General features: G+C 63.7%; 58 protein-coding genes (2 of these 58 running past the window's edge). 53 read left to right on the forward strand and 5 right to left on the reverse strand.

The window, feature by feature from the left end:
- The 6 genes from rpoB to tuf all read left to right on the forward strand — a co-directional run.
- Window positions 1-2,890, forward strand: the 3' portion of a protein-coding gene (gene rpoB, locus AAE021_RS01375; RefSeq protein WP_342023913.1) for a DNA-directed RNA polymerase subunit beta. The gene continues 611 nt to the left of window position 1, outside the view; the window shows 2,890 of its 3,501 coding nt (coding positions 612-3,501); its start codon lies beyond the left edge, outside the window; its stop codon occupies window positions 2,888-2,890.
- A 97-nt stretch (window positions 2,891-2,987) separates the two neighbouring features.
- Window positions 2,988-6,878: a DNA-directed RNA polymerase subunit beta' gene (locus AAE021_RS01380; protein WP_342023914.1), complete on the forward strand. Its 3,891-nt coding sequence runs from the start codon at window positions 2,988-2,990 to the stop codon at window positions 6,876-6,878.
- 526 nt (window positions 6,879-7,404) lie between these two features.
- Window positions 7,405-7,779, forward strand: coding sequence for a 30S ribosomal protein S12 (gene rpsL / locus AAE021_RS01385; protein WP_104052742.1), 375 nt, complete (start codon window positions 7,405-7,407; stop codon window positions 7,777-7,779).
- A gap of 1 nt (window position 7,780) precedes the next feature.
- Entirely contained in the window at window positions 7,781-8,251 is a 471-nt protein-coding gene (rpsG, locus tag AAE021_RS01390) for a 30S ribosomal protein S7 (RefSeq protein ID WP_104052741.1), read from the forward strand.
- Window positions 8,252-8,366: 115 nt separating this feature from the next.
- The gene (gene fusA, locus AAE021_RS01395; protein WP_342023915.1) at window positions 8,367-10,481 is read left to right on the forward strand and encodes an elongation factor G; all 2,115 of its coding nucleotides are present in this window, start codon (window positions 8,367-8,369) and stop codon (window positions 10,479-10,481) included.
- A 224-nt stretch (window positions 10,482-10,705) separates the two neighbouring features.
- Entirely contained in the window at window positions 10,706-11,896 is a 1,191-nt protein-coding gene (gene tuf, locus AAE021_RS01400; protein ID WP_227892319.1) for an elongation factor Tu, read from the forward strand.
- A 444-nt stretch (window positions 11,897-12,340) separates the two neighbouring features.
- On the opposite strand, the gene AAE021_RS01405 is transcribed toward tuf, so the two are convergent.
- On the reverse strand, window positions 12,341-12,544 hold the full coding sequence (locus AAE021_RS01405) for a hypothetical protein (RefSeq protein ID WP_342023916.1): 204 nt from the start codon (window positions 12,542-12,544) through the stop codon (window positions 12,341-12,343).
- Window positions 12,545-12,737: 193 nt separating this feature from the next.
- On the opposite strand from AAE021_RS01405, the gene AAE021_RS01410 reads away from it, so the two are divergent.
- The 35 genes from AAE021_RS01410 to glmM all read left to right on the forward strand — a co-directional run bounded on the left by AAE021_RS01410 (window position 12,738) and on the right by glmM (window position 37,590).
- Window positions 12,738-16,748 (forward strand): hypothetical protein, encoded by a 4,011-nt coding sequence (locus tag AAE021_RS01410; protein ID WP_342023917.1) that lies wholly within the window; start codon window positions 12,738-12,740, stop codon window positions 16,746-16,748.
- Between the two features lie 32 nt (window positions 16,749-16,780).
- A complete protein-coding gene (locus AAE021_RS01415) occupies window positions 16,781-16,912 on the forward strand; it encodes a hypothetical protein (protein ID WP_342023918.1) in 132 nt (43 codons plus the stop codon).
- 489 nt (window positions 16,913-17,401) lie between these two features.
- Window positions 17,402-17,710 carry a 30S ribosomal protein S10 gene (gene rpsJ, locus AAE021_RS01420; protein ID WP_003803825.1) on the forward strand — a complete coding sequence of 103 codons (309 nt, stop codon included), beginning with the start codon at window positions 17,402-17,404 and terminating at the stop codon, window positions 17,708-17,710.
- A gap of 18 nt (window positions 17,711-17,728) precedes the next feature.
- A complete protein-coding gene (rplC, locus tag AAE021_RS01425; RefSeq protein WP_341393390.1) occupies window positions 17,729-18,385 on the forward strand; it encodes a 50S ribosomal protein L3 in 657 nt (218 codons plus the stop codon).
- A 4-nt stretch (window positions 18,386-18,389) separates the two neighbouring features.
- A complete protein-coding gene (gene rplD / locus AAE021_RS01430; protein ID WP_342023919.1) occupies window positions 18,390-19,004 on the forward strand; it encodes a 50S ribosomal protein L4 in 615 nt (204 codons plus the stop codon).
- A complete protein-coding gene (rplW, locus tag AAE021_RS01435) occupies window positions 19,001-19,306 on the forward strand; it encodes a 50S ribosomal protein L23 (protein WP_104052736.1) in 306 nt (101 codons plus the stop codon). The genes rplD and rplW overlap by 4 nt, the downstream gene beginning before the upstream one ends.
- 31 nt (window positions 19,307-19,337) lie before the next feature.
- On the forward strand, window positions 19,338-20,177 hold the full coding sequence (gene rplB, locus AAE021_RS01440) for a 50S ribosomal protein L2 (protein WP_152219783.1): 840 nt from the start codon (window positions 19,338-19,340) through the stop codon (window positions 20,175-20,177).
- A 12-nt stretch (window positions 20,178-20,189) separates the two neighbouring features.
- The gene (gene rpsS, locus AAE021_RS01445) at window positions 20,190-20,471 is read left to right on the forward strand and encodes a 30S ribosomal protein S19 (RefSeq protein ID WP_104052734.1); all 282 of its coding nucleotides are present in this window, start codon (window positions 20,190-20,192) and stop codon (window positions 20,469-20,471) included.
- Between the two features lie 38 nt (window positions 20,472-20,509).
- Entirely contained in the window at window positions 20,510-20,875 is a 366-nt protein-coding gene (gene rplV, locus AAE021_RS01450; protein ID WP_229964887.1) for a 50S ribosomal protein L22, read from the forward strand.
- Window positions 20,876-21,718 carry a 30S ribosomal protein S3 gene (gene rpsC, locus AAE021_RS01455; protein ID WP_342023920.1) on the forward strand — a complete coding sequence of 281 codons (843 nt, stop codon included), beginning with the start codon at window positions 20,876-20,878 and terminating at the stop codon, window positions 21,716-21,718.
- Window positions 21,719-22,135, forward strand: coding sequence for a 50S ribosomal protein L16 (rplP, locus tag AAE021_RS01460; RefSeq protein ID WP_104052731.1), 417 nt, complete (start codon window positions 21,719-21,721; stop codon window positions 22,133-22,135).
- Window positions 22,136-22,137: 2 nt separating this feature from the next.
- The gene (gene rpmC, locus AAE021_RS01465) at window positions 22,138-22,470 is read left to right on the forward strand and encodes a 50S ribosomal protein L29 (protein ID WP_152219777.1); all 333 of its coding nucleotides are present in this window, start codon (window positions 22,138-22,140) and stop codon (window positions 22,468-22,470) included.
- On the forward strand, window positions 22,467-22,772 hold the full coding sequence (gene rpsQ / locus AAE021_RS01470) for a 30S ribosomal protein S17 (protein WP_152219775.1): 306 nt from the start codon (window positions 22,467-22,469) through the stop codon (window positions 22,770-22,772). The genes rpmC and rpsQ overlap by 4 nt, the downstream gene beginning before the upstream one ends.
- Window positions 22,773-23,129: 357 nt before the next feature.
- Entirely contained in the window at window positions 23,130-23,498 is a 369-nt protein-coding gene (gene rplN, locus AAE021_RS01475; RefSeq protein WP_055239356.1) for a 50S ribosomal protein L14, read from the forward strand.
- 3 nt (window positions 23,499-23,501) lie between these two features.
- Entirely contained in the window at window positions 23,502-23,861 is a 360-nt protein-coding gene (gene rplX / locus AAE021_RS01480) for a 50S ribosomal protein L24 (RefSeq protein ID WP_210228071.1), read from the forward strand.
- Complete coding sequence (gene rplE / locus AAE021_RS01485) at window positions 23,861-24,430, forward strand: 50S ribosomal protein L5 (RefSeq protein WP_342023921.1); 570 nt, start codon at window positions 23,861-23,863, stop codon at window positions 24,428-24,430. The genes rplX and rplE overlap by 1 nt, the downstream gene beginning before the upstream one ends.
- Before the next feature lie 90 nt (window positions 24,431-24,520).
- Window positions 24,521-24,919 carry a 30S ribosomal protein S8 gene (gene rpsH, locus AAE021_RS01490; protein WP_152219769.1) on the forward strand — a complete coding sequence of 133 codons (399 nt, stop codon included), beginning with the start codon at window positions 24,521-24,523 and terminating at the stop codon, window positions 24,917-24,919.
- Between the two features lie 18 nt (window positions 24,920-24,937).
- Window positions 24,938-25,474, forward strand: coding sequence for a 50S ribosomal protein L6 (gene rplF, locus AAE021_RS01495; RefSeq protein WP_342023922.1), 537 nt, complete (start codon window positions 24,938-24,940; stop codon window positions 25,472-25,474).
- Window positions 25,475-25,476: 2 nt separating this feature from the next.
- Entirely contained in the window at window positions 25,477-25,860 is a 384-nt protein-coding gene (gene rplR / locus AAE021_RS01500) for a 50S ribosomal protein L18 (RefSeq protein ID WP_104101589.1), read from the forward strand.
- A 29-nt stretch (window positions 25,861-25,889) separates the two neighbouring features.
- On the forward strand, window positions 25,890-26,567 hold the full coding sequence (gene rpsE / locus AAE021_RS01505; protein WP_210228079.1) for a 30S ribosomal protein S5: 678 nt from the start codon (window positions 25,890-25,892) through the stop codon (window positions 26,565-26,567).
- Window positions 26,567-26,779, forward strand: a complete 213-nt coding sequence (gene rpmD, locus AAE021_RS01510; RefSeq protein ID WP_229964894.1) for a 50S ribosomal protein L30 — start codon at window positions 26,567-26,569, stop codon at window positions 26,777-26,779. Before rpsE ends, rpmD begins: the two co-directional genes overlap by 1 nt.
- Before the next feature lies 1 nt (window position 26,780).
- Window positions 26,781-27,245 carry a 50S ribosomal protein L15 gene (rplO, locus tag AAE021_RS01515; protein WP_152219761.1) on the forward strand — a complete coding sequence of 155 codons (465 nt, stop codon included), beginning with the start codon at window positions 26,781-26,783 and terminating at the stop codon, window positions 27,243-27,245.
- A 252-nt stretch (window positions 27,246-27,497) separates the two neighbouring features.
- Window positions 27,498-28,808, forward strand: a complete 1,311-nt coding sequence (secY, locus tag AAE021_RS01520; protein ID WP_342023923.1) for a preprotein translocase subunit SecY — start codon at window positions 27,498-27,500, stop codon at window positions 28,806-28,808.
- On the forward strand, window positions 28,805-29,377 hold the full coding sequence (locus tag AAE021_RS01525) for an adenylate kinase (RefSeq protein ID WP_342023924.1): 573 nt from the start codon (window positions 28,805-28,807) through the stop codon (window positions 29,375-29,377). Before secY ends, AAE021_RS01525 begins: the two co-directional genes overlap by 4 nt.
- Window positions 29,378-29,392: 15 nt before the next feature.
- Window positions 29,393-30,223: a type I methionyl aminopeptidase gene (gene map, locus AAE021_RS01530; protein ID WP_342023925.1), complete on the forward strand. Its 831-nt coding sequence runs from the start codon at window positions 29,393-29,395 to the stop codon at window positions 30,221-30,223.
- Window positions 30,224-30,454: 231 nt separating this feature from the next.
- On the forward strand, window positions 30,455-30,676 hold the full coding sequence (infA, locus tag AAE021_RS01535; protein ID WP_055239372.1) for a translation initiation factor IF-1: 222 nt from the start codon (window positions 30,455-30,457) through the stop codon (window positions 30,674-30,676).
- Window positions 30,677-30,762: 86 nt separating this feature from the next.
- Window positions 30,763-30,876 (forward strand): 50S ribosomal protein L36, encoded by a 114-nt coding sequence (rpmJ, locus tag AAE021_RS01540; RefSeq protein ID WP_012397712.1) that lies wholly within the window; start codon window positions 30,763-30,765, stop codon window positions 30,874-30,876.
- 160 nt (window positions 30,877-31,036) lie between these two features.
- Window positions 31,037-31,414: a 30S ribosomal protein S13 gene (gene rpsM / locus AAE021_RS01545; RefSeq protein WP_104052716.1), complete on the forward strand. Its 378-nt coding sequence runs from the start codon at window positions 31,037-31,039 to the stop codon at window positions 31,412-31,414.
- A 64-nt stretch (window positions 31,415-31,478) separates the two neighbouring features.
- Complete coding sequence (gene rpsK, locus AAE021_RS01550) at window positions 31,479-31,880, forward strand: 30S ribosomal protein S11 (RefSeq protein WP_104052715.1); 402 nt, start codon at window positions 31,479-31,481, stop codon at window positions 31,878-31,880.
- Window positions 31,881-32,066: 186 nt separating this feature from the next.
- Window positions 32,067-33,077 (forward strand): DNA-directed RNA polymerase subunit alpha, encoded by a 1,011-nt coding sequence (locus tag AAE021_RS01555; RefSeq protein WP_104052714.1) that lies wholly within the window; start codon window positions 32,067-32,069, stop codon window positions 33,075-33,077.
- A gap of 66 nt (window positions 33,078-33,143) precedes the next feature.
- On the forward strand, window positions 33,144-33,686 hold the full coding sequence (gene rplQ / locus AAE021_RS01560; RefSeq protein WP_341393398.1) for a 50S ribosomal protein L17: 543 nt from the start codon (window positions 33,144-33,146) through the stop codon (window positions 33,684-33,686).
- 38 nt (window positions 33,687-33,724) lie between these two features.
- Entirely contained in the window at window positions 33,725-34,666 is a 942-nt protein-coding gene (locus tag AAE021_RS01565) for a tRNA pseudouridine synthase A (protein ID WP_342023926.1), read from the forward strand.
- Between the two features lie 242 nt (window positions 34,667-34,908).
- On the forward strand, window positions 34,909-35,352 hold the full coding sequence (rplM, locus tag AAE021_RS01570) for a 50S ribosomal protein L13 (RefSeq protein WP_104052711.1): 444 nt from the start codon (window positions 34,909-34,911) through the stop codon (window positions 35,350-35,352).
- Between the two features lie 40 nt (window positions 35,353-35,392).
- Window positions 35,393-35,890 carry a 30S ribosomal protein S9 gene (gene rpsI / locus AAE021_RS01575; RefSeq protein WP_342023927.1) on the forward strand — a complete coding sequence of 166 codons (498 nt, stop codon included), beginning with the start codon at window positions 35,393-35,395 and terminating at the stop codon, window positions 35,888-35,890.
- A gap of 338 nt (window positions 35,891-36,228) precedes the next feature.
- Window positions 36,229-37,590, forward strand: a complete 1,362-nt coding sequence (gene glmM, locus AAE021_RS01580) for a phosphoglucosamine mutase (protein WP_342023928.1) — start codon at window positions 36,229-36,231, stop codon at window positions 37,588-37,590.
- Between the two features lie 14 nt (window positions 37,591-37,604).
- On the opposite strand, the gene coaA is transcribed toward glmM, so the two are convergent.
- Window positions 37,605-38,600 carry a type I pantothenate kinase gene (coaA, locus tag AAE021_RS01585; RefSeq protein WP_342023929.1) on the reverse strand — a complete coding sequence of 332 codons (996 nt, stop codon included), beginning with the start codon at window positions 38,598-38,600 and terminating at the stop codon, window positions 37,605-37,607.
- Window positions 38,601-38,724: 124 nt separating this feature from the next.
- Here coaA and glmS point away from each other — a divergent pair, with 124 nt between their 5' ends.
- From glmS to tsaD, 12 genes are all read left to right on the forward strand, one after another.
- Complete coding sequence (glmS, locus tag AAE021_RS01590) at window positions 38,725-40,620, forward strand: glutamine--fructose-6-phosphate transaminase (isomerizing) (protein ID WP_342023930.1); 1,896 nt, start codon at window positions 38,725-38,727, stop codon at window positions 40,618-40,620.
- 3 nt (window positions 40,621-40,623) lie between these two features.
- On the forward strand, window positions 40,624-40,974 hold the full coding sequence (locus AAE021_RS01595; protein ID WP_342023931.1) for a holo-ACP synthase: 351 nt from the start codon (window positions 40,624-40,626) through the stop codon (window positions 40,972-40,974).
- A 9-nt stretch (window positions 40,975-40,983) separates the two neighbouring features.
- Window positions 40,984-42,531 (forward strand): NAD(P)H-hydrate epimerase, encoded by a 1,548-nt coding sequence (locus tag AAE021_RS01600; RefSeq protein ID WP_342023932.1) that lies wholly within the window; start codon window positions 40,984-40,986, stop codon window positions 42,529-42,531.
- 61 nt (window positions 42,532-42,592) lie between these two features.
- The gene (glgX, locus tag AAE021_RS01605; RefSeq protein ID WP_342023933.1) at window positions 42,593-44,782 is read left to right on the forward strand and encodes a glycogen debranching protein GlgX; all 2,190 of its coding nucleotides are present in this window, start codon (window positions 42,593-42,595) and stop codon (window positions 44,780-44,782) included.
- Window positions 44,779-47,109: a malto-oligosyltrehalose synthase gene (treY, locus tag AAE021_RS01610; protein WP_342023934.1), complete on the forward strand. Its 2,331-nt coding sequence runs from the start codon at window positions 44,779-44,781 to the stop codon at window positions 47,107-47,109. Before glgX ends, treY begins: the two co-directional genes overlap by 4 nt.
- On the forward strand, window positions 47,106-48,851 hold the full coding sequence (gene treZ / locus AAE021_RS01615; RefSeq protein WP_342023935.1) for a malto-oligosyltrehalose trehalohydrolase: 1,746 nt from the start codon (window positions 47,106-47,108) through the stop codon (window positions 48,849-48,851). Before treY ends, treZ begins: the two co-directional genes overlap by 4 nt.
- Before the next feature lie 37 nt (window positions 48,852-48,888).
- Window positions 48,889-49,935 (forward strand): L-glyceraldehyde 3-phosphate reductase, encoded by a 1,047-nt coding sequence (mgrA, locus tag AAE021_RS01620; protein ID WP_342023936.1) that lies wholly within the window; start codon window positions 48,889-48,891, stop codon window positions 49,933-49,935.
- Between the two features lie 88 nt (window positions 49,936-50,023).
- Window positions 50,024-51,190 (forward strand): alanine racemase, encoded by a 1,167-nt coding sequence (gene alr / locus AAE021_RS01625; RefSeq protein ID WP_342023937.1) that lies wholly within the window; start codon window positions 50,024-50,026, stop codon window positions 51,188-51,190.
- Window positions 51,187-51,795: a tRNA (adenosine(37)-N6)-threonylcarbamoyltransferase complex ATPase subunit type 1 TsaE gene (tsaE, locus tag AAE021_RS01630; protein WP_342023938.1), complete on the forward strand. Its 609-nt coding sequence runs from the start codon at window positions 51,187-51,189 to the stop codon at window positions 51,793-51,795. Before alr ends, tsaE begins: the two co-directional genes overlap by 4 nt.
- A 10-nt stretch (window positions 51,796-51,805) precedes the next feature.
- A complete protein-coding gene (tsaB, locus tag AAE021_RS01635) occupies window positions 51,806-52,474 on the forward strand; it encodes a tRNA (adenosine(37)-N6)-threonylcarbamoyltransferase complex dimerization subunit type 1 TsaB (protein ID WP_342023939.1) in 669 nt (222 codons plus the stop codon).
- Window positions 52,475-52,494: 20 nt separating this feature from the next.
- A complete protein-coding gene (rimI, locus tag AAE021_RS01640; protein WP_342025277.1) occupies window positions 52,495-52,962 on the forward strand; it encodes a ribosomal protein S18-alanine N-acetyltransferase in 468 nt (155 codons plus the stop codon).
- On the forward strand, window positions 52,963-54,030 hold the full coding sequence (gene tsaD, locus AAE021_RS01645) for a tRNA (adenosine(37)-N6)-threonylcarbamoyltransferase complex transferase subunit TsaD (RefSeq protein ID WP_342023940.1): 1,068 nt from the start codon (window positions 52,963-52,965) through the stop codon (window positions 54,028-54,030).
- 24 nt (window positions 54,031-54,054) lie between these two features.
- On the opposite strand, the gene AAE021_RS01650 is transcribed toward tsaD, so the two are convergent.
- From AAE021_RS01650 to AAE021_RS01660, 3 genes are all read right to left on the reverse strand, one after another.
- Entirely contained in the window at window positions 54,055-55,617 is a 1,563-nt protein-coding gene (locus tag AAE021_RS01650; RefSeq protein ID WP_342023941.1) for an HNH endonuclease, read from the reverse strand.
- A gap of 165 nt (window positions 55,618-55,782) precedes the next feature.
- Entirely contained in the window at window positions 55,783-56,931 is a 1,149-nt protein-coding gene (locus tag AAE021_RS01655; protein WP_342023942.1) for a glutamate--cysteine ligase, read from the reverse strand.
- A 75-nt stretch (window positions 56,932-57,006) separates the two neighbouring features.
- Window positions 57,007-57,367, reverse strand: partial view of a M20 family metallopeptidase gene (locus AAE021_RS01660; RefSeq protein ID WP_342023943.1) — the end only. It continues 812 nt past the right edge of the window; 361 of the gene's 1,173 nt are visible here — the last part of the coding sequence; its start codon lies beyond the right edge, outside the window; it ends in the stop codon at window positions 57,007-57,009.

Below are 57,367 nucleotides of genomic sequence, written 5' to 3' on the forward strand. Positions count from 1 at the left end.
CGACAAGCGCGACCAGGTTGGCGTCCGCCTTGACCGCAAGCGCAAGCAGTCCGTCACCGTTCTGCTCAAGGCCCTGGGCTGGACCGAAGGCCAGATCCTCGAGACCTTCGGCGAGTACGATTCCATCCGCGCCACCCTCGAGAAGGACCCGACGGAAACCCGCGAGGATGCCCTGCTGGACATCTACCGCAAGCTCCGTCCGGGCGAGCCGCCCACGGTCGAGGCTGCCCAGACCCTGCTGGACAACCTGTACTTCAACCCGAAGCGCTACGACCTGGCCAAGGTTGGCCGTTACAAGATCAACCGCAAGCTGGGCATCGACAAGCCGCTGACGGACTCCGACGCATCGGTCCTGAACAACGATGACATCGTTGCCATGATCAAGTTCCTGGTGGCCCTGCACGCCGGCGAGAAGACCGTTCCGGGCAAGCGCAACGGCGAAGACGTCGACATCCGCGTCGAGGTTGACGACATCGACCACTTCGGCAACCGCCGCATCCGCGCCGTCGGTGAGCTCATCGAGAACCAGATCCGCACGGGTCTGTCCCGCATGGAGCGCGTTGTGCGTGAGCGCATGACCACCCAGGACGTCGAGGCCATCACGCCGCAGACGCTGATCAACATCCGCCCCGTCGTGGCAGCGATCAAGGAGTTCTTCGGAACCTCCCAGCTTTCGCAGTTCATGGACCAGAACAACCCGCTCGCCGGACTGACGCACAAGCGCCGCCTGTCCGCGCTGGGCCCGGGTGGTCTGTCCCGTGACCGCGCAGGCATGGAAGTCCGAGACGTCCACCCCTCGCACTACGGCCGCATGTGCCCCATCGAAACACCTGAAGGCCCGAACATTGGCCTCATCGGTTCGCTGGCGTCCTACGCCCGGATCAACGCCTTCGGTTTCATCGAAACCCCGTACCGCAAGGTCATCGACGGCGTCGTCACCGACCAGGTTGATTACCTGACCGCCGACGACGAGGTGGAGCGCACCATTGCCCAGGCAAACGCTCCGCTGCGCGAAGACCAGCACTTCGCCGAGGACCTCGTCCTCGTCCGTGCCCGCGGCGGTTCCGGCGAGCCCGTGCTCGTTGAGCCCAACGGCGTGGAGTACATGGACGTCTCCCCGCGCCAGATGGTTTCGGTGGCCACCGCCCTGATCCCGTTCCTGGAACACGATGACGCCAACCGCGCCCTCATGGGTGCGAACATGCAGCGCCAGGCCGTGCCGCTGCTCCGTTCCGAGCGCCCCGTCGTGGGTACCGGCATGGAGAAGTATGCAGCCGTTGACGCCGGCGACTCCGTCACCGCCGCCAAGCCCGGCGTCGTCACCGAGGTCTCCGCTGAGCTCGTCACCGTCATGAACGACGACGGCACCGAGTCCAACTACCCGATCATGAAGTTCGCGCGCTCCAACCAGGGCAACGCGTACAACCAGCGGGTCCTGGTGTCCGAAGGCGCACGCGTCGAGGTCAACAGCATCATCGCCGACGGTCCCTCCACGGACCAGGGCGAGCTGGCACTGGGTAAGAACCTGCTCGTGGCATTCATGTCATGGGAAGGCCACAACTACGAGGATGCGATCATCCTCTCCCAGCGCATGGTCTCGGACGACGTCCTGACCTCCATCCACATCGAGGAGCACGAAGTTGATGCCCGCGACACCAAGCTCGGTGCCGAGGAAATCACCCGTGACATCCCCAACGTGTCGGAGGAAGTGCTCTCCCAGCTGGACGAGCGCGGCATCATCCACATCGGTGCCGAGGTTGAAGCCGGCGACATCCTGGTAGGCCGCGTCACCCCCAAGGGTGAAACGGAACTGACCCCGGAAGAGCGCCTGCTGCGCGCCATCTTCGGCGAGAAGAGCCGCGAAGTCCGCGACACCTCCCTGAAGGTTCCCCACGGCGAGTCCGGCACGGTCATCGGTGTCCGCATCTTCGACCGCGACAACGACGACGAGCTGCCCCCGGGCGTAAACCAGCTGGTGCGCGTCTACGTGGCACACAAGCGCAAGATCACGGACGGCGACAAGCTGGCCGGCCGCCACGGTAACAAGGGCGTCATCTCCAAGATCCTCCCGATCGAAGACATGCCGTTCATGGAAGACGGAACCCCCGTTGACATCGTCCTGAACCCGCTGGGTGTTCCGGGTCGAATGAACGTCGGCCAGGTCCTGGAAATCCACCTTGGCTGGGCTGCCAAGCAGGGCTGGAAGATCGACGGCAACCCCGACTGGGTCAAGAACCTGCCGGAACTGCCGCGTGAATCCGGTCCCACCACGGTTGCCACCCCGGTGTTCGACGGTGCCAGTGAAGATGAAATCACCGGACTGCTCGACTCCACCAACGTGACCCGTGACGGCAACCGCCTGATCGGCGCCTCGGGTAAGGCCCGGATGTACGACGGCCGCTCCGGCCAGCCGTTCCCGGAGCCCATCTCCGTGGGTTACATGTACATCCTCAAGCTGCACCACCTTGTTGATGACAAGATCCACGCACGCTCCACCGGACCGTACTCCATGATCACGCAGCAGCCGCTGGGTGGTAAGGCACAGTTCGGCGGCCAGCGCTTCGGCGAAATGGAAGTCTGGGCCCTGGAAGCGTACGGCGCCGCCTACACGCTGCAGGAACTGCTGACGATCAAGTCGGATGACATCCACGGCCGCGTGAAGGTCTACGAGGCCATCGTCAAGGGCGAGAACATCCCGGAGCCCGGCGTTCCGGAGTCCTTCAAGGTGCTCATCAAGGAAATGCAGTCGCTCTGCCTGAATGTGGAAGTACTCTCCACCGAGGGCAACACGATTGAAATGCGTGACTCGGATGAAGAAGTCTTCCGGGCCGCGGAAGAACTGGGTATCGATCTGTCCCGCGCAGAGCCCAGCTCCGTAGAAGAGGTTTAGCAGCGCCGGCCGGTCCGCTTTACGCGGGCCGGCCTCCGCCAGCCCCTTCCCGTACCCGAGACATTCAGATTTAGAGAACAAGAGAGAACAGGGACCCATGTCCAACGATTCCACGTTCGGCCTCATGCGTATCGGCCTTGCCACTGCGGATGAAATCCGCGGCTGGTCTTACGGCGAAGTCAAGAAGCCGGAAACCATCAACTACCGAACCCTGAAGCCCGAGAAGGACGGTCTTTTCTGCGAAAAGATCTTCGGACCTTCCCGCGACTGGGAATGCTACTGCGGTAAGTACAAGCGCGTACGTTTCAAGGGCATCATCTGCGAGCGCTGCGGCGTCGAGGTCACCCGTGCCAAGGTGCGCCGCGAGCGCATGGGCCACATTGAGCTCGCCGCTCCCGTGACCCACATCTGGTACTTCAAGGGTGTTCCGTCCCGCCTGGGCTACCTGCTGGACCTGGCGCCGAAGGACCTCGAAAAGGTCATTTACTTCGCCGCCTACATGATCACTTCCGTGGACGAGGAAAACCGCCACGCGGAACTTCCGAACCTGCAGGCTGAGCACGACCTGGAGCGCAAGCACCTCGTCGACCAGCGCGACTCGGACATCGCCGCCATCGCCAAGGACCTCGAAGGCGAGATTGCACGCCTCGAGGGAGAAGGCGCCAAGGCAGCGGACAAGAAGAAGGCCCGCGACTCCGCCGACCGCCAGATGGCCAAGGTCCGCCGCGACGCCGACAACAACATCGAGCGCCTCGAGCAGGTTTGGGAACGCTTCAAGAACCTCAAGGTCGGCGACCTCGAGGGCGACGAAGGTCTCTACCGTGAACTGCGCGACCGCTATGGTCTGTACTTCGAAGGCTCCATGGGTGCCGAAGCCATCAAGCAGCGCCTTGAGGACTTCGACATGCAGGCCGAGTCCGAGCTGCTGCGCGACATCATCCAGAACGGCAAGGGCCAGCGCAAGACGCGTGCCCTGAAGCGCCTGAAGGTTGTCAACGCATTCCTGACCACGACCAACAGCCCGCTGGGCATGGTCCTGGACGCCGTCCCGGTGATCCCGCCGGAACTGCGCCCGATGGTCCAGCTCGACGGCGGACGTTTCGCAACGTCCGACCTCAACGACCTGTACCGCCGCGTGATCAACCGCAACAACCGCCTGAAGCGCCTGCTGGATCTCGGTGCCCCCGAGATCATCGTGAACAACGAAAAGCGCATGCTCCAGGAAGCCGTTGATTCCCTGTTCGACAACGGCCGCCGCGGCCGTCCGGTCACCGGACCGGGCAACCGTCCGCTGAAGTCACTGTCCGACATGCTCAAGGGCAAGCAGGGCCGCTTCCGCCAGAACCTTCTGGGTAAGCGCGTTGACTACTCCGGCCGTTCCGTTATCGTCGTTGGCCCGCAGCTGAAGCTGCACCAGTGCGGTCTGCCCAAGCAGATGGCGCTGGAGCTCTTCAAGCCGTTCGTGATGAAGCGCCTGGTTGACCTCAACCACGCGCAGAACATCAAGAGCGCCAAGCGCATGGTCGAGCGTTTCCGTCCGCAGGTCTGGGACGTGCTGGAAGAGATCATCACCGAACACCCGGTGCTGCTCAACCGTGCACCCACCCTGCACCGCCTGGGTATCCAGGCCTTCGAGCCGCAGCTCGTTGAGGGCAAGGCCCTTCAGCTGCACCCGCTCGTTTGTGGCGCGTTCAACGCTGACTTCGACGGTGACCAGATGGCAGTTCACCTGCCGCTGAGCCCGGAGGCCCAGGCCGAGGCACGCATCCTGATGCTGTCCTCGAACAACATCCTGAAGCCCTCGGACGGCCGGCCGGTAACCCTGCCTTCGCAGGATATGATCATCGGCCTGCACCACCTCACCACCAAGAAGGAAGGCGCCGCAGGCGAAGGACGGTTCTTCACGACCCCGTCCGAAGCCCTGATGGCGTACGACCTTGGTGAGCTTGACCTGAACGCTCAGGTCAGCATGCGCCTGGAAGGCTTCGTGCCTTCCGCTGACCGTCCGGCTCCGGAAGGCTGGGAAGAAGGCACCCCCGCCCTCATCCAGACCTCCCTCGGCCAGGTCATCTTCAACCAGACCCTGCCGGCGGACTACCCGTGGGTTGAGAAGGTTGCAGACAAGGGCCAGCTGTCCGCCATCGTGAACGACCTGGCGGAGCGCTACCCGAAGGTCATGACGGCGGCAACGCTGGATAACCTGAAGGACGCCGGTTTCTACTGGGCCACCCGCTCGGGCGTTACCGTTGCCATCTCCGACATCTCCGCGCCGATCGACAAGCCGGCCATCATGGAGGTTTACGAGGCACAGGCTGCCAAGGTTGAAAGCCAGTACGGCAAGGGCCTGATCGCTGAAGACGAGCGCCGCCAGGAGCTCATCGACATCTGGAACAAGGCAACCAACGAAGTTGCCGCGGCCATGCGTGCGAACATGCCCAAGGAAAACAACATCAACCGCATGGTGTCTTCCGGTGCCCGTGGTAACTGGCTGCAGGTCCGGCAGATTGCCGGTATCCGTGGCCTGGTGGCAAACCCGAAGGGCGAGATCATTCCCCGCCCGATCAAGTCCTCCTACCGCGAGGGCCTGTCGGTGCTGGAGTACTTCATCGCCACCCACGGTGCCCGTAAGGGTCTCGCCGATACCGCTCTGCGTACCGCCAACTCGGGTTACCTGACCCGTCGTCTGGTGGACGTTTCCCAGGACGTCATTGTCCGCGAGGAAGACTGCGGCACCGAGCGCGGCCTGAACGTCACCATCGCGGTTCCGGACTCCAACGGCGAACTGCAGCTGCACGAAGAGGTAGAGAACTCGGCGTACGCCCGTACGCTGGCCACCGACGTCTCCGACGCACAGGGCAATGTCCTGGCCAAGGGCGGCGACGATGTGGGCGACGTCCTCATCGCGAAGCTGTTCGAAGCCGGCGTCACGGACATCAAGGTCCGCTCCGTACTCACCTGTGAGTCCGCCGTCGGAACCTGTGCACTGTGCTACGGCCGCTCCCTGGCCACGGGTAAGACCGTGGACATTGGCGAGGCCGTCGGCATCATCGCCGCACAGTCCATTGGTGAGCCGGGTACCCAGCTGACCATGCGTACCTTCCACACCGGTGGTGTTGCTTCCGCGGAAGATATCACCCAGGGTCTGCCCCGTATCCAGGAGCTCTTCGAAGCACGTACCCCCAAGGGTGTAGCTCCGATCTCCGAGACCGCGGGCCGGGTCACCATCGAAGAGTCCGACCGCCAGATGCGTCTGGTTGTCACTCCCGATGACGGCTCCGAGGAAATCGCGTACCCGGTACTGCGCCGTGCCCGCCTGCTGGTTGCCGACGGCGACCACGTTGAGGTTGGCCAGCAGCTGGTCTTCGGTGCGGTGGATCCCAAGCAGATCCTCCGTATCCTCGGCCCGCGCAAGGCACAGGAATTCCTGGTGGACGAAGTCCAGCGCGTGTACCGCAGCCAGGGTGTAGGCATCCACGACAAGCACGTGGAAGTCATCGTCCGGCAGATGCTGCGGCGCGTGACCGTGATTGAGTCCGGCGATTCGGATCTCCTCCCGGGTGAGCTGGCCGAGCGCCGCCGCTTCGAGAACGAGAACCGCCGCGTGGTTTCCGAGGGCAAGAAGCCGGCTTCAGGCCGTCCCGAGCTCATGGGTATCACCAAGGCGTCGCTGGCAACCGAGTCCTGGCTGTCCGCTGCTTCCTTCCAGGAAACCACCCGCGTCCTGACGCAGGCGGCCATGGAAGGCAAGAGCGATCCGCTGCTCGGCCTCAAGGAGAACGTCATCATCGGTAAGCTGATCCCGGCCGGAACGGGCCTGCCCCGTTACACCGAGGTCACTGTCGAGCCGACCGAAGAAGCAAAGGCCAATCTGTTCACCGGCCCGAGCGCCTTCAGCGACTTCGACTACGCCGGAGTTGACGGCGGTCTGAGCCCCGAGTTCCACGCCATCCCCCTGGATGACTACGACATGGGCAGCGACTTCCGCTAACCTGCAACGCTGATGCCGGACATGTCCCGGCGGCAGTAGGGGAAGGTCCCGCACCGTTTGGTGCGGGACCTTCCGCGTTAACCCCCGACCATGCCGGGCTGGGCCCGCAGGCCACGCCGAAAGGAGTAGGCTTGAAGGAGGCGGTGCAGGAACGCCCGCAGCAGCAGCCGCACAGCAGATGCCTTCACAGCCGGCAGTCCGAAGTGTGATCTCGGGCGCATCGGCGGTAGGCGGGGATTAAGTCTGATAGACTGAATATCAATTGTTTGTGTGGCAGTGGATGAAGGACGGTCACGAAATCCCTCGGGAGCTTCGTGGAGCGGGCCTGTTTCCGGGTTGCAGGGTTCCTGTGCAACGAATGCCACACTTTTGCACGCCTACGGTCGCTTTCGGCGAGAGTATCGGAACTTATCGAGGCATTGCGGCAACGACGACTTAAAGCGCGTCGCCTCGGCTGTTCCGACAGCTGACAGCGGGGCGGTGCAACCAAGAGAACTTATCTCGAGAAAAAACGGAGAACACGAAAGTGCCTACGATTCAGCAGCTGGTCCGCAAGGGCCGGTCACCCAAGGTCTCCAAGACCAAGGCTCCCGCCCTTCAGGGAAGCCCCATGCGCCGTGGTGTTTGCACCCGCGTGTACACCACCACCCCGAAGAAGCCGAACTCTGCGCTCCGTAAGGTTGCCCGCGTGCGCCTCAACGGCGGCATCGAAGTAACCGCCTACATCCCCGGTGTTGGCCACAACCTGCAGGAACACTCCATCGTCCTCGTTCGCGGCGGTCGAGTGAAGGACCTGCCCGGTGTTCGTTACAAGATCGTTCGCGGCGCACTGGACACCCAGGGTGTCAAGAACCGCAAGCAGGCTCGCAGCCGTTACGGCGCGAAGATGGAGAAGAAGTAATATGCCCCGCAAGGGTCCGGCCCCCAAGCGGCCGCTAGTTCTGGATCCCGTTTACGGTTCCCCTCTGGTCACTCAGCTGATCAACAAGGTTCTCGTTGACGGTAAGAAGTCCACCGCAGAGCGCATCGTTTACGGTGCACTCGCCGGCGCTCAGGAAAAGACCGGGGGAGACCCCGTTGCAGCCCTGAAGAAGGCCATGGACAACATCAAGCCGAGCCTTGAGGTTAAGTCCCGCCGCGTTGGCGGCGCCACCTACCAGGTTCCCGTCGAGGTCAAGCCGGGCCGTGCAACTGCACTGGCTCTGCGCTGGCTGGTTGGCTACTCCAAGGCCCGCCGCGAGAAGACCATGACCGAGCGTCTGCGCAACGAGATCCTGGATGCTTCCAACGGTCTCGGTGCTGCAGTGAAGCGCCGCGAAGACACCCACAAGATGGCCGAATCCAACAAGGCCTTCGCCCACTACCGCTGGTAATAAGCCTGGCCGACGGCGGCCGCTACTGAAGGCCCTGTATCCCGCTGAGGCGGGGTGCGGGGCCCGAAGCAGATAAACGCAGTCGAACCGGCAAACACCAAATAAGGGAGAAACCGTGGCACTTGACGTGCTTACCGACCTGAATAAGGTCCGCAACATCGGCATCATGGCCCACATTGATGCCGGCAAGACCACCACCACCGAGCGCATCCTGTTCTACACCGGTGTCAACCACAAGATTGGTGAGACTCACGACGGTGCGTCCACCATGGACTGGATGGCACAGGAGCAGGAGCGGGGTATCACCATTACCTCCGCAGCTACCACGTGCTACTGGGACAACAACCAGATCAACATCATCGACACCCCGGGTCACGTTGACTTCACTGTCGAGGTTGAGCGGTCCCTGCGCGTGCTCGACGGCGCCGTTGCTGTCTTCGACGGCAAGGAAGGCGTGGAGCCGCAGTCCGAGACTGTTTGGCGCCAGGCTGACAAGTACAACGTTCCGCGCATCTGCTTCGTCAACAAGATGGACAAGCTCGGCGCTGACTTCTACTTCACCGTTGACACCATCATCAACCGCCTTGGCGCCAAGCCGCTGGTTATCCAGCTGCCCATCGGTGCCGAGAGCGACTTTGAGGGCGTTGTCGACCTCGTCGAAATGCGTGCCCTGACCTGGCGCGGCGACTCCAAGGGTGATGTCACCATGGGCGCCAAGTACGAGATCGAGCCCATCCCGGCCGATCTTCAGGAAAAGGCAGAAGAGTACCGCGCTGCGCTGATCGAGGCTGTTGCCGAGGCCAGCGACGAGCTGATGGACAAGTACCTCGAAGGTGAAGAATTCACCACCGAGGAAATCAAGGCCGGCATCCGCCACCTGACCATCAACTCGCTGGTATACCCGGTGCTTTGCGGCTCCGCGTTCAAGAACCGCGGCGTACAGCCGATGCTTGACGCCGTCGTTGCCTACCTGCCGAACCCGCTTGACGTGCCGAACATCAAGGGCCACGACATCCGCGACGAAGAGGTTATCCTCGAACGCGCCGCAGATGCCAACGCTCCGTTCTCGGCCCTGGCGTTCAAGGTTGTGACGCACCCGTTCTTCGGACGTCTGACCTACATCCGCGTGTACTCCGGTCACGCTGCTTCCGGCGCCCAGGTCATGAACGCGACCAAGCAGAAGAAGGAGCGCATCGGAAAGCTCTTCCAGATGCACGCCAACAAGGAAAACCCGGTTGACGAGATCACGACGGGCCACATCTACGCGGCAATCGGCCTGAAGGACACGACCACGGGCGACACCCTGTGCGACCTTCAGAACCCGATCGTGCTGGAATCCATGAGCTTCCCGGAGCCCGTGATTTCCGTGGCCATCGAGCCGAAGACGAAGGGTGACCAGGAGAAGCTCTCCACGGCCATCCAGAAGCTCTCGGAAGAGGACCCGACCTTCCAGGTCTCCCTCGACGAGGACACCAACCAGACCATCATCGCCGGTATGGGCGAGCTGCACCTGGACATCCTGGTTGACCGCATGCGCCGCGAATTCCGCGTCGAGGCAAACGTGGGCAAGCCCCAGGTTGCTTACCGCGAAACCATCAAGCGCGCTGTGGCCAAGCATGACTACACGCACAAGAAGCAGACCGGTGGTTCGGGCCAGTTCGCAAAGGTCCAGATCGCTCTCGAGCCGCTGGATACGTCGGAAGGCGTATTCTACGAGTTCGCCAACAAGGTCACCGGTGGCCGTATTCCGCGTGAATACATCCCCTCCGTTGATCAGGGTATCCAGAGCGCCCTCACCGAGGGTGTACTCGCCGGTTACCCCGTGGTCGGTATCAAGGCAAGCCTGCTTGACGGTGCTTACCACGATGTTGACTCCTCGGAAATGGCGTTCAAGATCGCCGGACGACAGGCTTTCAAGGAAGCCGCCCGCCTGGCGAACCCTGTGCTGCTCGAACCGCTGATGGATGTTGAAGTCCGCACCCCTGAGGAATACATGGGTGAAGTTATCGGTGACATCAACTCCCGCCGCGGCCAGATGCAGTCCATGGAAGACGCCGCAGGCGTCAAGGTCATCCGCGCCCACGTTCCGCTGTCCGGCATGTTCGGGTACATCGGCGACCTGCGTTCAAAGACGCAGGGCCGTGCCGTTTACTCCATGTCGTTCAACAGCTACGCAGAGGTCCCGAAGGCAGTAGCCGACGAGATCATCCAGAAGGTGCGCGGCGAATAAAACCCTGGTCGGTGTTCCGGGGGAACTTCGGAACACCGCACCGTGTGCAGCGGGCCATGGCTTCGGCCGGAAGCCCGCTGCATAGCCAAACTGAGCGGCCTCGCCAGGCTGCTGCGGAAAAACGGCAATTTCATCAAATAAACAGCCCCCAGTAGACTTACATCAGTTTCAGCAGCGAGAAGCGCTGTTGAAGATTGAGTCTTCAACCTTTCTAGGAGGAACCCGTGGCGAAGGCAAAGTTCGAGCGGACTAAGCCGCACGTCAACATCGGCACCATTGGTCACGTTGACCATGGAAAGACGACGTTGACCGCTGCCATTTCGAAGGTACTTGCTGACAAGTACCCTGATCTGAATGAAAAGCGCGATTTCGCTGCTATCGACTCTGCACCTGAAGAGCGCCAGCGCGGTATCACCATCAACATCTCGCACATCGAGTACCAGACCGAGAAGCGCCACTACGCACACGTAGACGCCCCCGGTCACGCTGACTACATCAAGAACATGATCACTGGTGCAGCTCAGATGGACGGCGCAATCCTCGTGGTTGCCGCTACCGACGGTCCGATGGCACAGACCCGTGAGCACGTTCTGCTCGCCCGCCAGGTTGGCGTTCCCTACCTGCTGGTCGCACTGAACAAGTCCGACATGGTCGATGACGAGGAACTTCTGGACCTCGTTGAAATGGAAGTTCGCGAACTGCTGAGCTCCCAGGAATTCGACGGCGACAACGCTCCCGTCGTGCGCGTCTCCGGCCTCAAGGCTCTGGAAGGCGACCCGAAGTGGGTTGCTTCCGTCGAAGAGCTCATGGACGCCGTTGACAACAACGTGCCGGACCCGATCCGCGACAAGGACAAGCCGTTCCTGATGCCGATCGAGGACGTCTTCACGATCACCGGTCGTGGAACCGTTGTCACGGGCCGCGCCGAGCGCGGTACCCTCGCCATCAACTCCGAGGTCGAGATCGTCGGCATCCGTCCGGTCCAGAAGACCACGGTTACCGGTATCGAGATGTTCCACAAGCAGCTTGACGAAGCTTGGGCAGGCGAGAACTGTGGTCTCCTGCTCCGCGGCATCAAGCGCGAAGACGTAGAGCGCGGCCAGGTTATCGTGAAGCCGGGTTCCATTACCCCGCACACCGATTTCGAAGCCAACGTCTACATCCTGTCCAAGGATGAAGGCGGACGCCACAACCCGTTCTACTCGAACTACCGCCCGCAGTTCTACTTCCGTACCACGGACGTAACCGGCGTTATCACCCTGCCCGAGGGCACGGAAATGGTTATGCCCGGCGACAACACTGAGATGACCGTTGAGCTCATCCAGCCCATCGCCATGGAAGAAGGCCTCGGCTTCGCTATCCGCGAAGGCGGCCGCACCGTTGGTTCAGGCCGTGTCACCAAGATCATCAAGTAATTTCCTTACTTGCTGAATCTTTAGTGAGTTGCCGGCCCCAGCGGCCGGTCACGAACTGAAAAGAAGTCCCCGCTGCCACAGGCAGCGGGGACTTCTTGCTATAACGGCCGCTTCCCCGCGGGATGGCTTTCCCGGCGGTTCCACTGCTTCCTCCACAGGGGCTGTCTCCGGATGGTGTTGTCCACAATGCGCGCCGGTGACCAGTCAAGACCCCCGCCACGCCTAGGATGTGGACCAGGCTGCATTCTTTTACCGGGGGGTTACTGAAGACATGGGCGCGTTGATAACGGTGGTGGTGCTCGTCTTTGCGGGTATCGGATTTGCCATCGGGTGGTTCTGCCGGAGCGGTATTTCGTCCCGACGGTCCGCAGCTGCCGACGGCGCCCTTACCGCGGCCGCCGCCGATGCCCTCTCCCGGGCCTATGATGACGGGTTTCGGGCCGGTTACGGCAGCGCCGCTGCAGCTGCTGCGGGTTCGGGGGAGCGGATGGAGACGCCGGCCCGGGTGGCTGGCCCCACAGCAGGGGGTGCCCCCGCACCGACAGGTGCCCCAACTTCCTTTAGCAGCCCGCCACCGATCAGCACACAGGCCAGCGCACCGCCCAGCGTCCCGGCCAGCGCACCGCCCAGCGTCCCGCCGGCGCCCAACGCCGGGACACGGCTTGGTCCACCGGCCCCGTTCAGCCCTCCGGCTCCACCTCGCCCCTCGGCATCCTTCGGTCCTCCAACATCCTTTAGCCCTCCGGCCCCTTTCGGCTCTTCGGCACCGTTTGCCCCCTCCGCTGCCTTTAGCCCGCCGCAGCTTCAGGCTCCGTCCCTTCCACCGGCCCCGGCTCCGCCGATGCCGGGACCCGCATCCGGCCTGAACTTCCAGCCCGCCGTCCCAGGCCCGCCCCGGCCGCCGTCCGCTGAGGAACTAGCCAGGCGGGCCGCTGAAGAAGAGGCCCGCAAACGGCGCCGCGACCTGCGGAACATCAACATCACCCTGTACGCCGCATGCCTGCTGCTCGTTGCCGCGGCATCACTGTTTATTGGGCTGGCCATACCCGAAGGCGCCAGGTTCGCGGGCGTTTCCCTGGTAACCGGGCTGTTTTATGCCGGCGGACTGGTGGTCCACGCGCGGAGCCGTCGGCTGCGTCCTGCCGGGGTTGCCTTTACCGGCACCGGGCTTGCCCTCATTCCGGTGGTGGGGCTCGCCCTGCATAACCTCGCGCTGCGGGATGCACCGCTGTCCTGGCTGGTGACCTCGGTAGTCGGCACTGCGGCCTTTGGCTACGCTGCGGCCCGGCTGGAGAGCCGGGTGGTGGCTTACCTGTCCATGACGTTCCTGCTCTCCACGGCGCTTGCATCAGGTGCCTCGATGCGCTCCGGGATCATGTGGTATTTCCTGTTTACCGTGCTCCTGGCGATCGCTGTGTCGCTGGTGGCCATGCGCCGTCCTGCGTGGCTCGGGAACATCTATATGGCGGCCTTCATACAGTCCCACCGCTTTCTGGTCCCGGCGACGGCTGTGGTTGCCCTTCTGACCGCTGTGGAACTGGGCGGCTGGCAGTTCTCCCTTCTGTTCCTCGCCTTCTCCTGCTACTACGCAGTGATCTCGCTGCAGGCCGGGCGCCGGGAAAGGCTGTTCAACAGCTACGGGTTTCGGGTGACGGCAACAGCCGGTTTGGCCGTCCTGGCCTACAAGGTGACGGGTGATACAGCGGCTGCCCTCCTGGCAGCTTCCCTGCTGCTGTTGGTGCAGGCAGCCGGTCTGCTGGCCTTGCGCCGCCGCTATTCAGCCCTGGGCGGCAAACCGTTTTTTGTCGCTGATTACGTGCTCGTGATCGTGCTTCAGATACTGGCCGGACTGACCGCGGGCCAGTCAGCAGCCGGCATCCTGCCGGAAGGCAGCACCAGCCAGATACTGTTCACCGCAACAGCCGTGGCGGTCCTGCTGACGTGCATGGGCGGGGCATGGAGAATCAAGACAATCCCCGATGCCGTTCCGGCCGGCGCAGTCCTGCTCGGATTTCCTGCCTGGTTCAACGGTTCGTCGGGCACGTTGTGGCCGGCCGTTATCCTGCTGGTGCTGCTGGCCGGATACTTCGCCCTTCGCACAGCGGGCAGCAGGGGGGCGGCGAAGGAAGACTACCGGCTGTGGGTCAGGGCAACGGCCGTCATGCTGGTTGCCGTGGCGTCGATGGCTGTCCTGGAAGCCACAGGAGCGGGCGTGCGGGAAGCCTTGATCTGGTCCCTGTTCGCGACAGCCGCCGTCATACTGCTGAACCAGCTCGTTTCCGTGTACCTGCTGACCCTACGGGCCGGAAACGCTGTGCCACGCACCCGCGGCGAATCGACCCGCCGGGAAGTTCCAGTGGTTGCCGTTACCGCCGGGTTGGCGGTAATGCTGACCATGGCGCTGCGGCTGGCGGAGGATCCGGAGATCACAGTGCCACTGTGGATTTTGTTCTCCGCGCTGTCGGTGAATGTGCTGACGTCCCTGGTGCTGCGCCGGTTCTTCGAAGAACGCCCGTGGCTGGAATGGGTGGGTGCGGGCGGTTTTGCCGTGGCTGCCGCGGTGGGCGCCGGCTTATTGGGAGTGCGGGGATACGAGGTGCTCACGGGTGCCGCGCTGGTTTACAGCGGATTCATGGCGGTGCGCGGTGCCCGGTCCGGCCGACGGGGCGGCTACCTGCTGGCGGGGCAGATTCTGCTTACCGTCCTGGTGGCGCTGGTGGCAGCCGACCTGGATCTTTCCGTGCATGGACTATTCACAACCACGGCACTCTCGGTGATGCTGCAGCTGGTCCTGCGGACAGCCTTGCAGGACCGTTTGGCCGCGGCCGGCATGGGTGGACTGGTGGCCGCCGCGCAGTGGGGGAGTGCCGGGGTGCTGGTGTTCCTTCCCCTGGCATACGAGGGCGTTGCTGCCCGCCCACTGGCGGGGACGGTGTCAGTGCTGCTGGTGACAGCTGCAGCCGGCGCACTGTTCCTCCAGCTGTCTGTGGTTGCTCGGCGCGCAGCGGGCAAAGCCGTGCCTTTCACCGGCGGTTCACTGGCCGGGGCTGCAGCATTGGTGGCTGCGCTGACGGTTTGGCTGCGGCTGGCGGTTGCCCCGGAGACCGGGCCGACCGTATGGGTGCTGTCCTCGGCGCTGGCAGCCAATGTACTGACATCGGTGACGCAGCGCCGGCTGTTTCCGGAGAAGCCCTGGCTTCAGTGGGCTGGACCGGCGGGGTTTGCAGCGGCTGCCGCCATCGGTGCCGGTCTGCTGGGCATCCGGGGATATGAGGTGCTGACAGCGGCGGCACTCGGATACTGCGTGTTCATGGTTCTCCGCGGCGCCAGGGCCAACCACCGCGGCGGATATCTGCTGGCCGGACAGGTCCTCCTGACTGTGCTGGTAGCCCTGGCGGCGGCGGACCTGGACCTTTCAGTCCACGGAACCTTTGTTGCAGTGGCGGTCTCCGTGGCCGTGCAGCAGGTGCTGCGGACACTGGTGCACGGCAAGTACGACGGCGCAGGGCTGGGACAGTGGGGCAAAGCGGCGCTCTGGGGGAGTGTGGCGGCGCTGACCCTGCTGCCCCTGGTCTATGCCGCTGTCACCGAGGACTATGCCCGGCGCCAGGTGGTCGTGATTTCCCTGTCCCTGCTTCTGGGCATGGCAGTGATGGTCAGCGCGGCGGTTCGTGACGCCAGGATCCTGTATCCCGCGGTGTATGCGTTGGGCATGCTGCCTCTGGTCCTGACGCCCGTGTTGGGCTTTGGCGCCTCCGGGACTTTCAGCGGCGGGACAGCCGAGGTGTCGGCGCCGGTGAGCCTTGCCGCCGGCAGCGCTGTATACCTGCTTCTTTCAGCGGGTGCCCTGGCTGTGGAAACCCGGAGCGCGATTGGCACCGCAGTGCGCAACCCCCTGCTCACCGGCGGGGCGCTGTACTGTATTCCAGCCCTGGCTCTGGCCGGGATGGACGGCAACACGCTGCTGACAGGATTAGGCATCCTGCTGCCGGCGGCAGGCTTCCTGGTGGTTTCCTTCACACGGCGGGTTCCGTGGCTGGCCACCGTCACGGTGGTCCTGGTCCCGGGAGCCTTCTTCAGTATTCAGTCCTGGCTCGTCACGGATGTGCTGGAGACTTCCCTGAACGGCGCAGCCGCCCTGCTGTGGTCCGGCTTCGCAGCTGCGCTGCTGCTCTACGCGGCGGGCTATGTTCTTTCGGTCCTGCCGCAGGGTGCGGCCATGGAGCTGCGGCGCCGGATCCTCAGTTCCGGAGCCGCCGTCATTGCCGCCGGCGCCGGTGTCTGTGCCATGCCGTATGACCACATCTCCTCCGTGTATGGTTCCGTGCTCCTCGTCGCCGCCCTGGCAGCTGCAGTGCGGGAGTTCCCGCCGGCCTGGCGGGAAACTGCGGGAGAAACCGCAGCACTCGTGGCCGCGCTGTCCGTCCAGCGGATCACCTGGTACGCCATTGATGGAGCCGGCTGGTTCTGGCTGCTGCAGTACTGGGTAGTGGTCCTGGCCGCACTTGCCGCCTACGAGTACCGGCGTGGACGCGCGCAGCGGGGCACTGCTGTCCTGTCCTTTGCGGCGGGGCTGCTTTCCCTAACGGGACTCAGCAGCATCATCAGCGCTGACACCTCCGAGCAGGTGTGGGCGCTGCTGGCCCATTCCGGGCTGCTGGCCTTTGGCGTCGTGACCAACCGGCGGCTGTTCACCTTCTGGGGCGCAGCCGGCGTCGCGCTGGCGGTGCTCTGGTACCTGCGCGGCTACACCTTCCTGCTCCTGGCCCTTCTAGCTGCGGCGCTGATAGCGCTGGCGGTCTGGCGCCTGACCCGTGTGCGGTCGGACCCCGTGACGGAAGCTGACGGCTAGGGCCGGGCGCCGGGCTGGTTTAGGATCGGTGAATGGAATTACTGATTATTCTCGCCGTGGTTGTCGCCGTTGTGGGTGGAGTGGCCTGGGGCCGGAGAAGTTTCCGCCGTGAAATCGACCGGGCCAAGCGCATCCGCCGGGCGAACCGCGACGGCCGGTCCTAAAAGCGGAGCGTCACGCTCCCTCGGCCTGGTTTTCCCGCGCTGTCGGGCTGCGGTAGACTGGGAAACGTTGACTTGCCGGTGATCGCAGCATCACCGCCGTAGTCTGCCGGAGGCCGCCGGATTGGCGGATTCACCGCAATTCTGGCAGACTAGAGAAGTTGTTCAAGCGCTTAGGTGCCCGCATGTGCTCGTTTGGCCGGTTTCGGCCGGCATGGCAGTGCATGATGAGATGTCGTCCCGGTCAGGATAATGCCTGACGCAGGGTCGGATCCTTCAGGGTAAAAGCCCATATATAACCCGCCCCCAATCTTGCCCGGGTATCGCAGATCAAGAATCCGCGACACGCCCGAGCGCGGGGGTCGGAGCCTCGGCAGGGTGAGGAACCCGGATTTATCCGGATTCAGTCTGTTGGAGGAGTGCCAGGCCGTAAAGGCAGCTAGGTACAAAAACTGTACAGAGAGCAATACTCGAAGAAAGAGGCACGACGCCATGGCGGGACAAAAAATCCGCATCCGGCTGAAGTCGTATGACCACGAGGTCATCGACGTATCAGCACGGAAGATCGTTGAGACGGTCACGCGTGCAGGCGCAACGGTAGTAGGCCCCGTGCCGCTGCCCACGGAAAAGAACGTGTACTGCGTTATCCGTTCGCCGCACAAGTACAAGGACAGCCGCGAGCACTTTGAAATGCGCACGCACAAGCGTCTGATCGACATCATTGACCCCACGCCCAAGGCCGTTGACTCGCTGATGCGTCTCGACCTGCCTGCCGACGTGAACATCGAAATCAAGCTGTAGGGGGGGGAGCGGATACTTATGTCTACTTCACTTACACGCCAGGTCAAGGGCCTTCTGGGCACCAAGCTGGGCATGACCCAGGTCTGGGACGAGAACAACAAGCTCATCCCCGTCACCGTCGTTCAGGCTGACTCGAACGTCGTTACACAGCTGCGCAACGCGGAAAAGGACGGCTACACCGCCGTTCAGATCGGCTACGGCCAGATCGACCCGCGCAAGGTGACCAAGCCGCTGGCCGGCCACTTTGAAAAGGCAGGCGTCACGCCTCGCCGCCACGTTGTTGAACTGCGCACCGCTGATGCAGACACCTATGAGCTGGGCCAGGAACTCTCCGTTGAGATTTTCGAAGCCGGCCAGAAGGTCGACATCACCGGAACCTCCAAGGGCAAGGGCTTTGCCGGTGTCATGAAGCGTCACGGCTTCCACGGCGTCGGTGCCTCCCACGGTGCACACAAGAACCACCGTAAGCCCGGTTCCATCGGTGGCGCATCCACCCCGGGCCGCGTCTTCAAGGGCGTTCGGATGGCTGGCCGCATGGGCGCCGTCCGCCACACCACGATGAACCTCACGGTTCACGGTGTGGACGCCGAGAAGTCGCTGCTGCTGATCAAGGGTGCCGTTCCCGGCGCCCGCGGCCAGGTCGTCCTCGTACGCACCGCCGTGAAGGGAGCTTAGTCTCATGGCTAACGAAACCACTGTTGAATTCCCCGCAGCGCTCTTCGACGTTCAGGCGAACGTTCCGCTTCTGCACCAGGTAGTAGTTGCTCAGCTTGCAGCTGCCCGCCAGGGTACGCACAAGACGAAGACCCGCGCAGAGGTCTCCGGTGCAGGCCGCAAGCCGTTCAAGCAGAAGGGTACCGGCCGCGCCCGTCAGGGTTCCATCCGTGCTCCTCACATGACCGGTGGTGGCGTTGTCCACGGACCGACGCCCCGCGACTACAGCCAGCGCACCCCCAAGAAGATGATTGCCGCCGCACTTCGCGGAGCACTCTCCGACCGGGCACGCAACGGCCGCATCCACGTCCTTGAAACCCTGGTAGCCGGCGAAACGCCGTCCACCAAGGCTGCACGCGACGCCCTGCGTTCACTTTCCGACCGCAAGAACATGCTCGTTGTCATCGAGCGCGCCAACGATGTTGCTGCACTTTCCGTGCGCAACCTCCCGGCTGTTCACGTGATCTATGTAGATCAGCTGAACACCTACGACGTGCTTGTTGCTGATGACGTGGTCTTCACCAAGGCTGCCTACGACGAGTTCGTCGGCAAGAACACTGTCAAGGAGGACGCCAAGTGAGCGCGACCACCGCAAAGGACCCTCGCGACGTGGTGCTGGCACCCGTCGTTTCGGAAAAGAGCTACGGCCTGATCGACGAAGGTAAGTACACCTTCCTGGTCGACCCCCGCTCCAACAAGACCGAGATCAAGCTGGCCGTGGAGAAAATCTTCTCCGTCAAGGTCGACTCGATCAACACCATCAACCGTGCCGGTAAGCGTAAGCGGACCAAGTTCGGATGGGGACAGCGCAAGAACACCAAGCGCGCCATTGTCACCCTGAAGGACGGCACAATCGACATCTTCGGCGGTCCGCTCAGCTAGGGCGGAGACCACTTTAACGAGGAAATAAATAATGGGAATCCGTAAATACAAGCCGACTACACCGGGCCGTCGCGGCTCGAGTGTCGCCGACTTCACCGAAATCACGCGGTCGACGCCGGAAAAGTCGTTGGTACGCCCGCTGCCCAAAAAGGGTGGACGTAACAACACCGGTAAGATCACCACCAGGCACAAGGGTGGTGGGCACAAGCGTCAGTACCGTCTGATCGACTTCCGCCGCCACGACAAGGACGGCGTCGACGCTCGCGTTGCCGAGATCGAATACGATCCGAACCGTACCGCCCGCATTGCGCTGCTGCACTACGTTGATGGCACCAAGCGTTACATCATTGCCCCGAACAAGCTCAAGCAGGGCGACCACGTAGAGGCCGGAGCCGGCGCTGACATCAAGCCCGGCAACAACCTGCCCCTGCGCAACATCCCCGTGGGTACCACCATCCACGCAGTTGAGCTGCGTCCGGGCGGTGGCGCCAAGATGGCCCGCTCCGCCGGTGCATCGGTTCAGCTTGTTGCCAAGGAAGGCCGCTTCGCCCAGCTGCGTCTGCCTTCCGGCGAAATCCGCAACGTCGATGCGCGCTGCCGCGCCACCATCGGCGAGGTCGGCAACGCCGAGCAGTCCAACATCAACTGGGGTAAGGCCGGCCGTATGCGCTGGAAGGGCGTACGCCCGACCGTCCGCGGTGTCGCCATGAACCCGGTCGACCACCCGCACGGTGGTGGTGAAGGTAAGACCTCCGGTGGACGCCACCCGGTCAACCCGAACGGTAAGCGCGAAGGCCGCACACGCCGCCCCAATAAAGAGAGCGACAACCTCATTGTGCGTCGCCGTCGTTCCGGCAAGAACAAGCGATAGGAGCCTGGAAACATGCCACGCAGCCTGAAGAAAGGCCCCTTCGTCGACCAGCACCTGTTCCTTAAGGTAGCGGCCGAAAACGAAAAGGGCACCAAGAACGTCATCAAGACGTGGTCCCGTCGTTCGATGATCATCCCCGACATGCTCGGGCACACGATCGCCGTACACGATGGACGTAAGCACATTCCGGTGTTTGTCACGGAGTCGATGGTCGGGCACAAGCTCGGCGAATTCGCCCTGACGCGTACATTCCGCGGCCATGTGAAGGACGACCGCAAGGGCAAGCGCCGCTAGGCGCTGCTCTTTCGGCAGAAGACGAGAGAAGGAAAGCAATGGAAGCCAAGGCAATTGCGCGTCATATCCGCGTAACGCCTATGAAGGCCCGGCGCGTCGTCAACCTTGTTCGTGGCAAGCAAGCGAATGAGGCAATGGCAATTCTGAAGTTTGCCCCCCAGGCAGCATCGGAGCCGGTACTTAAGGTAGTTCAGTCGGCCATGGCCAACGCACGTGTCCTCGCGGACCGTGACGGCGTGGCCTTCGACGAGGGTGACCTCTTCATCAGCGACGCATTCGTTGACGAAGGGCCCACCATGAAGCGGTTCCAGCCCCGTGCACAGGGCCGCGCGTACCGCATCAACAAGCGGACCAGCCACGTCACTGTGGTTGTCGCAACCCCCAAAATCGAGGAGGAACGCTAAGTGGGACAGAAAGTTAACCCGCACGGGTTCCGACTCGGCATCACCACTGACCATGTGTCGCACTGGTTTGCTGACAGCAACAAGCCGGGCCAGCGCTACAAGGACTTCGTCCGCGAGGACATCAAGATCCGTCAGCTCATGTCCACGGGCATGGACCGCGCCGGCATCGCCAAGGTAGAGATCGAGCGCACCCGCGACCGTGTCCGCGTGGATATCCACACGGCACGTCCGGGCATCGTTATCGGCCGCCGCGGCGCCGAAGCGGACCGCATCCGCGGCGAGCTGGAAAAGCTCACGGGCAAGCAGGTTCAGCTGAACATCCTCGAGGTCAAGAACCCCGAGATGGAAGCACAGCTTGTTGCCCAGGGCGTTGCTGAGCAGCTCTCTTCCCGCGTGGCTTTCCGCCGTGCCATGAAGAAGGCCATCCAGTCCGCACAGCGTGCCGGCGCCAAGGGTATCCGTATCCAGTGCTCCGGCCGTCTGGGCGGCGCTGAAATGAGCCGTTCGGAGTTCTACCGCGAAGGCCGTGTGCCCCTGCACACCCTCCGCGCGCAGATCGACTACGGCTTCTTCGAAGCCAAGACCACCTTCGGCCGCATCGGCGTGAAGGTCTGGATCTACAAGGGCGACGTCACCGCTAAGGAACTGGCTGCACAGCAGGCTGCCGCACCGTCCCGCGGACGCTCCAGCGACCGTCCGGGCCGCGGCCCGGCCGACCGTGGAGACCGTGGCGGAGAGCGCCGTCGTCGTCCCGAGCGTAGCGACAAAGCCGCCGCGCCTGCTGCTGCAGAGGCCCCGGCCGCTGAGGCAGCTGCCCCCGCAGCAGAAGGAGGACAGGCTTAAATGCTTATCCCACGTCGAGTCAAGTTCCGTAAGCAGCACCACCCGGGTCGTTCCGGCGCTGCAACCGGCGGCACTGCAGTCAGCTTCGGCGAGTGGGGCATCCAGGCTTTGACGCCTGCGTATGTCACCAACCGTCAGATTGAAGCTGCACGTATTGCCATGACGCGCCACATCAAGCGCGGCGGAAAGGTCTGGATCAACATTTACCCGGACCGTCCGCTGACGAAGAAGCCGGCCGAAACCCGCATGGGTTCCGGTAAGGGTTCTCCGGAGTGGTGGGTTGCAAACGTCAAGCCGGGTCGGGTTCTCTTTGAGATCTCCGGTGTCAATGAAGAGGTAGCTCGTGAGGCCCTGCGCCTGGCGATCCATAAGCTGCCGTTGAAGGCACGCATTGTGCGTCGCGAGGGTGGTGAATAGAAATGGCAATTGGTTCAAAGGAACTGGCACCGAAGCAGCTGGACGGCTTCGATAAGGACCGTCTCGTCGAGGAACTTCGCAAGGCCAAGGAAGAGCTGTTCAACCTCCGCTTCCAGTCCGCAACCGGTCAGCTGGAAAGCCACGGCCGTCTGCGCGTAGTGAAGCGCGACATCGCACGCATCTACACCGTGCTGCGTGAGCGCGAGCTGGGGATTCGTCCCGAGGTCGTTGCTCCCGTCGAGGAAGCAGCTCCCGAAAAGGCAGCAAAGAAGTCCAAGAAGAAGGCTACCGAGTCTGAAGCTCCGGCCGAGGTCGCTGAGGATGATGCCAAATGAGTGAAAACAAGAATGAGGCAGCAGTGACAACTGACGCAAACGGAGCCGATGCCCGCGGGTACCGGAAGACCGCACGCGGCTACGTGGTCTCTGACAAGATGGATAAGACCGTCGTTGTTCAGGTTGAAGACCGCGTCAAGCACGCCCTGTACGGAAAGGTGCTTCGCCGCACCTCGAAGCTCAAGGCCCACGACGAGCAGAATGCTGCCGGCGTTGGAGACCTCGTGCTGATCGCCGAAACCCGGCCGCTCTCCGCTACGAAGCGGTGGCGCCTGGTCGAGATCCTCGAGAAGGCTAAGTAACACCAGCAGTACATCCGGCCGGCCCGCCGGCGAGCTGATCCCCGCAAGGGGAAAAGCCCGCCGGTAACCGCCCACCGGCGACAGGGCCCCGGCCGCGTTATCATCCGATTTCGCATCCGGGGCCCTTTCGCGATAAACTTGAAATCTTGTCTGTGCGGTGCGGAAGTGTGTCCAGTTTTGGACACCGCATCCTCACCGCCGTATGAGACAAAAGCCCGATAATCTTGTTCGGCACTGAGCCGCGGCCCGCCGCGGTCAGCCCCTGAGGGGGAGTGCTGAGTACCAGTATTACGGGGTCCACCCATATCCGTTCCGCAAGGCTCAATTTGAGAACCGGCGCGACGACAGGAGTTATAAGTGATTCAGCAGGAGTCGCGGCTTAAGGTCGCCGACAACACTGGTGCCAAGGAAATCTTGACCATCCGTGTTCTCGGTGGATCCGGACGTCGCTACGCAGGCATTGGCGACACCATCGTTGCCACCGTCAAGGATGCAATTCCCGGCGGCAACGTCAAGAAGGGCGATGTGGTCAAGGCCGTCATCGTTCGTACCAAGAAGGAACGCCGTCGCCAGGACGGTTCCTACATCAAGTTCGATGAGAACGCTGCAGTGATCTTGAAGAATGACGGAGACCCCCGCGGTACCCGCATCTTCGGCCCGGTCGGCCGCGAGCTTCGCGACAAGAAGTTCATGAAGATCATTTCGCTGGCTCCGGAGGTGCTGTAGTCCATGGCAAAAATCAAAAAGGGTGACCTCGTGCAGGTCATCAGCGGCGCAACTGCTGCCCGCGGCGGAGACCGCGGCAAGCAGGGCAAGGTTCTGAAGGTCTACACCGACACGAACCGCGTTTTGGTTGAAGGCGTCAACACGGTCAAGAAGCACACCAAGGTCGGCCAGTCCTCCAAGGGCTCCAAGACCGGTGGCATCGAGATTGTCGAAGCTCCCCTCCACGTTTCCAACGTCGCGATCGTTGACCCGGAAACGAAGAAGCCGACCCGTGTTGGCTACCGTCAGGAAATCGTCGAAAAAGACGGCCGTGAGCGCACTGTGCGTATCCGCGTCGCCAAGGGCTCTGGGAAGGACCTCTAATGACTGAGACCGTCACCAAGATCGTTCCCCGTCTGAAGACCCGCTACGCAGCGGAGATCAAGAAGACCCTGCAGGACGAATTCAGCTACGCAAACGTCAACCAGGTTCCCCGCCTTGTCAAGGTTGTTGTGAATATGGGTGTTGGAGATGCCGCCAAGGACTCCAAGCTCATTGACGGTGCAGTCAAGGACCTGACCCAGATCACGGGTCAGAAGCCGCAGGTCACGAAGGCCCGCAAGTCGATCGCACAGTTCAAGCTGCGCGAAGGCATGCCCATCGGCTGCCACGCAACTCTGCGTGGAGACCGCATGTGGGAATTCGTCGACCGCCTGGTTACCCTGGCGCTGCCGCGTATCCGCGACTTCCGCGGCCTCAACGGCAAGCAGTTCGACGGCAACGGCAACTACACGTTCGGTCTGACCGAGCAGTCGATGTTCCACGAAATCGATCAGGATAAGATCGATCGCGTTCGCGGCATGGACATCACCGTAGTGACCACCGCAAAGACCGATGACGAGGGACGCGCGCTGCTCAAGGCGCTCGGCTTCCCGTTTACATCCGAAGATTAATTACTACGTAACAGGTCCGACGGACCTCCGCTCGGGTGCGCCTGAGCGCGAACTCCGCAGGAAACCGTTACGAGGGAGGGCAAGAGCCCAATGACAATGACAGATCCTGTCGCAGACATGCTTACGCGTCTGCGCAATGCAAACTCGGCATATCACGATACCGTGTCCATGCCTTACAGCAAGCTCAAGGCGCGCGTCGCTGACATCCTGAAGGCCGAGGGCTACATCGCCGGCTGGAAGGAAGAAGAGGCCGTCGTCGGCAAGAAGCTGACCCTTGATCTCAAATTCGGTCCGAACCGCGAGCGTTCCATCGCCGGCGTGCGTCGTATCTCCAAGCCCGGTCTGCGCGTTTACGCAAAGTCCACCAACCTGCCGCGTGTTCTCGGTGGTCTGGGTATCGCAATCCTGTCGACGTCGTCAGGTCTCCTGACCGACCGCCAGGCCGCTAAGAAGGGTGTAGGTGGGGAAGTCCTCGCCTACGTCTGGTAGCAGGGAAGGGAAAGAAAAATGTCACGTATTGGACGTCTGCCCATCCCGGTTCCTGCCGGAGTAGAAATCGCCGTTGACGGCGATCTCGTATCGGTCAAGGGTGCCAAGGGCGAGCTGAAGCACACTGTGCCCAGCCCGATCACTGTCACTCTCGACGACAGCACCATCACCGTTGCCCGCCCGAACGACGAGCGCGAATCCCGTGCCCTTCACGGCCTGACCCGCACCCTGATCGCCAACATGATCACCGGTGTGACCGAAGGCTACAAGAAGGACCTGGAAATTGTCGGCACCGGTTACCGCGTGCAGGCCAAGGGAGCGGACCTCGAGTTCGCCCTGGGCTACAGCCACCCGGTTCCGGTCACGGCACCCGAGGGCATCACGCTTACCGTCGTGGGTCCCACGAAGGTCACAGTGTCCGGCATCGACAAGCAGCAGGTGGGCGAGGTTTCGGCCAACATCCGCAAGCTGCGCAAGCCCGATCCCTACAAGGGCAAGGGTATTCGTTATGCCGGCGAGATTGTCCGCCGCAAGGTCGGAAAGGCTGGTAAGTAACCATGGCCATCAGCATTAATAAGAAGCGTAATTCGAAGAGCAAGTCGGCTGCCCGCAGCCGCCGCCAGCTTCGCATCCGCAAGCGGATCTCCGGTACCGCGGCTCGTCCGCGCCTGGTGGTCAACCGCTCGGCCCGCCACGTATTCGTTCAGGTTGTCGATGACACCCGCGGCGTAACCGTAGCTTCGGCTTCCACCATGGAAGCAGACCTGCGCGCACTGGAAGGCGACAAGACCGCCAAGTCCAAGCGCGTTGGCGAGCTCGTTGCAGAACGTGCCAAGGCTGCCGGCGTGGAAGCCGTTGTCTTCGACCGCGGTGGCAACCGCTACCACGGCCGCATCGCGGCCGTTGCCGACGGCGCACGTGAAGGTGGGCTGTCACTGTGACCGAGGTTAACAAGGAAAAGGAAAACCAGGTGACTGAAGCTACAGCTGCGCAGGCAACTGAAACCAAGGACGCCGCAGCTCCCGCCACTGACGACCGCCGCGGCGGCCGTAAGGGCGAGCAGCGCTCCGACCGTGGAGGCCGCGGCGAACGCGGTGGCCGCGGTGGCCGCGACGGCGGACGCAACGATGAGAAGGACAAGTTCATTGAACGCGTCGTGACCATCAACCGCGTTGCCAAGGTGGTCAAGGGTGGTCGTCGCTTCAGCTTCACCGCTCTGGTGGTTGTCGGCGACGGCAACGGCATGGTTGGTGTCGGCTACGGCAAGGCCAAGGAAGTTCCCTCCGCTATCGCGAAGGCCGTCGAAGAAGCCAAGAAGACTTTCTTCCGCGTCCCGCGTATCGGTGGAACCATTCCCCACCTTGTCCAGGGTGAAGCTGCCGCAGGCGTCGTCCTGCTGCGTCCGGCTTCCCCGGGTACCGGTGTTATCGCCGGTGGTCCGGTCCGCGCCATTCTCGAATGCGCCGGAATCCACGACGTTCTGTCCAAGTCGCTCGGGTCCTCCAACGCCATCAACATCGTGCACGCCACGGTTGATGCGCTGAAGCGCCTCGAAGAGCCTCAGGCAGTGGCTGCCCGCCGCGGCCTGCCGCTGGACGAGGTTGTGCCTGCTGCGATGCTCCGCAACATGCAGAAGGCAGGTGCCTGATGACTACTCCGAAGAACGTTGCCGTCAGCACGGCAAAGCTCAAGATCACCCAGATTAAGTCCACCATCGGTGGTAAGCAGAATCAGAAGGACACGCTGCGCTCATTGGGCCTGCGACGCATCGGTGCAACCACCGTTCGCACCGCAGACGCCGTGACCGTTGGCATGATCAACACGGTTCCGCACCTCGTGAAGGTTGAGGAGGCGAATTAACATGGCCGAAGATAACAACAACGAACACGCGCTGAAGGTTCACCACCTGCGTCCGGCACCCGGTGCCAAGACGGCCAAGACCCGTGTTGGCCGCGGTGAAGGTTCCAAGGGTAAGACTGCAGGCCGCGGTATGAAGGGCACCAAGGCCCGTTACCAGGTCAAGGCCGGTTTCGCAGGCGGGCAGCTGCCGCTGCACATGCGTCTGCCGAAGCTCCGCGGCTTCAAGAACCCGTTCCGGGTCGAGTTCCAGGTTGTTAACCTGGACAAGATCTCGGAGCTGTTCCCGGAAGGCGGCGACATCACTGTTGCCGACCTGGTTGCCAAGGGCGCCGTTCGCAAGAACCAGCCCGTCAAGGTCCTGGGCACCGGCGACATCACCGTCAAGGTGAACGTCACCGCTGATGCATTCTCCGCCAGTGCGGCAGAGAAGATTGCCGCAGCAGGCGGAACGACCTCGGCGCTCTAAGCACCGTGTACGTTCCGTGCAGCGACTTCCGGCGGTCGGGAAACCGGCTGCCGGATAACCGCTGCGCGGTTTGCAGGACCAGCACTAAACTCTTGGCGGGCCGCACTGCGGCCCGCCTGGAGTTTAGTTTTGTTTAAGGCACTACCACGCCGCGGGCTTCGTTAACGTTCTACGGGGCTTGAGCGGATAGACTCTGTTTTTGTTACCAGTCCAATCGGACTCACCTACTTCAGATCTCATTCAGGAGGACGCTTGCTTAGCGCTATTGGCCGGGCTTTCCGGACGCCAGACCTGCGACGCAAGCTGTTGTTTACGCTGGGAATCATCACTATCTTCCGCATGGGTGCTTTTATCCCGGCCCCGGGTGTTGACTACGGCAATGTGCAGCAGTGCTTGGCTCTGGGTGCCACTTCGGGTGGCCTCTACGAATTCGTTAACCTTTTTAGCGGCGGCGCCCTGCTGCAGGTCTCCATCTTTGCCCTGGGCATCATGCCGTACATCACCGCCAGCATCATTGTTCAGCTGCTGCGCGTCGTGATTCCCCACTTCCAGGCGCTCTACGAGGAAGGCGCACAGGGCCAGTCCAAGCTGACGCAGTACACGCGTTACCTGACCATCGCCCTGGGCCTGCTCAACGCCACCACTGTCGTATCGCTGGCCCGCACCGGAGCGCTGTTCAACAACATGTGCTCCGTGCCGATCATCCCGGACGACAACATCATCACCATCCTGCTGCTGATCATCACCCTGACAGCCGGCACAGGCCTCATCATGTGGATGGGCGAGCTGGTCACCGAAAAGGGTGTCGGCAACGGCATGTCCCTGCTGATCTTCACCTCCATTGCCGCCGGTTTCCCCAGCTCGCTTGGCGCCATCCTCAGCGCCCAGGGCTGGACGGTATTCCTCGGCGTCATCGGCATCGGCGTCCTCGTGGTTGCCCTGGTGATCTTCGTGGAGCAGTCCCAGCGCCGCATCCCGGTGCAGTACGCCAAACGCATGGTGGGACGGCGGACCGTCGGCGGCACCAACACCTACATCCCGATCAAGGTGAACATGGCCGGGGTTATCCCCGTCATCTTCGCCTCGTCGATGCTGTACCTGCCGTCGCTGATCGCCCAGTTCAACACCCCCGCCACCGGGAATCCCCCGGAGTGGGTCGTCTGGATCAACAACTACCTCACCAGCGGAGACCACCCGTTCTACATGGCGGTCTACTTCCTGCTGATCGTGTTCTTCACGTACTTCTATGTGTCGATCACGTTCAACCCTGAGGAGGTCTCCGAGAACATGAAGAAGTACGGCGGTTTCATTCCCGGCATCCGTGCCGGCCGCCCCACCGCCGAATACCTGCAGTACGTGCTGTCCCGCATCACCCTGCCCGGCGCCCTCTACTTGGGGTTTGTAGCCCTGATTCCGTTGATCGCTCTGGTGCTGGTCGGAGCGAACGCGAACTTCCCGTTCGGCGGAACCTCGATCCTCATCATGGTTGGTGTGGGACTCGAAACAGTCAAACAGATTGATGCACAACTGCAGCAACGTCACTATGAAGGGTTATTGCGATGACAAGAATGCTCATTATCGGGCCTCCCGGCGCCGGTAAAGGTACACAGGCCGCCCGAATCTCGGACCGGCTTGGCGTCACGGCAATATCCACCGGCGATATCTTCCGCGCGAACGTCAAGAACCAGACGCCGCTCGGCCTGGAAGCCAAGAAGTACATCGATGCCGGGAACTTCGTGCCGGACAGCGTCACCAATGACATGGTCCGCGCCCGTCTGCTCGAAGACGACGTCGCTGACGGCTTCCTCCTGGACGGCTACCCGCGCACCGCAGCGCAGGTTCAGGAACTGGACGAGATCCTGGCCAGCAAAGGCCAGAAGCTCGACGTCGTGCTGCAGCTGACCGCCGACGACGAAGAGCTCGTCGAGCGCCTGCTGAAGCGTGCCCAGATCGAAGGCCGCGCCGACGACAACGAGGACGTCATCCGGCACCGTCTGGACCTTTACAAGGCCCAGACGGCCGACGTCGTCGCCAGTTATGACAACCGCGGCATCGTGGCGCGGGTGGACGGGCTGGGCGGCATCGACGATGTCACCGAGCGGGTCATGGAAGTTCTCAAGGATATTAGCTAAAGAGTTAGAAGAGATATGTTCGGCCAGCCCAGGATTGAATACAAGACCAATGCGCAGATGCGCACCATGCGCGAGGCCGGCCTCGTGCTGATCCGGGCACTGGACGCGGCAGTGGAGTCCGCGGTGGAGGGGGCAACCACCGCGGACGTCGACGCAGTTTTCGCCGCGGTGCTCAAGGAGGCGGGGGCAACCTCGAACTTCCTCGGTTACCACGGATACCCTGCAACGGTCTGCGTTTCCGTGAATGAAGAAGTGGTCCACGGCATCCCGGGGGAGAGGATCCTCAAGGACGGGGACATCCTCTCCATCGACGGCGGTGCCGTGGTCAACGGCTGGCACTCCGACTCCGCGCGCACCGTGATTGTCGGCACGGCGGACCCCGAGGATCAGCGCCTCTCCGACGTCACCGAACAGGCCATGTGGCACGGAATAGCCGCCGCTGCCAAGGGCCGGTTCGTCGGAGACATCGGCGCAGCCATCGATGACTACGTCTCCGGCGTTCCGGGCAAGCCGCTCGGCATCCTGGAAGACTACGTCGGCCACGGCATCGGAACCCAGATGCACCAGGCACCGGACGTGCTCAATTACCGGACATCGCACAACGGTCCCAAGCTTCGGCCGGGACTGTGCCTGGCCATTGAGCCGATGCTGGTGCGGGGCAAGATCGAAACGCTCACACTGGATGATGACTGGACAGTTATCACCACCGACGGCTCCCGGGCCTCGCAGTGGGAACATTCGGTCGCGATTCACGACAAAGGTATCTGGGTCCTCACATCGCCCGACGGCGGAGCCTCGCGGCTTGCGCCCCTGGGCGTAACCCCGGTGCCCATTCCCGAAGACTGACCCGACGGGCCCGGTGGCCCGCAACCCCGGCCGGGGCGCGGGACGATTTAACTTATCCGGGCCTGTCGAGTAGAGTTATCTGTTGGTTGTCTCTACATTCGTGCCCTTTTCCAAGCATGTGCGCCGTGTCAAAACGGCCCCTGCGCGGTAGATGCGCAGGAAGCACCGGAGAGAACCAAAGACATAAACCGTCCTTCGTGCATACGGGGGACACAGACGTTAGCGGAGGATATGGCCAAGAAAGACGGCGTCATTGAGATTGAGGGCTCGGTCAACGAAGCCCTGCCCAACGCGATGTTCCGCGTTGAGCTGGCCAACGGCCACATTGTGCTCGCACACATCTCGGGAAAGATGCGTCAACACTACATTCGCATCCTCCCCGGAGACCGCGTTGTGGTGGAACTTAGCCCGTACGACCTCACTCGAGGCCGTATCGTCTACCGCTACAAGTAAAAACCGCCGCACTGGCAGACAGCGTCCCGGACATTTGGGGCGCCGGCTGCATGCGGCCCAACCCTGCAACCACGCAAAGGATAACCATGAAGGTCCAGCCGAGCGTCAAGCAGATCTGCGATAAGTGCAAGGTGATTCGCCGTAACGGTCGAGTCATGGTGATCTGCGAGAACCCGCGCCACAAGCAGCGCCAGGGCTAATTTCCTGCTCTCAGGGACAGCCCACGCGTAGTAGTAGTAATTGAATATGGCAGTGCAGCGTTGATACGCGTAACGCATACCCCCGGCCCGGAGGCCGGGGACCTGGCAACAGGGATGCACTGCTTCAGACCTCCGGTGACACAAAAGGAGAACCGCCGATATGGCACGTCTCGCTGGCGTTGACATTCCCCGCGAAAAGCGGGTTGTGATTGCGCTTACTTATATCTACGGCGTGGGTAAGACCCGTGCAGACCAGACCCTGGCAGAGACCGGCATCAGCCCGGACACTCGCGTCAAGGACCTCACGGATGCTGAGCTCGTTCAGCTGCGTGACTACATCGAGGGCAACTTCAAGGTTGAGGGTGACCTCCGCCGCGAGGTGGCCGCCGACATTCGCCGCAAGGTTGAAATCGGCAGCTACCAGGGTATCCGCCACCGTCGTGGCATGCCCGTACACGGCCAGCGCACGAAGACCAACGCTCGTACCCGCAAGGGCCCGAAGCGTACGGTTGCCGGTAAGAAGAAGGCCGCCCGCTAAATAGCGGTGTGAGGCCAAGGCCCGTCAGCGGGCCACCTAAACCAAACTCTTTGTAGGAGAAGTAATGCCCCCCAAGACTCGTGGAGCGGTCCGCAAACCGCGTCGCAAGGATAAGAAGAATATCGCGCTTGGCCAGGCGCATATCAAGAGCACCTTTAACAACACCATCGTGTCCATCACGGACCCGTCCGGTGCTGTTATCTCATGGGCTTCCGCCGGTGAGGTTGGCTTCAAGGGCTCGCGTAAGTCCACCCCGTTCGCTGCGCAGATGGCTGCTGAAGCCGCTGCAAAGCGCGCCCAGGAGCACGGCGTCCGCAAGGTCGACGTCTTCGTCAAGGGTCCGGGATCAGGCCGCGAAACCGCCATCCGTTCGCTCCAGGCCACCGGCCTGGAGGTTGGCTCCATTTCGGATGTCACCCCGAGCGCGCACAACGGCTGCCGTCCCCCGAAGCGCCGCCGCGTATAAGCAGCACTTGCGGTACCGGTTTCATCCGGCGGGCGGTCCACCCTTCGGGGCGGGCCGCCCATCGGACGCCTCCGGCTCCGGGCACGTGGCTGCTAGCCGTCCAAGACGCCCGCGGAAGACCCGTCGTCGTCGTTTCCACCATTTGTGTTGCGTCATATAGCGGACGCTCGCTGAAAGGAAATGCAAGTGCTCATTGCACAGCGCCCTACCCTCACTGAAGAAGTCGTAGCCGACAACCGCTCGCGGTTCATCATCGAACCGCTGGAACCCGGTTTCGGCTACACCCTTGGCAACTCCCTTCGCCGTACGCTCCTGTCCTCGATTCCCGGTGCTGCAGTAACCAGCATTCGGATCGACGGCGTGCTGCACGAGTTCACCACGGTTCCGGGCGTGAAGGAAGATGTCACCGAGATCATCCTGAACGTCAAGAACCTGTCGGTCTCCTCCGAGCACGACGAACCCGTTGTCGCCTACCTGCGCAAGCAGGGTCCCGGCGTCGTGACGGCTGCGGACATTGCTCCGCCGGCCGGCGTGGAGTTCCACAACCCGGATCTGCACATTGCCACTCTCAATTCGAAGGGCAAGTTCGAACTCGAACTGACCATCGAACGCGGACGCGGCTACGTTTCTGCCAGCCAGAACAAGTCCGGTGACCAGGAAATCGGCCGTATTCCGGTCGACTCCATCTACTCACCGGTCCTGAAGGTTACCTTCCGCGTGGAAGCTACCCGTGTTGAACAGCGCACCGACTTCGATCGCCTGATCGTTGACGTTGAAACCAAGGATGCCATTGCACCGCGCGACGCAGTCGCCTCTGCCGGCACCACCCTGGTTGAGCTGTTTGGCCTGGCCCGCGAACTGAACAGCGCAGCTGAAGGTATTGAAATCGGACCGAGCCCCACGGATGCCGCACTGGCAGCCGACATGGCCCTGCCGATCGAAGACCTTGAGCTGACCGTGCGCTCCTACAACTGCCTCAAGCGTGAAGGCATCCACACTGTGGGTGAACTCGTTGCCCGCTCCGAGGCTGACCTGATGGACATTCGCAACTTCGGTGCAAAGTCCATTGATGAGGTAAAGGCAAAGCTGGTCGAGCTCGGTCTGTCCCTGAAGGATTCCCCTCCCGGATTTGACCTCGCCGCCCGTGCCGCAGCTATTGAAGAGGACGAGTCCGAATACTCGGACGACGAGCTCTAACACACGCAAAATTTTGCCGTCCGGGCCTGAAAGGCACCGTGCGGCACCGTTTGAGGAGAAAATGTAATGCCTACACCCACCAAGGGTAAGCGCCTCGGAGGCAGCCCGGCCCACCAGCGCCTGATGCTGGCGAACCTGGCTGCTCAGCTGTTCGAGCACAAGCAGATCACCACCACCGTGACCAAGGCCAAGCGCCTTCGTCCCTACGCCGAGCGCCTGATCACGTTCGCAAAGCGCGGAGACCTGTCTTCGCGCCGCCGCGTCCTGGGCCTGATCTCGGACAAGGGTATTGTCCACGAGCTCTTCACCGACATTGCTCCGGCAGTCGAGAAGCGCGACGGCGGTTACACCCGCATCACCAAGATCGGCAACCGCAAGGGCGACAACGCTCCCATGGCTGTCATCGAACTGGTTCTCGAGCCCGTCTCGGCGAAGCAGGCCGTTGTGGCCGAGGCCGAAACCGCAGCAGCCGTGGCTGCTCCGGCACCGGTTGAGGAATCCGCTGAGTCTGCCGATTCCGCAGAGTCCGCCGATTCCGCTGAGTCTGCCGACTCCGCTGAGTCCGCAGATTCCGCTGACGAAGCAGTGGAGACCGAAGAGAAGAAGTAATTTCTCGCTTCGGCACCATGTCCCTTAATATTGAGGGCATGAGTATCGAAAGGCCCGCCGTACCCTCACCGGACGGCGGGCTTTTTCGTGTCCGGATGGATCTGTCCTACGACGGCGCGTCCTTCTACGGCTGGGCGGTCCAAGATGACCTTCCGACCGTCCAGGGCACCCTGGAAGCGGCGCTAAAGGTACTGGTACGGAGGCCGGTCCGGCTGACGGTGGCCGGGCGGACCGACTCGGGGGTGCACGCCCGCGGCCAAGTGGTCCACTTTGACCTCACAGGGGAGGAATGGACGGGCCTGTCCCGCGGTGCGGCACTGACTCCCGAGGAGGCCCTGATCCGCCGCATGCGGGGAATCCTCAACAAGGACCTCACCATGCCGCTGCGCAAGGCCAAGGCGTCCAAGCGGGTCATCCACGCCATGGAAGGCGCCATCACGGTCCACTCGGCATCCCTGGCGCCAGAGGGCTTCGACGCCCGCTTCTCGGCCCTGTGGCGGCGCTACAGCTACCGCATCGCCGACCGGGAAGCCAGCCGCGATCCGCTCACGCGCACGGTCACTCTGTGGCACGACTTCGCGCTGGATGAGCACCGGATGAACGCCGCAGCCGACGCCGTGCTGGGGGTGAAGGACTTCCTGTCCTACTGCAAGCCCCGCACAGGGGCGACAACGGTCCGCGAGCTGCAGGAGTTTTCCTTTCTGCGCCGGCCCGACGGCGTGATCGAAGCCCACCTGCAGGCCGATGCCTTCTGCCACAACATGGTTAGGTCCCTCGTGGGCGGCGCCATGCTGGTGGGGGCGGGGGAGCGGACCCCCGAATGGCTGGGGGAACGTCTGCAGGCCCGGATCCGCGATTCAAAGTCCCTCCTGGCTGCGCCCCATCCCCTGATCCTCGAAGAGGTAAGGTATCCGGCCGATGCCCAAATGCAGCAGCGGGCCGAGAGCACGCGCGCCAAGCGCTCCCTCTCCGGCTTTTGACCTCGACCCGCAAGCAGGCTATTGTTTATAGTCGTTGTGCGTGTCCTACCTCGATAGGTCTATGCCCACGGGAGCGGCTCGGTTGCAGAGCCACCTGGCCCCGGGGAAATAGCCGAGTACATCAGGACCACTGGTTACATCAGTCCTCACCTGACCATCCGGTAAACGCATAGAGAAGCTGCGGACCATGTGGCATCCATATGAGCCGCGCCACCTAAGAAGAAGAAACGAAGGCAAAAACCGTGCGTACGTACACCCCGAAGCCCGGCGACATCAACCGCCAGTGGCACGTCATTGACGCCACCGACGTTGTCCTAGGCCGTCTTGCCAGCCAGACCGCAACACTGCTGCGCGGAAAGCACAAGCCGACCTTCGCTCCCCACATGGACATGGGCGATTTCGTCATCATCATCAACGCCGAGAAGGTTGCCCTCACCGGCGCCAAGCTCGAACAGAAGCGTGCCTACCGCCACTCGGGTTACCCGGGCGGTCTGTCCTCCGTCAACTACGCAGAACTGCTGGAGTCGAATCCGGTACGTGCAGTTGAGAAGGCCATCCGCGGCATGCTGCCCAAGAACTCCCTGGCTGCTCAGCAGATCAGCAAGCTCAAGGTCTACCGCGGTGCAGAGCACCCGCATGGAGCCCAGCAGCCCAAGACCTTCGAAATCACCCAGGTCGCCCAGTAGTTCTGGCCCCGCCAACTAAAGAATTAATTCAAGGAGAATCGTGGCTCAGAACACTGAAGAGCTCAATGAAACAACCGAGGAGCTTTCGAGCTACACCTCGGAAACCCCTGACGCAGCCGAGGCTGCTGTCAAGGAACGCCCGGCCCTGACTGTCTCCGGCTCTGCCGTTGGCCGCCGCAAGCAGGCTATTGCCCGCGTGCGCGTTGTCCCGGGTACCGGCAAGTGGCTGGTAAACGGCCGCGACCTGGCTGCTTACTTCCCGAACAAGCTGCACCAGCAGGACGTCAACGAGCCGTTCAAGGTCCTTGACCTTGATGGCGCCTACGACGTTATCGCCCGCATCCACGGCGGCGGCGCCTCCGGCCAGGCCGGCGCGCTGCGTCTGGGTGTTGCCCGTTCGCTGAACGAGATCGACCGCGAGAACAACCGCCCGACGCTGAAGAAGGCCGGTTACCTGACTCGTGACGCACGCGTCATCGAGCGCAAGAAGGCCGGTCTCAAGAAGGCCCGCAAGGCACCTCAGTACTCCAAGCGCTAATTCAGCGCTTCCCAAGACACATTCGCTGGAGCGAATGCGTCTTGGGGCCCTCGCGCCGAATTGGCGCTTGGCTCCACGCGCTAAAAAGTCGTTGGGGCCGGCGCGATCAGCGCGGGACAGCAGAAAGTGCGTCTTCCAGCTTTGGAAGGCGCACTTTCTGCGTTATGGACAAGGGAGTTTTCCGCCCTTTCCGCTCTCCGCTAAGTGTTGTTGGACACAGCAACCACCTACCTACCTGCCGGCGCTTCGTCTGCTGCGGCATCGAAGTGGCACAATAGCCCAGTGGGTTGCCCCTGGGGCTGCCTTCAGCCCTGCCCCCTGTTTGAGGATAATGTGCGATGACTAGATTGTTTGGAACTGACGGCGTCCGTGGATTGGCCAACGGCCTGATTACCGCCGAAGTGGCCCTGGGCCTGGCGCAGGCGGCCGCCGTCGTTCTGGGGCACCGGCGCGTTGAAGGCGGCCGGCGGCCTGTTGCAGTTGTTGCACGCGACCCCCGCATCAGCGGTCACTTCATCTCAGCGGCAGTGGAAGCAGGACTTGCGAGCTCGGGCGTTGACGTCTTTGACGCCGGCGTCCTGCCGACCCCCGCTGCGGCCTTCCTGGTCGCAGACCTTGACGCTGACTTCGGCGTCATGATTTCCGCCTCCCACAATGCGGCTCCCGACAATGGCATCAAGTTTCTGGCCCGCGGCGGCCAGAAGCTTGACGATGCGGCTGAAGATGCCATTGAAATTGAAATGGACAAGCCCAGCCTTCGTCCCACCGGCGCCGATGTTGGACGCATCCACCGGTTCGCTGATGCCGAAGACCGCTATGTCATCCACCTGCTCCAGACACTCCCGAACCGGCTGGACGGCCTGAAAGTGGTCTTGGACTGCGCCAACGGAGCCGCGAGCGGTTGCTCGCCCCAAGTTTTCGCCGATGCAGGGGCCGAAGTGGTGGTCATCGGGGCGGACCCCGACGGCGTCAACATCAATGAAGGCTGCGGATCCACCCACCTGGAAAAGCTGCAGGCGGCAGTACTGGAACACGGTGCAGACCTGGGCGTTGCGCACGACGGCGACGCCGACCGCTGCCTTGCCGTGGACCACGAGGGAACCGTCGTGGACGGTGACCAGATCATGGCGATCATGGCGGTTGCCCTGAAGTCCGCCGGCAAGCTCAAGGATGACACCCTCGTGGCCACGGTGATGAGCAACCTGGGCCTGAAGCTCGCACTGCGCGAAGCGGGCATCAGCCTTCGCGAGACCGGGGTGGGGGACCGGTACGTACTTGAGGGCATGCGCGAGGGCGGCTACAGCCTTGGCGGCGAGCAGTCCGGGCATGTCATTTTTTCTGAGCACGCAACAACCGGCGACGGTGTCCTCACCGGCCTGCAGCTCGCTGCTCAGGTGAAGCGCACCGGACGCACCCTCAAGGATCTTGCACAGGTCATGAACAAGCTCCCGCAGGTCCTGATCAACGTTAAGGGCGTCGACAAGGCAGCGGTCGGCAGCAATGACGCCGTTCTCCGCGCCGTGATGGACGCACGGACGATCCTGGGCGAAACAGGCCGGGTACTGCTCCGTCCCTCGGGCACCGAAGCGCTCGTCCGGGTCATGGTCGAAGCTGAAGACATGGAAACAGCTGCCTCAGTGGCTGCGAAGCTGGCCGAGACGGTGGAAAACAACCTGGCGCTGGAGCCGACCGAAGCCTGAGGGAGGGCCGGCCCCTACGTCTTGCGCAGCAGCATCCTGGTCACCGAGTGGTCGGCGTCCTTGGTCAGCACCAGCTGAGCACGTCCGCGCGTCGGCAGGACATTGGTCACCAGGTTTGGTTCATTGATGCGCTTCCAGATATCCAGCGCCGTGGCACGGGCTTCAGTGTCGGTCAGCCCGGCATAGCGGTGGAAATAGGATTCCGGATCAGCGAAGGCACCGCCGCGCAGTGACATGAAGCGCTGGACGTACCATTCCTCGATGTAGGAGGTGCGGGCGTCCACGTAAATGGAAAAGTCGAAGAAGTCGCTCAGCGCCAGTCCTGCCCTGCCGTCCGCCCGGGTGCGGGCGGGAGCCAGGACGTTGAGGCCTTCGACGATCAGCACGTCGGGCCGGTGTACGACAATTTCCTCATTCGGCACGATGTCGTAGGTCAGGTGCGAGTAGCGCGGCGCGCGCACTTCCTCGGCCCCGCTCTTGACGGCGCTGACAAAGCGCAGCAGGGCCCGGCGGTCGTAGGACTCCGGGAAACCCTTCCGGTCCATCAGACCCCGGCGCTTCAGCTCGGCGTTCGGATAGAGGAATCCGTCGGTGGTGATCAGTTCCACGTTCGGGGTATCCGGCCAACGGCGCAGCATCTCCCGCAGAACGCGCGCCGTGGTCGACTTTCCCACGGCCACTGACCCGGCCACCCCGATAACAAACGGTGTCCGGGTGGTTTTCTCGCCCAGGAAAGTGGTGGTTGCGCTGTGCAGCCGCCCGGCAGCCGCAACGTAGAGGTTGAGCAGGCGCGAGAGGGGCAGGTACACCTCCCGGACCTCGTCCAGGCTCAGCCGTTCGCCGAGCCCCCGCAGCCGCAGGATGTCGTCCTGGTTCAGGGGCGACCGTATTTCGTTGGAAAGCCGTGACCAGGTCTGCCGGTCCAGTTCCACGAACGGGGAAAAGCCACTGTCCGGTGCATTTCCGGAGGCTTTGGCTGGATGAGGGGCTGCCTTTGTACGGTCTGTCACTTTACGATTCTGCCCTGCCGTGCAGCCATTCCAAAACGGCCATGCCACGGCCCCGGCCGCGGCGGTTCGCAGGTGGTGCCGGTATTTTGGCGATGTAGGTAGTCGTGCCGGTAGTCTTAGCCGTATGTGTGGAATTGTTGGATATGCCGGTCGCCGCCCCAGTGCCGCCGCCGCAGGTGAGCTCAAGAGTCACGAGCACGGCGCGCTTGACGTCGTCATGGAGGGCCTGCGCCGACTGGAATACCGCGGGTACGATTCGGCGGGCGTTGCCGTTCTGACCGAAACCGGAATCGACTCCCGCAAGAAGTCAGGCAAGCTGGCCAACCTGATCGCCGAACTGGCCGCCGCACCCCTGCCCGAGGCAACCACGGGCATCGGCCACACCCGCTGGGCGACCCATGGTGGTCCCACTGATGAAAATGCCCACCCGCACCTGGCGGACGAGGGGCGTCTTGCAGTGATCCATAACGGGATCATCGAGAATTTCGCGGAACTCAAGGCAGAGCTGCTCGCAGCCGGCGCCGAGTTCATTTCCGAAACCGACACCGAGGTTGCTGCCGCATTGTTGGCCTCCGTGTACCGCGGCGAAGGCGGCGGAGACCTGGCCCTGTCCATGCAGCTTGCCTGCCGTCGGCTGGAGGGCGCCTTCACTCTGCTGGCCATCCACGCCGATTCACCGGACCTGGTCGTCGCTGCCCGCCGCAACTCCCCGCTCGTGGTGGGGCTGGGAGAGGGCGAGAACTTCCTGGGATCCGACGTCTCCGGCTTCATCGACTTCACCCGCCGCGCCGTTGAGCTGGGACAGGACCAGATCGTCAGCATCACCCCCGAACTGGTGGAGATTACCGACTTCTACGGCAACCCCGCCTCCGGCACCGAGTTCGAGGTCAACTGGGACGCCGCTGCAGCGGAAAAGGGCGGCTACCCGTCCTTCATGGAGAAGGAAATTAATGACCAGCCGCAGGCCGTGGGCGACACCCTGCTGGGCCGTTCCGACGTCGAAGGGCGTCTGACGCTGGACGAACTGCGCATTGATCCCGAAGAGCTCAAGGCCATCAACAAGATCATGGTCCTGGCGTGCGGAACTTCGGCCTACGCCGGCCAGGTGGCCAAGTACGCCATTGAGCACTGGTGCCGGATCCCGGTGGAGGTTGAGCTCAGCCACGAGTTCCGCTACCGCGACCCGATTGTTGACGCCAACACACTGATCGTCGCGATTTCCCAGTCCGGCGAAACCATGGACACCCTCATGGCCGTCCGTTACGCCAAGGAACAGGGCGCCAAGGTGCTTGCAATCTGCAACACCAACGGCTCCACCATCCCGCGCGAGTCCGACGCCGTGCTGTACACCCACGCCGGCCCCGAAATTGCGGTGGCTTCCACCAAGGCCTTCCTGGCGCAGATCACCGCCGCCTACCTGCTCGGCCTTTACCTGGCCCAGCTCCGCGGAGACAAGTTCCAGGGCGAAATCAAGGACATGCTCTCGGACCTTGGCAAGGTTCCCGCCAAGATCCAGCAGGTGCTGGATAACTCCGGACAGATCAAGGAACTCGCCGAGCTGATGGCGGACGCCAAGTCCGTGCTCTTCCTGGGCCGCCATGTTGGCTTCCCCGTTGCAATGGAAGGCGCCCTGAAGCTGAAGGAACTGGCCTACATCCATGCCGAGGGCTTCGCCGCAGGCGAGCTCAAGCACGGACCCATTGCGCTGATCGAAGAGGGCCAGCCCGTGTTCGTAGTGGTCCCCTCACCGCGGGGCCGGGATTCGCTTCACGCCAAGGTGGTTTCCAACATCCAGGAGATCCGCGCCCGCGGCGCCAAGACCATCGTGATTGCCGAAGAGGGCGACGACGCCGTGAAGGCCTATGCCGAGCACGTCTTCTACGTTCCCGAGACACCCACGCTGCTGGCACCGCTGCTGACCACCGTTCCGCTGCAGATCTTCGCCTGTGCCCTGGCCACTGCCAAGGGGTTCGACGTGGACCAGCCGCGGAACCTCGCCAAGTCAGTCACGGTCGAATAACCGGTGATCATTGGGATCGGCGTCGACGTGGTGGATATGCCGCGTTTTGGACGCCAGTTGGAACGGACACCCGGGCTTAGGACGCGGCTTTTTGTTCCAGCCGAACGCGAGCTGAACCTGCGTTCCCTCGCAGCCCGGTTTGCCGCGAAGGAAGCCGTTGCCAAGGCACTCGGCGCCCCGGCCGGCATGAACTGGCAGGACTGCCAAGTGGACCTTGACGCCGCCGGAGCACCCAGCGTCAGCGTCCGGGGAACGGTCGCAGCGGCTGCCGAAGCCAAGGGCGTCCGCACCTGGCATCTCTCGCTGAGCCACGACGGTGACGTTGCCACTGCCATGGTGATCGCCGAGGGTTAGTCTGGACACATGATCAGTGCGTACTCCGGCACCGCTGTGCGGGCCGCGGAAAAGCCGTTGCTCGCCGCCGGGGACGGACCTGCACTGATGCAGCGTGCGGCTTACGGCCTGTATGCCGCGTGCGTCCGGGAACTCCTGGCGGGCCGGGGTTCGCTGTACGGGGCCCGCGTCACCGTGCTGGCCGGCGCGGGCAACAACGGCGGAGACGCCCTGTACGCCGCCGCCAGGCTGGCCCGCCGCGGTGCGGGCATCACGGCTGTTCTCACGGCACCGGCGGCCCATCCCGAAGCCCTGGCGGAATTCCGGCGGCAGGGCGGCCGCGTGCTGGCACTGTCAGACGGAGTGCCGCAGGCCGCCGCCCTGTGCTCCGCGGCAGACCTGCTCATTGACGGAATCCTCGGCACCGGTGGCAGGGGAGGACTGCGCGGGGATGCCGCAGAACTGGCCCAGCACCTGGAGTCCGCGCGGCCGCCGCTGATCATTGCCTGCGACCTGCCCAGCGGAGTGGACGCCGACACCGGCGAAGCAGAGGGGAAAAACATCCCGGCGGATGTCACCGTGACCTTCGGAGCTTTCAAGACCGGGCTGCTGGCCGGCCCCGGGGCGCTGGCCGCCGGCCGCCTTGAATGCGTTGACATCGGCCTGCAGATGCCGCCGGAACCGCACCTGCGGAGGCTCGAAACCGCCGACGTGGCTGCGCTGTTGCCAGTCCCGCGCAAAACCGACCACAAGTACACCCGCGGAGTCCTGGGCATCGCCGCCGGATCCTCGACCTACCCGGGTGCTGCAGTCCTGGCCACGGGGGCAGCACTGGCCACCGGGGTCGGCATGGTCCGCTATCTGGGACCCGAAGCAGTATGCCGGCTGATCAATGCATCGCATCCCGAAGCCGTCTGCGCCACCGATACCGTTCCCGCCACCCATGTCCAGGCATGGCTGGTGGGCCCGGGAGCCGGCGCGGACGAAGAGCAGCGCCAGCGTGCCCAGGATGCCATGGCATCCGGACTTCCCGCCGTCGTCGACGCCGACGCCGTTGCCTACGCACAGCCGGGCCTGGGGGAGCACATCATTCTGACCCCGCACGCCGGCGAGCTCACCGCACTCCTGGCCAGGCTCGGCGACGGGGACATTTCCCGGGACAGGATCGAAGCCGATCCGCTGCGGTACGCCCGCCGCGCCGCCGAGTTGACCGGAGCAACGGTCCTGCTGAAAGGCTGGGCCACCATTACGGCGGCGCCATCCGGGGAAACATACAGCCAGGCGGAAGCGACACCCTGGCTCGCGGCGGCGGGCAGCGGTGACACGCTTTCCGGGATCCTGGGAGCGCTGCTGGCAACCGACCGCCGGGGCCGTGACGGCGCGCCGCCGCCCCCGCCGGGACACTATGCGGCACTGGCCGCCGCGGCAGCGAGCATTCACGGTCGGGCGGGGATCCGGGCCGCGGAGGCCGGACCTGTGCAGCCGTCGGCACTGCCGGAATCGGTGCGGACCGTGGTCCGGGACCTCATGACACCGGAGGCTGGCAATGAGGGCCGTTTAATGCTGGGCCCAGTCTGAGGTAGAAAGTAAGTAGACATACTATTCTTTTGTTGTCATCTGGACTAGTCAGGAGCTCTACATGGAAGTTTGGCCGGGAGATGCCTATCCGCTGGGCGCAACCTACGACGGAAACGGCACCAACTTTGCGCTGTACAGCGAGGTGGCCGATTCGGTCACGCTGTGCCTGTTCGACGACGACGGCGCTGAAGAGTGCGTGCGTCTGACCGAAGTGGACGGCTACGTGTGGCACGCCTACCTTCCCCACGTTCAGCCCGGGCAGAAGTACGGATACCGGGTGGACGGGCCGTATGATCCGGAAAACGGCAACCGCTGCAATCCGAACAAGCTCCTGCTGGATCCCTATGCCAAGGCTGTTGCCGGCGAAATCGACTGGGATCAGTCGCTCTTTGGCTACAACTTCGGTGACGAAAACTCCCGCAACGACGAGGACTCCGCCTCGCACATGATGATGGGCGTTGTCATCAACCCCTTCTTCGACTGGGACGGGGACCGCAAGCCGAAGATCCCCTACCACCGCTCCGTCATTTACGAGGCCCACGTGAAGGGCCTGACCCAGCGGCATCCGGAGGTGCCCGAGGAGCAGCGCGGCACCTACGCCGGCGTGGCTCATCCGGCCGTCATTGCCCACCTGCAGAAACTGGGCATCACGGCCATCGAGCTGATGCCGGTGCACCAGTTCGTCAACGACTCCACACTGCAGGAAAAGGGCCTCTCCAACTACTGGGGCTACAACACCATTGGCTTCTTCGCGCCGCAGAACACGTACAGCGCCACCGGCGACGAGGGTCAGCAGGTCCAGGAGTTCAAGGCCATGGTGCGGGCCCTGCACCTGGCCGGCATCGAAGTCATCCTGGACGTGGTCTACAACCACACTGCCGAGGGAAACCACCTCGGCCCCACCCTGTCCTTCCGCGGCATCGACAACCAGGCCTACTACCGGCTGATGGATGACGACAAGCGGTACTACATGGACTACACCGGCACCGGCAACTCCCTGAACGTGGGCAACCCGCATTCCCTGCAGCTGCTCATGGATTCGCTGCGCTACTGGGTCACCGAAATGCACGTGGACGGCTTCCGCTTTGACCTTGCCTCCACGCTGGCACGCGAGTTCTACGACGTCGACCGCCTGTCCACCTTCTTCGAACTGGTGCAGCAGGACCCCGTGGTTTCCCAGGTGAAGCTCATTGCAGAGCCATGGGACATTGGCCCGGGTGGTTACCAGGTGGGCAACTTCCCGCCGCAGTGGACCGAATGGAACGGAAAGTACCGCGACACCGTCCGTGATTTCTGGCGGGGAGAACCCTCCACACTGGGCGAGTTTGCCTCCCGCATCACCGGCTCCGCCGACCTGTACGAGTCTTCGGCCCGGCGGCCGGTGGCTTCGATCAACTTTGTCACCGCCCATGACGGCTTCACGCTGAATGACCTGGTCTCCTACAACGAAAAGCACAACGAAGCCAACGGCGAAGACAACAACGACGGCGAATCCCACAACCGCTCCTGGAACTGCGGGGTTGAGGGTCCCACCGATGACCCCAACGTGCTGTCGCTGCGCGCCCGGCAGCAGCGCAACTTCCTGGCCACCCTGCTGCTGTCTCAGGGCGTCCCCATGATCGCCCACGGCGACGAACTCGGGCGCACCCAGCAGGGAAACAACAACACCTACGCCCAGGACTCCGAACTCAGCTGGATCAACTGGGAGCAGATGGACGCCCCGCTGATGGAGTTCACGGCAGCAGTGAATACCCTGCGGGCCGAGCATCCGACCTTCCGTCGCCGCCGTTTCTTCGACGGGCGGCCGGTGCGCCGCGGCGAGGGCGAGGCCCTGCCGGACATCGTCTGGCTGACCGAGGACGGCACGCCGATGACCCCGGATGACTGGGACACCCCAGTCAGCCGCTCACTGGGCGTGTTCCTCAACGGACAGGGAATTTCCGGCAAGGACGCCCGCGGGCAGCGCATCACCGACCTGAACTTCCTGCTGTACTTCAACGCGCACGACGAGGCCGTCAAGGTGACGATCCCGTCGAAGGAGTATGCCCCCATGTGGGATGAGGTCATCGACACCGCGGGTGAGTACGCGGACTCGGCTCCCATCCCCGCCGACGGACGGATCACCGTGGCGGCCAAGTCCCTGGTGGTGCTGCGGGCGCATGAGGAGGAAGAGGAACACGACCACTCGGTGGCCGCATCCCTGGCCGCGCTGGCCGGTTCCAAGGCCCAGAGCCCGGAGGTCGCTGGATGAGGACACCACACTCAACGTACCGGCTCCAGATCCGCCCGTCCTTCACCCTGCAGGACGCCGCGGACCTCGTTCCGTACCTTGCGGACCTCGGGGTGGACTGGGTGTACCTCTCGCCCATCCTCACCGCTGAGGAGGGGTCCGACCACGGCTACGACGTCACGGATCCCACCGCAGTGGACCCGGCACGCGGAGGCCCCGAAGGGCTGAAGGCACTTTCCGACGCCGCCCACGCCGCCGGCCTGGGCGTGCTGGTGGACATTGTTCCGAACCATATGGGGATTGCCACCCCGCATGCCAACGCCTGGTGGTGGTCGGTCCTGGCGGAGGGGCGGGGATCCCGGTATGCCGAAGCCTTCGACATTGACTGGGACGCCGGCAACGGCAAGCTGCGGCTTCCCATCCTGGGCGACGGCGACGACGAATTGGCCGAGCTGAAACTGGCCGGCGGTGAACTGCACTACTACGGCCACCGCTTCCCGGTGGCCGAAGGCACCGCCGGCGACGGCGACTCCGCGCAGGACGTCCACGCACGCCAGCACTATGAGCTGGTGAACTGGCGGCGCGCGGACAATGAGCTGAATTACCGGCGGTTTTTCGGGGTCAACACCCTCGCCGGCATCCGGGTGGAGGAACCGTGGGTCTTTGACGAGTCGCATGCTGAAATCAAGCGCTGGTTTGATGAAGGCCTCGTGGACGGGCTGCGGATCGATCATCCGGACGGGCTGGCCGACCCCAAGGGGTACCTCGCCCGGCTGCGGGAACTGACCAACGGCGCGTACATCCTGGTGGAGAAAATCCTGGAGCCGGGGGAGACGCTGCCCGCGGACTGGGAGACCGAAGGCACCACCGGGTATGACGCGCTCGCCGACATTGACCGGCTTTTCGTCGATCCGGAGGGGATGAAGCCGCTCACGGACCTTGTGCCCACGGAGCCCTTTGCGCACATGATCCACGGCACCAAGCGGAATATCGCCGATCAGCTGCTGCATTCGGAGGTGCTGCGGCTGGTCCGGCTGCTGCCTGAAGACAGCGGCCTGGACGCTGGCGTGGCCGCTGACGCGGTGGCGGAACTGCTCGCATGCTTCCCGGTGTACCGCAGCTACCTGCCCGAGGGCGCGGGGTATCTGGCCGACGCCGTCACCGCGGCGAAGGTGCGCCGCCCGGACCTGGCCGGTGCCCTGGACGTCCTTCACCCGCTGTTGAATCCGCTGCTGGTCCCCGGGGCTGACCGCGCGGACCTGGGTGAGTTCGCGGTCCGGTTCCAGCAGACTTCAGGCATGGTGATGGCGAAGGGTGTGGAGGACACCGCGTTTTACCGCTACTCCCGGCTGACTTCCCTGAACGAGGTGGGCGCGGATCCGGCGCACTTCGCACTGGAACCGTTCGAGCTGCACACCCGTCTGATCCGCCGGCATCAGGAACAGCCGGCGGCCATGACGACTCTGACAACCCACGACACCAAACGCAGCGAAGACACCCGCGCACGGATTTCGGTGCTCGCGGAAATCCCGGACGAATGGCGGGACACTTTCACGCAGCTTTCGGCGCTGGTTCCGATGGGAGATCCGGCGATGGAGAACCTGCTGTGGCAGGCCATCATCGGAGCGTGGCCCCTGAGCCGGGAACGCGCCCACGCCTACGCTGAAAAAGCATCCCGGGAGGCTTCCTCCAGCACCACGTGGACTGCGCCGGACACCGGGTTTGAAGACCGGATGCACGCAGCAATGGACGCGGCCTACGACAACCCCGCGGTGGCTTCCCTCGTGACGGCCATGGTGGAGCGGACCCGCTCCGCCGGGTATTCGAACTCCCTCTCAGCGAAGCTGCTGCAGCTGACCATGCCCGGCGTGCCGGACGTGTATCAGGGAACCGAGTTCTGGGATCGTTCGCTGGTGGACCCGGACAACCGCAGGGACGTGGATTTCAGTCGCCGCCGCGAAGTCCTGAACTCTTTCGCGGCAGGCACGGCGGACATCCCGGGCGTCAACGAGGAAGCCGCGGCCAAGATGCTCCTCGTTGCCCGTGCGCTGGGGCTCAAACGGTCCCATCCTGAGCTGTTCGGGGACTATTTGCCCGTTTCGGTGACCGGTCCGGCAGCGGCGCATGTTTTCGGGTTCGACCGCGGCGGCGCCGTGACCCTTGTGACCCGGCTGCCGCTGGGACTTGACCGCGACGGCGGGTGGCGGGACACCGCCGTCGTGCTGCCGGCGGGAAGCTACGTGGACGTCATCACCGGCCGGGCCCATAAGAGCAGCGGCACAGTGCCGGCCGCGGACCTGTTTGGCACTTACCCTGCTGCGCTGCTGGAACGGACGGACGGCGAATGAGAACCGATTTTGACGTATGGGCACCAAAGGCCAACACCATGACCCTGCTTGCGGACGGCAGGAAACTGTCGATGAGCCGGGGGGACAACGGCTGGTGGCATGTCCAGCACGCCGAGCTTCCCGGAGACATCGACTACGGATACCTCATTGACGATGCCGAAACACCCGTTCCGGACCCCCGCTCCCGCTGCCAGCCGGACGGTGTCCACGCACTCTCGCGCACCTTCGACCCCGATCACTATGAATGGCATGACGCGGACTGGGTGTCGCCCGGGCTGGACGGCGGCGCCATCTACGAGCTGCACATCGGCACCTTCACGCCGGAGGGAACGTTCGACGCCGCCATCGCTAAGCTGGACTACCTCGTTGACCTGGGCGTCCGCTACGTGGAACTGCTGCCCGTAAACGCGTTCAACGGCACGCACAACTGGGGCTACGACGGCGTGCTGTGGTACGCCGTGCAGGAGACCTACGGCGGACCGGAGGGCTACCAGCGCTTCGTGGACGCCGCGCACCAGGCGGGCCTGGGAGTCATCCAGGACGTGGTCTACAACCACCTCGGACCCAGCGGAAATTACCTTCCCCAGTTCGGCCCCTACCTCTCCGAGGGAAAGGGCAACACTTGGGGCGACTCGGTGAATCTGGACGGACCGTCCTCCGACGTCGTCCGCCGGTACATCCTGGACAACGTGCTGATGTGGTTCCGCGACTTCCACGTGGACGGGCTGCGGCTGGACGCGGTCCACGCGCTGCATGATGAGCGCGCCGTCCACATCCTGGAGGAAATGGCCGTTGAAACGGAGAACTGTGCACGGGAACTGGGCAAGCCGCTGTTCCTCATCGCCGAGTCCGACCTCAATGACCCGCGGCTCATTACTCCGTGTGACCTGAACGGTTACGGCCTCAGCGGCCAGTGGTCCGATGACTTCCACCATGCGGCGCACACCAACCTCACCGGTGAAAACGGCGGCTACTACGAGGACTTCGATTCCGTTGCGGCCCTGGCCAAGGTGCTGCAGGACGGTTTCTTCCACGACGGCTCCTTCTCGTCCTTCCGGGGACGCGCCCACGGCCGCCCGATCAACAAGGATGTGGTGAATGCGCGCCAGTTGGTGACCTGCATCCAAAACCACGACCAGATTGGCAACCGGGCGGCGGGGGACAGGCTCAGCGCCTCCTTGGATTACTCCCGGCTCGCACTCGGCGCCGTGCTGAACCTGACATCGCCGTTCACGCCCATGATCTTCATGGGCGAGGAATTCGGTGCCTCCACCCCCTGGCAGTTCTTCACCTCCCACCCGGAACCGGAGCTGGGCAAGGCGACGGCGGAGGGGCGGCTGCGCGAATTTGAACGAATGGGCTGGGACCCGGCCACCGTGCCCAACCCCCAGGACCCCGCAACGTTCACCAATTCGAAGCTGAACTGGTCCGAGGTGGATGAGGACGGGCACGCAGAACTGCATGAGCTGTACCGCAGCCTCCTGCGGCTGCGGGCCGGTCGCCCGGACCTGATGGACCCGGACCTGCGCAACGTGAGCGTGGATTTTGACGAGGTGGGCCGCTGGCTGGTCCTGCGCCGCGGTGACACCGCGGTGGCCCTCAATTTCGCTGACGCTCCCCGGGAAATGCCGGTTCCCTTCGACGGCAGGCCCAAGGTGCTGCTTGAAACAGCCCCTGCGGAGCTCTACGGAGGTGCCGTGCAGCTGCCCGCCTACGGCGCCGCGGTTCTGGCCGCGGGATAGGCAACGGGTTGTCCGCGGCAGTGGCAAGATGTAACCCATGACATACATTGCCGCGGACAACCGCTACGATTCCATGCCCTACCGCCGTGTCGGCCGCAGCGGGCTGCACCTGCCCGCCGTATCGCTCGGACTCTGGCACAACTTCGGCGACGACAAGAATTTCGAGACCCAGCGCGCCATTCTCCGCCGGGCCTTCGACTTGGGCGTCACCCACTTCGACCTCGCCAACAACTACGGACCGCCCTACGGTTCAGCGGAAACCAACTTTGGCCGCCACTTCAAGGACGATTTCCAGCCCTACCGCGACGAACTCGTCATTTCCTCCAAGGCCGGCTACGACATGTGGCCCGGCCCCTATGGAAACTGGGGCTCCCGTAAGTACCTGCTGGCCAGCCTGGACCAGTCGCTCGAACGCATGGGCCTGGACTATGTGGATATCTTCTACAGCCACCGCCCCGATCCCGAGACGCCGCTGGAAGAGACCATGGGCGCCTTGGACACCGCAGTGCGCTCCGGCCGCGCCCTCTACGCCGGCATTTCCTCGTACTCGCCGGAAAAGACGCTCGAAGCAGCCCGCATCCTGCGCGAGATGGGCACCCCGCTGCTCATCCACCAGCCGTCATACTCCATGCTGAACCGCTGGGTTGAGCAGGGCGATCCCAACCTGTTTGCGGCACTGGACGAAGCGGGAGCCGGTTCCATTGCCTTCTCTCCGCTGGCCCAGGGCCTGCTGACCAGCAAGTACCTCAACGGGGTGCCCGAGGATTCCCGGGCCGCCGCAGGCAAGTCCCTGGACCAGGGCCAGCTGTCCGAGGACAACATCCGGCGGGTGCGCGGACTGAACGAACTCGCCGAATCCCGGGGCCAGAGCCTGGCGCAGATGGCCATCGCCTGGGTGCTGCGCCCGCAGGCCGGAGGCGGAGCGATCACCTCGGCACTGGTGGGCGCCTCAAGCGTGAAGCAGCTCGAGGACAGCCTGGCAGCGGTGACCAACCTGGACTTCACCAGCGAGGAACTGGACGCGATCGACACGTACGCCGTCGATTCGGACATCAACCTGTGGGCCTCCGCGCTCAAGGCCTGACATTATGGCCGCAACCGGTTGACCCCGGTTGCGGCCCGGGCGGGTGCCCAAATCACCGGGTGCGTCCGGTGAGTGAAACAATGGTCAGGTGAATGACCAACAAGCTCCTCCCGCCGCAGAACGCCAAGCACTCATCGATTTGGCCGCAGTGCGGCACAACGTACGCCACCTTGTTCACCTAGTGAGCCCGGCCAGGGTAATGGCCGTCGTCAAGGCCGATGCCTACGGCCACGGCGCCGAACAAATGGCCCGCACCGCCCTGGAAGCAGGCGCTTCCTGGCTGGGTGTCGCCCATATCTCTGAGGCGCTGGCGTTGCGCGGCGCCGGCGTCAGCGCCCCGCTCCTGGCCTGGCTCCATACCGTGGACAGCCCCTTCGCCGAGGCAGTGGCGGCAAATGTGGACCTGGGCCTGTCCGGCTGGGAACTGGAAAGAGTGGTGGAGGCCGCGCGCGAACTCCAGATACCGGCCCGGGTGCACTTGAAGATCGATACGGGACTGGGCCGCAACGGATGTCCGCCGGATCAGTGGGAAGCCTTTGTGGGGCGCGCCCTGGCCTATCAGGAAGAAGGGCTGCTGCGCGTCGTCGGAATCTTTTCCCATTTTTCAGTCGCCGATGAACCCGACCGCCCCGAAACCGATGAGCAACTCGAACGGTTCCGCACCGCCGTCGCGGTGGCCGAGGACGCCGGGGTGGACCACGAAGTGCGCCACATTGCCAACACCCCCGCAGCGCTGTCCCGCCCTGACTCCCATTTCGACATGGTCCGCGTGGGGCTGGGCCTCTACGGCCTTTCCCCCTTCCCCGGACAGGCCCCGGCCGAATTGGGCCTGCGCCCGGCGATGACCCTGAAAACCAGCATCGCCAACTGCAAGGAGGTCCCTGCCGGCCAGGGCGTTTCCTACGGGCTGCGGTACTCCACCTCTGAACCGACCACTCTGGCACTGGTGCCCCTGGGGTATGCCGACGGCGTTCCCCGCGTCGGCACCGGCGGCCCGGTCTGGGTGGACGGAACCGTGTACCCCGTAGTGGGCCGCATCGCCATGGATCAAATGGTCATCGACCTCAAGACCACCGGCATCGCCGGCACGGGGAAGGACCTCGTGGGGCGCGAAGCTGTCCTGTTCGGCGGTGTCGGCATGCCCTCAGTGGATGAGTGGGCCGACGCTGCAGGCAGCATCAATTACGAGATCATCACGCGCATCAGCTCCCGGGTCGAGCGCAAATACACTGACTCCGAGGCGGCCACGGCATGAGCGCAGTGAACGACGGCGGCACTCCGAACGACGGCGGCACCCCGGTCTGGGAAGAGGAGATCCGCACCGACGGCCCGGAAGGAACCCAGGCTGCCGCAGAACGGATCGGCCGCCAGCTCGTGGCCGGCGACCTCGTACTGCTCACCGGAGAGCTGGGGGCCGGGAAAACCACCTTCACGCAAGGCCTGGGCCGCGGGCTGGGCGTACGGCCCGGCATTATCTCGCCCACCTTCGTGCTGATGCGTATCCACCCCAGCCTCGCCGACGGGCCGGATCTGGTGCATGTGGATGCCTACCGGCTCGGATCCAGTGGTGAGATTGACGACATCGATCTCGAAAACACCATGGACAGCTCGGTCACCGTAGTGGAGTGGGGCCACGGCCTCGTGGAACATCTCACCGAAAGCCGCCTCGAGATCACCCTGGTCCGGCCGACCGGGGCTGATGCGGCCCAAGCCGGAAGTGCCGGCGGGCTTACCTTCGACTTTGACGATGATCCGGACGAGGAGCGGGTGATTCGGATCGCCGCCTACGGCCCGCGCTGGGAGCACGCGGACCTGCGGTCCGCCGGGCCGGCGGAAGGAGCCGGGTCAAACGAGACGTAAAATGGGCACCGTGCTTATTCTCTCCATTGACACCTCCGCCATCGCCAGTGCGGCACTGTTGACCGGGGAAGGGGAGATCCTTGCGGCCTTTGCCACGGAAGACACCCGTTCCCACGCCGAAGTGCTGGCCCCGGGCATCAAAAACCTGATGGACACCGCCGGCGTCAGTCCGGAAGAGCTCGACGCCGTCGTGGTGGGAGTGGGGCCGGGGCCCTTCACCGGCCTGCGCTCCGGCATCGTGACGGCCCGTACCCTTGGTTTCGCCTGGAACAAGCCCGTGCACGGAGTGATGAGCCTTGACGCCATCGCCGTGGACGCTGCCCTGGATGCCTGGAGGCTGGGTATCGACGAATTCGCAGTTGCCACCGATGCCCGGCGCAAGGAAGTGTACTGGGCGCACTACCGCAGCACGGGAGGAACGGCTGAACTCCTGGCCGGCCCGTTTGTCAGCGACCCGGCCGACGTTCCTCAGCTGCCGGTCTACGGCGTCGGTGCAGGCCTCTACCCGGAAGTACTGCACGGCGTCTCGGGCTTCGCCGAAGCGCAACCCACGGCTTCGGCCCTGGGCCGCACCGCCGTCGTGCGCCTGGTCCGAGGGCTGCCGCTGCTGGACACCACCCCGCTGTACCTGCGCGAATCCGATGCCAAGGTCCCCGGACCCCGGAAGCGCGCGCTGTGAGCGGCGCCGTGCTCCGGCCCATGACCTTCGACGACATCGCAGCCGTGGACAAGCTCGAACGGGCACTGTTCCCGGTGGACGCATGGCCGCTGCAAATGTTCTACGACGAGCTGAACCAGGCCGATACCCGTTCCTACTACGTTGCGGAGGACTCCGGCGGGCAAGTCGTCGGCTATGCCGGACTGATGTGCGTGCTGCCGATTGCCGATGTGCAGACCATCGCCGTCGCGCCGGAGGCTGAAGGCGCAGGCATCGGGTCGGCGCTCCTGACCACCCTCATCGACGAGGCCAAGCAGCGCGGCGCCGACGACGTACTGCTGGAAGTGCGCGCCGACAATCCCCGGGCGCAGCGGCTGTACCGCTGGTTCGGGTTCGAGCAGATCCACATTCGGCCGCGCTATTACCGCGACGGCGCCGACGCACTCATTATGCGGCTGGCCCTTTCCGCCTGGAACGGGTCCCCCGCGAGCAACAACGAAGGACTCTGAATGAACCGCACCGACCCCCTGGTGCTTGGCATCGAATCATCCTGCGACGAAACCGGCGTCGGCATTGTCCGCGGCGGCAAGCTGCTGACCAACACGGTGTCTTCTTCCATGGATGAACACGTCCGTTTTGGCGGGGTCATTCCCGAGATTGCCTCCCGCGCCCATCTGGATGCCTTCGTGCCCACGCTCCGGCAGGCTCTGGACGAGGCCGGTGTGACGTTGGAGGACGTTGACGCCATTGCCGTGACGTCAGGTCCGGGTCTTGCCGGGGCGCTCATGGTGGGAGTCTGCGCCGCCAAGGCGCTCGCCGTCGCCACCGGCAAGCCGCTGTATGCCATCAATCATTTGGTGGCGCATGTGGGGGTTGGCGTGCTCGACGGGGGAGAGCTGCCGGATAACCTCGCTGCGCTGCTTGTTTCCGGCGGCCACACGGAGATCCTCGCGGTGAAGTCGCTGACCGGCGATGTCCAGCTGCTCGGTTCAACCATTGACGATGCCGCTGGCGAGGCTTATGACAAGGTGGCGCGCATTCTGGGGCTGGGCTATCCCGGGGGACCGGCCATCGACAAGCTCGCCCGCAGCGGTAACCCGAAGGCGATCCGGTTTCCCCGCGGCCTGACCCAGCCCAAGTACATGGGCACTGCCGATGAACCCGGCCCCCACCGCTATGACTGGTCCTTTTCCGGGCTCAAGACGGCAGTGGCCCGCTGTGTGGAGCAGTATGAGGCCTCAGGCGAAGAACTCCCCGTGGCCGACATCGCCGCTTCTTTCCAGGAGGCCGTGGTTGATGTCATCACCGCCAAAGCCATTCTTGCGTGCACCGAACACGGCATCACTAATCTGCTGCTTGGCGGCGGCGTTGCTGCCAACTCCCGGCTGCGGGAGCTGACGGCGGAGCGCTGCGCGGCCAAGGGCATTACCCTGCGGGTGCCGCCCATTTCGCTCTGTACGGACAACGGTGCCATGGTTGCCGCCCTCGGCGCACAGGTGGTGATGGCCGGTGCTGAACCCTCGGGCATCACTTTTGCTCCGGATCCGTCCATGCCGGTCACCAGCATTCATCTTTAGCGGATCTTGGTTACTGGTTACTGGTTACTGGTTCGCGGTGATGCCGGTGGTTCCCGGAGGCGCCGGAGACGCTGAGTAGTAGCGGTGTCCCGTGGGCGTCACCGTTTCCACTGTGTGCCTGCCGTGGCCGGCCCGGTCCATGCCTGGAATGTTCCGGGTGCCGGCGTTCACGGCGCTGTCGGCGTCTGTAGCTGTCCCGGCCCTTGAATCGGTGGGCGGGGCGGGCAGGGAACCAACCACGCCCATGGTGCGGGTGGTCCAGTCCGGGGCTTCCTTGGCCTGGTTGCAGGCCTCGCATAAGCCCTGGATGTTCTCTGCGCTGGTGGTTCCGCCGTCGCGGACCGGGCGGATGTGGTCATAGTGCCGGATGGGCGCACCGCACCACGGCATCCGGCATACCTGATCCCTTGCCGCTATGAACCGGGCCAAACCCTCGGGCACCAGCCGGGCCCGTGAGTCCATGCCCACCAGCTGGCCGGTGGACGGCGCCGTGTAAAGCCGCCGGAGCCAGGTGCGTGCTGACTTATCCGGGTCCACGGGGTCCTTGGTAGTTGAGTCCCGGCCCGTGGGCTTCCGGGGAATCCCGTCCCGGGTGGCGTCGCCGGAGGTTCGGTTCTGGGCGGTTGAGTTCCGGCGGATCAGGTCCCGGGCTGTCTGCGCGGGCAGGATCCCGTATCCGGGCAACACCGCCGGTTCCGCGGATCCGGCCAGCAGGGCCCGGTCCGTCATGATCAGCTGCACCTCGATCCGCACATCCTCAGCCCTGACCTGCCCAGTGGTGCGTTCCACGAAGGTGTCGGCCATGATCTGACCCTTGGTGCGCGGATCCCCGGCCCCGCGCAGGCGGTCCGCTTCGCGGGTCAGTGCCGCGTACACGCCCACGCCATGGGCCACCGGCAGCAGCGCGGTCACGTAGGTCATGGTGTCCGGGGCCGGACGGCAGGACACAAACCGCTCGGACACGGCGTGCGCGGCACGGTTGACCACGGCATGCGGATCCATGGCGTAGGAAAGGGTCTTGATTTTGGCGATCAGGGCCCGGTCTCCGAGCTGTTCGAGCTCGGTCAGGTTCCCGGCGATCTGCTCGTCGATGCGCTGCCGGTCCGCCAGGGACAGGCAGGCGGTCTCGCGGACCAGCAGTGTGGCCCGCCATTCACTAATCACTCCGAGGGTGAGGGCGTGCAGGGTGTGGGGCATTTCGCGGGTCAGGATCCGGGCCAGGCCCAGCATCCGGGTTCCGCGGTGAGGGGACTCGCGGCGGGCAAACCCGATTTGCGCTCCGACGCCTTTGCCGAGCTGATCCGCTTTGACTCCTGCTGCAGCCTGGGCTTGCCGGGTGATGGCGTCAAAGAGAGCTGTCGCCCGGGCCTGAGCCGCGGACGCGGCCGCTTTGAGTTGCTCGAGCGCCCGGATGGAATCAATCAACCCGGCGAGCAGCGCAGGATCTGCTTCAACGAGCTCTCCGGGGATGCCGACGGGCTTATCAGGGATGCCAACGGGCTCCCCGGGAGAGCCGGCAGAGACAAGTTCGGAGGCCTTGGCACCCTCCTGCGTATCCTTTTTGGTGTCCTTCTTGACCCCGTACATGTGTTCTATTTTATGTGAGCTGACCCATAAAATGCCCGGAAATCATGTACCGGAGAAATACCCGTTTAGCGCGAAAGGGAAGAGGGGGGCACGGGTGTGTTGGCTGAACGCGGCCCCCAGCCCAGCTTTGGCGCGCCCGCCGCCACCCGCACCCAGCGCCGCGGCTTAGCCTTCGCCGCGCAGCTGCCGGATGCCGTCCTGGACCACTGCCCGCAGATCGCCGCCGTTCTCCGCTGCTATGCGGCGCTGCCTCTGGTACCCGGCCCCGCGCTCGATGATGGTGCGCACATCGGCCAGCTCCGCAGTGCAGCCCAGCTTCTCGGCAACCGGTGCCAGGCGGGGCAGGACGTCTTCGAGGAGGTGGTCAGTGACCAGCTTCTCGTTGCCGGCTGCGTCCAGGATGATGATGGCATCCAAGCCGTAACGGGCCGCACGCCACTTGTTCTCCTGCACATGCCACGGGGGCATGGTGGGGATGGTGCCGCCGTTGTCCAGGATGGTAGAGAACTCCTCCACCAGGCACTGGGTCAGGGCGGCAACGGCGCCGACGTCTTCAATGGTGGCCATGCCGTCGCAGACCCGCATTTCCACGGTGCCCAGATTGGGGACGGGCCGGATGTCCCAGCGGATTTCGCTGATCGAATCGATCACTCCGGTGGTGAACATGTCCTGCACATAGGATTCGTACTCGGCCCAGGAAGCGAACTGGAACGGGAGTCCCGCCGTCGGCAGCTGCTGGAACATCAGGGCGCGCTGCGACGCGTAGCCGGTGTCCTCGCCGGACCAGTACGGGGAGGACGCGGACAGTGCCTGGAAATGCGGGAAGTAGTTCACCAGTCCGTCCAGGACCGGCAGCGCCTTGTCCCGGGAGTCCAGGCCCACGTGCACATGCACGCCATAAATGAGCATCTGCTGGCCCCACCACTGGGTGCGGTCAATCAGCTTGGCGTAGCGTTCCTTGTCGGTGATCGGCTGTGACCGTGGAGCGCTGAAAGGATGCGACCCGGAGCAGAACAACTCCACGCCCATCGGGTCCGTCACCCGGCGCAGGGCTTCGAGGGAACGGTTCAGATCGGCTTTTGCCTCCGCCACGGTGTTGCAGACACCGGTCACCAGTTCAACAGTGTTCTCGAGCAGCTCCTGCTTAATGTGCGGGTGCTCGTCATCCTCCCCGATCCCCGGGTGGGCGGCACTCACTCCGCGCAACACCTCGTCGGCCACGGACACCAAATCTCCCGTGGTCCTGTCGACAAGTGCCAGCTCCCATTCAACGCCGAGTGTTGACTGAGCTGACTGGGCGAAACCGATTTCCAAACTGTCTCCTGCTGTAATGCGTACCTCTGGAGGAACCCCGACCCGCATCTTCGCGCTTGAGAACCCGAATCAATCCTAGCCGTGCAAGGGTGGCAAACCGTTCACGAGCCGGGACAGGGCATCAGCAGTGAGCGCGGTGTACAGCGGGACGGCATCGGGATGGATATATTCTCCGCGCGCGTGCGCCCCGCTGCCCACGGCACCCATGCCGCACAGCACCGGCACGCCCAGCGCGGCGACAAAATTGGCGTCACTGGCACCGCCCACCGAGGCGTCCTCCAGCTCATGGCCCAGCGCAAGGGCCGCCCCGCGGACCAGGGCCAACAGGGGATCCCCGGGGTCGGCAGTCATGGGCGGCCGGTTCCAGAAGTGTTCAATCTGCAGGCTCACCCGGTCATCGCTGATCCGAATAGCGTCCAGCTCCCGGTCCACCCGC

Source organism: Arthrobacter citreus, from assembly GCF_038405225.1.
GTDB classification, from domain to species: Bacteria; Actinomycetota; Actinomycetes; order Actinomycetales; family Micrococcaceae; genus Arthrobacter_B; species Arthrobacter_B citreus_A.

Excerpts from the sequence above, each read along its gene's own strand:
- treZ (WP_342023935.1), top strand. The coding sequence starts at position 47,106 with ATGAGAACCGATTTTGACGTATGGGCACCAAAGGCCAACACCATGACC.
- rpmJ (WP_012397712.1), top strand. The coding sequence starts at position 30,763 with ATGAAGGTCCAGCCGAGCGTCAAGCAGATCTGCGATAAGTGCAAGGTG.
- rplV (WP_229964887.1), top strand. The coding sequence starts at position 20,510 with ATGGAAGCCAAGGCAATTGCGCGTCATATCCGCGTAACGCCTATGAAG.
- AAE021_RS01600 (WP_342023932.1), top strand. The coding sequence starts at position 40,984 with ATGATCAGTGCGTACTCCGGCACCGCTGTGCGGGCCGCGGAAAAGCCG.
- rpsM (WP_104052716.1), top strand. The coding sequence starts at position 31,037 with ATGGCACGTCTCGCTGGCGTTGACATTCCCCGCGAAAAGCGGGTTGTG.
- treY (WP_342023934.1), top strand. The coding sequence starts at position 44,779 with ATGAGGACACCACACTCAACGTACCGGCTCCAGATCCGCCCGTCCTTC.
- AAE021_RS01565 (WP_342023926.1), top strand. The coding sequence starts at position 33,725 with ATGAGTATCGAAAGGCCCGCCGTACCCTCACCGGACGGCGGGCTTTTT.
- rplC (WP_341393390.1), top strand. The coding sequence starts at position 17,729 with ATGTCTACTTCACTTACACGCCAGGTCAAGGGCCTTCTGGGCACCAAG.
- AAE021_RS01415 (WP_342023918.1), top strand. The coding sequence starts at position 16,781 with ATGGAATTACTGATTATTCTCGCCGTGGTTGTCGCCGTTGTGGGTGGA.
- rimI (WP_342025277.1), top strand. The coding sequence starts at position 52,495 with ATGACCTTCGACGACATCGCAGCCGTGGACAAGCTCGAACGGGCACTG.
- tsaD (WP_342023940.1), top strand. The coding sequence starts at position 52,963 with ATGAACCGCACCGACCCCCTGGTGCTTGGCATCGAATCATCCTGCGAC.
- rplD (WP_342023919.1), top strand. The coding sequence starts at position 18,390 with ATGGCTAACGAAACCACTGTTGAATTCCCCGCAGCGCTCTTCGACGTT.
- rpmD (WP_229964894.1), top strand. The coding sequence starts at position 26,567 with ATGACTACTCCGAAGAACGTTGCCGTCAGCACGGCAAAGCTCAAGATC.
- glgX (WP_342023933.1), top strand. The coding sequence starts at position 42,593 with ATGGAAGTTTGGCCGGGAGATGCCTATCCGCTGGGCGCAACCTACGAC.
- glmM (WP_342023928.1), top strand. The coding sequence starts at position 36,229 with ATGACTAGATTGTTTGGAACTGACGGCGTCCGTGGATTGGCCAACGGC.
- rplO (WP_152219761.1), top strand. The coding sequence starts at position 26,781 with ATGGCCGAAGATAACAACAACGAACACGCGCTGAAGGTTCACCACCTG.
- rplE (WP_342023921.1), top strand. The coding sequence starts at position 23,861 with ATGACTGAGACCGTCACCAAGATCGTTCCCCGTCTGAAGACCCGCTAC.
- rplX (WP_210228071.1), top strand. The coding sequence starts at position 23,502 with ATGGCAAAAATCAAAAAGGGTGACCTCGTGCAGGTCATCAGCGGCGCA.
- rplQ (WP_341393398.1), top strand. The coding sequence starts at position 33,144 with ATGCCTACACCCACCAAGGGTAAGCGCCTCGGAGGCAGCCCGGCCCAC.
- AAE021_RS01380 (WP_342023914.1), top strand. The coding sequence starts at position 2,988 with ATGTCCAACGATTCCACGTTCGGCCTCATGCGTATCGGCCTTGCCACT.
- rplB (WP_152219783.1), top strand. The coding sequence starts at position 19,338 with ATGGGAATCCGTAAATACAAGCCGACTACACCGGGCCGTCGCGGCTCG.
- rpsJ (WP_003803825.1), top strand. The coding sequence starts at position 17,402 with ATGGCGGGACAAAAAATCCGCATCCGGCTGAAGTCGTATGACCACGAG.
- AAE021_RS01525 (WP_342023924.1), top strand. The coding sequence starts at position 28,805 with ATGACAAGAATGCTCATTATCGGGCCTCCCGGCGCCGGTAAAGGTACA.
- rplF (WP_342023922.1), top strand. The coding sequence starts at position 24,938 with ATGTCACGTATTGGACGTCTGCCCATCCCGGTTCCTGCCGGAGTAGAA.
- rpsQ (WP_152219775.1), top strand. The coding sequence starts at position 22,467 with ATGAGTGAAAACAAGAATGAGGCAGCAGTGACAACTGACGCAAACGGA.
- AAE021_RS01410 (WP_342023917.1), top strand. The coding sequence starts at position 12,738 with ATGCCGGGACCCGCATCCGGCCTGAACTTCCAGCCCGCCGTCCCAGGC.
- rpsK (WP_104052715.1), top strand. The coding sequence starts at position 31,479 with ATGCCCCCCAAGACTCGTGGAGCGGTCCGCAAACCGCGTCGCAAGGAT.
- tsaE (WP_342023938.1), top strand. The coding sequence starts at position 51,187 with ATGAGCGCAGTGAACGACGGCGGCACTCCGAACGACGGCGGCACCCCG.
- glmS (WP_342023930.1), top strand. The coding sequence starts at position 38,725 with ATGTGTGGAATTGTTGGATATGCCGGTCGCCGCCCCAGTGCCGCCGCC.
- rpsH (WP_152219769.1), top strand. The coding sequence starts at position 24,521 with ATGACAATGACAGATCCTGTCGCAGACATGCTTACGCGTCTGCGCAAT.
- mgrA (WP_342023936.1), top strand. The coding sequence starts at position 48,889 with ATGACATACATTGCCGCGGACAACCGCTACGATTCCATGCCCTACCGC.
- AAE021_RS01650 (WP_342023941.1), bottom strand. The coding sequence starts at position 55,617 with ATGTACGGGGTCAAGAAGGACACCAAAAAGGATACGCAGGAGGGTGCC.
- rpsG (WP_104052741.1), top strand. The coding sequence starts at position 7,781 with ATGCCCCGCAAGGGTCCGGCCCCCAAGCGGCCGCTAGTTCTGGATCCC.
- rpmC (WP_152219777.1), top strand. The coding sequence starts at position 22,138 with ATGGCAATTGGTTCAAAGGAACTGGCACCGAAGCAGCTGGACGGCTTC.
- map (WP_342023925.1), top strand. The coding sequence starts at position 29,393 with ATGTTCGGCCAGCCCAGGATTGAATACAAGACCAATGCGCAGATGCGC.
- rplP (WP_104052731.1), top strand. The coding sequence starts at position 21,719 with ATGCTTATCCCACGTCGAGTCAAGTTCCGTAAGCAGCACCACCCGGGT.
- rplR (WP_104101589.1), top strand. The coding sequence starts at position 25,477 with ATGGCCATCAGCATTAATAAGAAGCGTAATTCGAAGAGCAAGTCGGCT.
- infA (WP_055239372.1), top strand. The coding sequence starts at position 30,455 with ATGGCCAAGAAAGACGGCGTCATTGAGATTGAGGGCTCGGTCAACGAA.
- rpsS (WP_104052734.1), top strand. The coding sequence starts at position 20,190 with ATGCCACGCAGCCTGAAGAAAGGCCCCTTCGTCGACCAGCACCTGTTC.